General features: G+C 74.4%; 54 protein-coding genes and 1 pseudogene (2 of these 55 cut by a window edge). 25 read left to right on the top strand and 30 right to left on the bottom strand.

The genetic code is table 11. The features are described 5' to 3' along the window. A protein-coding gene (locus tag ACIP98_RS26285; protein WP_401978235.1) for a recombinase family protein crosses the window boundary here: on the bottom strand, positions 1–56 show its 5' end (the start). Its footprint begins 700 nt before the window's first position; the window shows 56 of its 756 coding nt (coding positions 1–56); it begins with the start codon at positions 54–56; the stop codon falls past the left edge of the window. 248 nt (positions 57–304) lie between these two features. On the opposite strand from ACIP98_RS26285, the gene ACIP98_RS26280 reads away from it, so the two are divergent. After that, positions 305–919, top strand: a complete 615-nt coding sequence (locus ACIP98_RS26280; protein ID WP_319666041.1) for a flavin reductase family protein — start codon at positions 305–307, stop codon at positions 917–919. Positions 920–1357: 438 nt separating this feature from the next. Here ACIP98_RS26280 and ACIP98_RS26275 read toward each other — a convergent pair whose 3' ends face one another. Then, entirely contained in the window at positions 1358–2098 is a 741-nt protein-coding gene (locus tag ACIP98_RS26275) for a TVP38/TMEM64 family protein (RefSeq protein ID WP_319666042.1), read from the bottom strand. 66 nt (positions 2099–2164) lie between these two features. On the opposite strand from ACIP98_RS26275, the gene ACIP98_RS26270 reads away from it, so the two are divergent. From ACIP98_RS26270 to ACIP98_RS26255, 4 genes are all read left to right on the top strand, one after another. After that, on the top strand, positions 2165–2872 hold the full coding sequence (locus ACIP98_RS26270) for a DNA alkylation repair protein (protein ID WP_319666043.1): 708 nt from the start codon (positions 2165–2167) through the stop codon (positions 2870–2872). Positions 2873–2902: 30 nt separating this feature from the next. After that, complete coding sequence (locus tag ACIP98_RS26265; RefSeq protein ID WP_319666044.1) at positions 2903–3553, top strand: class I SAM-dependent methyltransferase; 651 nt, start codon at positions 2903–2905, stop codon at positions 3551–3553. A gap of 344 nt (positions 3554–3897) precedes the next feature. Continuing rightward, the gene (tuf, locus tag ACIP98_RS26260; RefSeq protein ID WP_401978203.1) at positions 3898–5070 is read left to right on the top strand and encodes an elongation factor Tu; all 1173 of its coding nucleotides are present in this window, start codon (positions 3898–3900) and stop codon (positions 5068–5070) included. 85 nt (positions 5071–5155) lie between these two features. Continuing rightward, positions 5156–6013, top strand: coding sequence for a spermidine synthase (locus ACIP98_RS26255; RefSeq protein WP_401978200.1), 858 nt, complete (start codon positions 5156–5158; stop codon positions 6011–6013). Here ACIP98_RS26255 and ACIP98_RS26250 read toward each other — a convergent pair. Together ACIP98_RS26250 and ACIP98_RS26245 are read right to left on the bottom strand one after the other, a co-directional pair. Then, a complete protein-coding gene (locus ACIP98_RS26250; RefSeq protein ID WP_401978198.1) occupies positions 5953–7296 on the bottom strand; it encodes an MFS transporter in 1344 nt (447 codons plus the stop codon). The two genes, ACIP98_RS26255 and ACIP98_RS26250, sit on opposite strands and share 61 nt — an antisense overlap. 74 nt (positions 7297–7370) lie before the next feature. After that, positions 7371–8351: a hypothetical protein gene (locus tag ACIP98_RS26245; RefSeq protein ID WP_401978196.1), complete on the bottom strand. Its 981-nt coding sequence runs from the start codon at positions 8349–8351 to the stop codon at positions 7371–7373. A gap of 72 nt (positions 8352–8423) precedes the next feature. Between ACIP98_RS26245 and ACIP98_RS26240 the strand changes: the two genes are divergently transcribed. Together ACIP98_RS26240 and ACIP98_RS26235 are read left to right on the top strand one after the other, a co-directional pair. After that, positions 8424–8876: a DUF4442 domain-containing protein gene (locus ACIP98_RS26240; protein ID WP_319660738.1), complete on the top strand. Its 453-nt coding sequence runs from the start codon at positions 8424–8426 to the stop codon at positions 8874–8876. Positions 8877–9005: 129 nt separating this feature from the next. Then, positions 9006–9656 (top strand): DedA family protein, encoded by a 651-nt coding sequence (locus ACIP98_RS26235; protein WP_319660737.1) that lies wholly within the window; start codon positions 9006–9008, stop codon positions 9654–9656. A 10-nt stretch (positions 9657–9666) separates the two neighbouring features. On the opposite strand, the gene ACIP98_RS26230 is transcribed toward ACIP98_RS26235, so the two are convergent. Continuing rightward, on the bottom strand, positions 9667–10209 hold the full coding sequence (locus ACIP98_RS26230; protein WP_319660736.1) for a gamma carbonic anhydrase family protein: 543 nt from the start codon (positions 10207–10209) through the stop codon (positions 9667–9669). Positions 10210–10265: 56 nt separating this feature from the next. Here ACIP98_RS26230 and ACIP98_RS26225 point away from each other — a divergent pair, with 56 nt between their 5' ends. From ACIP98_RS26225 to ACIP98_RS26210, 4 genes are all read left to right on the top strand, one after another. After that, positions 10266–11186 carry a pseudouridine-5'-phosphate glycosidase gene (locus tag ACIP98_RS26225; RefSeq protein WP_319660735.1) on the top strand — a complete coding sequence of 307 codons (921 nt, stop codon included), beginning with the start codon at positions 10266–10268 and terminating at the stop codon, positions 11184–11186. 40 nt (positions 11187–11226) lie between these two features. Next, positions 11227–11976 (top strand): acyltransferase, encoded by a 750-nt coding sequence (locus tag ACIP98_RS26220; RefSeq protein WP_319660734.1) that lies wholly within the window; start codon positions 11227–11229, stop codon positions 11974–11976. 102 nt (positions 11977–12078) lie between these two features. After that, positions 12079–12636 (top strand): YbaK/EbsC family protein, encoded by a 558-nt coding sequence (locus ACIP98_RS26215; protein WP_319660733.1) that lies wholly within the window; start codon positions 12079–12081, stop codon positions 12634–12636. Continuing rightward, positions 12633–13451, top strand: coding sequence for a GNAT family N-acetyltransferase (locus ACIP98_RS26210; RefSeq protein WP_319660732.1), 819 nt, complete (start codon positions 12633–12635; stop codon positions 13449–13451). The genes ACIP98_RS26215 and ACIP98_RS26210 overlap by 4 nt, the downstream gene beginning before the upstream one ends. Here the strand turns inward: ACIP98_RS26210 and ACIP98_RS26205 are convergent. Then, positions 13426–13929: a GNAT family N-acetyltransferase gene (locus ACIP98_RS26205; RefSeq protein WP_319660731.1), complete on the bottom strand. Its 504-nt coding sequence runs from the start codon at positions 13927–13929 to the stop codon at positions 13426–13428. The genes ACIP98_RS26210 and ACIP98_RS26205 overlap by 26 nt on opposite strands. Beyond that, positions 13926–14333, bottom strand: coding sequence for a CoA-binding protein (locus ACIP98_RS26200; protein WP_319660730.1), 408 nt, complete (start codon positions 14331–14333; stop codon positions 13926–13928). The genes ACIP98_RS26205 and ACIP98_RS26200 overlap by 4 nt, the downstream gene beginning before the upstream one ends. Before the next feature lie 88 nt (positions 14334–14421). On the opposite strand from ACIP98_RS26200, the gene ACIP98_RS26195 reads away from it, so the two are divergent. Next, positions 14422–15048 (top strand): YigZ family protein, encoded by a 627-nt coding sequence (locus ACIP98_RS26195; RefSeq protein ID WP_319660729.1) that lies wholly within the window; start codon positions 14422–14424, stop codon positions 15046–15048. Positions 15049–15183: 135 nt separating this feature from the next. Here the strand turns inward: ACIP98_RS26195 and ACIP98_RS26190 are convergent, their stop codons facing one another. The 4 genes and pseudogenes from ACIP98_RS26190 to ACIP98_RS26175 all read right to left on the bottom strand — a co-directional run. After that, positions 15184–15780, bottom strand: a complete 597-nt coding sequence (locus ACIP98_RS26190) for a histidine phosphatase family protein (protein WP_319660728.1) — start codon at positions 15778–15780, stop codon at positions 15184–15186. 51 nt (positions 15781–15831) lie between these two features. Then, the gene (locus tag ACIP98_RS26185) at positions 15832–16092 is read right to left on the bottom strand and encodes a hypothetical protein (RefSeq protein WP_319660727.1); all 261 of its coding nucleotides are present in this window, start codon (positions 16090–16092) and stop codon (positions 15832–15834) included. A gap of 210 nt (positions 16093–16302) precedes the next feature. Beyond that, complete coding sequence (locus tag ACIP98_RS26180; protein ID WP_401978191.1) at positions 16303–16452, bottom strand: hypothetical protein; 150 nt, start codon at positions 16450–16452, stop codon at positions 16303–16305. An 86-nt stretch (positions 16453–16538) separates the two neighbouring features. After that, positions 16539–17420 (bottom strand): annotated as a pseudogene (locus ACIP98_RS26175) (serine/threonine-protein kinase); the annotation flags it as partial. A gap of 203 nt (positions 17421–17623) precedes the next feature. Between ACIP98_RS26175 and ACIP98_RS26170 the strand changes: the two are divergent. Then, entirely contained in the window at positions 17624–18784 is a 1161-nt protein-coding gene (locus tag ACIP98_RS26170) for an exonuclease SbcCD subunit D (RefSeq protein WP_401978189.1), read from the top strand. Beyond that, positions 18784–21786 carry an AAA family ATPase gene (locus ACIP98_RS26165; RefSeq protein WP_401978187.1) on the top strand — a complete coding sequence of 1001 codons (3003 nt, stop codon included), beginning with the start codon at positions 18784–18786 and terminating at the stop codon, positions 21784–21786. Before ACIP98_RS26170 ends, ACIP98_RS26165 begins: the two co-directional genes overlap by 1 nt. On the opposite strand, the gene ACIP98_RS26160 is transcribed toward ACIP98_RS26165, so the two are convergent. After that, positions 21751–22200 (bottom strand): Lrp/AsnC family transcriptional regulator, encoded by a 450-nt coding sequence (locus ACIP98_RS26160; protein WP_319660723.1) that lies wholly within the window; start codon positions 22198–22200, stop codon positions 21751–21753. The genes ACIP98_RS26165 and ACIP98_RS26160 overlap by 36 nt on opposite strands. 94 nt (positions 22201–22294) lie before the next feature. Between ACIP98_RS26160 and ACIP98_RS26155 the strand changes: the two genes are divergently transcribed. Further along, positions 22295–22813: a rhodanese-like domain-containing protein gene (locus tag ACIP98_RS26155; protein ID WP_319660722.1), complete on the top strand. Its 519-nt coding sequence runs from the start codon at positions 22295–22297 to the stop codon at positions 22811–22813. Positions 22814–23226: 413 nt separating this feature from the next. Here the strand turns inward: ACIP98_RS26155 and ACIP98_RS26150 are convergent, their stop codons facing one another. The 4 genes from ACIP98_RS26150 to ACIP98_RS26135 form a co-directional block, all read right to left on the bottom strand. Further along, on the bottom strand, positions 23227–24027 hold the full coding sequence (locus ACIP98_RS26150; RefSeq protein ID WP_319660720.1) for an ATP-grasp domain-containing protein: 801 nt from the start codon (positions 24025–24027) through the stop codon (positions 23227–23229). A 53-nt stretch (positions 24028–24080) separates the two neighbouring features. Beyond that, on the bottom strand, positions 24081–24611 hold the full coding sequence (locus ACIP98_RS26145) for a GNAT family N-acetyltransferase (RefSeq protein ID WP_319660719.1): 531 nt from the start codon (positions 24609–24611) through the stop codon (positions 24081–24083). Positions 24612–24964: 353 nt separating this feature from the next. Beyond that, positions 24965–26638: a DUF885 domain-containing protein gene (locus ACIP98_RS26140; protein WP_319660718.1), complete on the bottom strand. Its 1674-nt coding sequence runs from the start codon at positions 26636–26638 to the stop codon at positions 24965–24967. 48 nt (positions 26639–26686) lie between these two features. Continuing rightward, positions 26687–27169: an Lrp/AsnC family transcriptional regulator gene (locus tag ACIP98_RS26135; RefSeq protein ID WP_319660717.1), complete on the bottom strand. Its 483-nt coding sequence runs from the start codon at positions 27167–27169 to the stop codon at positions 26687–26689. A 59-nt stretch (positions 27170–27228) separates the two neighbouring features. On the opposite strand from ACIP98_RS26135, the gene ACIP98_RS26130 reads away from it, so the two are divergent. Then, positions 27229–28410, top strand: a complete 1182-nt coding sequence (locus tag ACIP98_RS26130; protein WP_319660716.1) for a PLP-dependent transferase — start codon at positions 27229–27231, stop codon at positions 28408–28410. On the opposite strand, the gene ACIP98_RS26125 is transcribed toward ACIP98_RS26130, so the two are convergent. From ACIP98_RS26125 to ACIP98_RS26115, 3 genes are all read right to left on the bottom strand, one after another. Continuing rightward, positions 28364–29725: a GNAT family N-acetyltransferase gene (locus ACIP98_RS26125; RefSeq protein ID WP_319660715.1), complete on the bottom strand. Its 1362-nt coding sequence runs from the start codon at positions 29723–29725 to the stop codon at positions 28364–28366. The two genes, ACIP98_RS26130 and ACIP98_RS26125, sit on opposite strands and share 47 nt — an antisense overlap. Positions 29726–29801: 76 nt before the next feature. After that, complete coding sequence (locus ACIP98_RS26120; protein ID WP_319660714.1) at positions 29802–30326, bottom strand: DUF1990 domain-containing protein; 525 nt, start codon at positions 30324–30326, stop codon at positions 29802–29804. Between the two features lie 420 nt (positions 30327–30746). Continuing rightward, the gene (locus ACIP98_RS26115) at positions 30747–30947 is read right to left on the bottom strand and encodes a hypothetical protein (protein ID WP_319660713.1); all 201 of its coding nucleotides are present in this window, start codon (positions 30945–30947) and stop codon (positions 30747–30749) included. A gap of 38 nt (positions 30948–30985) precedes the next feature. Here ACIP98_RS26115 and ACIP98_RS26110 point away from each other — a divergent pair, with 38 nt between their 5' ends. Genes ACIP98_RS26110 through ACIP98_RS26100 form a run of 3 tightly spaced genes read left to right on the top strand, consistent with a single transcriptional unit; the run spans position 30986 to position 37749 of the window. Further along, positions 30986–32818 carry an HSP90 family protein gene (locus ACIP98_RS26110; RefSeq protein ID WP_401978184.1) on the top strand — a complete coding sequence of 611 codons (1833 nt, stop codon included), beginning with the start codon at positions 30986–30988 and terminating at the stop codon, positions 32816–32818. Beyond that, on the top strand, positions 32815–35835 hold the full coding sequence (locus ACIP98_RS26105) for a tetratricopeptide repeat protein (RefSeq protein WP_319660712.1): 3021 nt from the start codon (positions 32815–32817) through the stop codon (positions 35833–35835). Before ACIP98_RS26110 ends, ACIP98_RS26105 begins: the two co-directional genes overlap by 4 nt. A 57-nt stretch (positions 35836–35892) precedes the next feature. Beyond that, positions 35893–37749, top strand: coding sequence for a glycoside hydrolase family 15 protein (locus ACIP98_RS26100; protein ID WP_319660711.1), 1857 nt, complete (start codon positions 35893–35895; stop codon positions 37747–37749). 64 nt (positions 37750–37813) lie between these two features. On the opposite strand, the gene ACIP98_RS26095 is transcribed toward ACIP98_RS26100, so the two are convergent. Both ACIP98_RS26095 and ACIP98_RS26090 read right to left on the bottom strand, forming a co-directional pair. Then, positions 37814–39028, bottom strand: coding sequence for an MFS transporter (locus ACIP98_RS26095; RefSeq protein ID WP_319660710.1), 1215 nt, complete (start codon positions 39026–39028; stop codon positions 37814–37816). A 486-nt stretch (positions 39029–39514) separates the two neighbouring features. Then, positions 39515–40963: an NCS2 family permease gene (locus ACIP98_RS26090; protein WP_319660709.1), complete on the bottom strand. Its 1449-nt coding sequence runs from the start codon at positions 40961–40963 to the stop codon at positions 39515–39517. A 270-nt stretch (positions 40964–41233) separates the two neighbouring features. On the opposite strand from ACIP98_RS26090, the gene sigJ reads away from it, so the two are divergent. Together sigJ and ACIP98_RS26080 are read left to right on the top strand one after the other, a co-directional pair. Then, positions 41234–42151: an RNA polymerase sigma factor SigJ gene (gene sigJ, locus ACIP98_RS26085; RefSeq protein ID WP_319660708.1), complete on the top strand. Its 918-nt coding sequence runs from the start codon at positions 41234–41236 to the stop codon at positions 42149–42151. Between the two features lie 80 nt (positions 42152–42231). After that, positions 42232–44076, top strand: coding sequence for a tetratricopeptide repeat protein (locus ACIP98_RS26080; RefSeq protein ID WP_319660707.1), 1845 nt, complete (start codon positions 42232–42234; stop codon positions 44074–44076). A gap of 3 nt (positions 44077–44079) precedes the next feature. Here the strand turns inward: ACIP98_RS26080 and ACIP98_RS26075 are convergent, their stop codons facing one another. Further along, positions 44080–44826, bottom strand: coding sequence for an SDR family oxidoreductase (locus ACIP98_RS26075; protein WP_319660706.1), 747 nt, complete (start codon positions 44824–44826; stop codon positions 44080–44082). A 259-nt stretch (positions 44827–45085) separates the two neighbouring features. Between ACIP98_RS26075 and ACIP98_RS26070 the strand changes: the two genes are divergently transcribed. Beyond that, entirely contained in the window at positions 45086–45850 is a 765-nt protein-coding gene (locus ACIP98_RS26070; RefSeq protein ID WP_401978180.1) for a GntR family transcriptional regulator, read from the top strand. 22 nt (positions 45851–45872) lie between these two features. On the opposite strand, the gene ACIP98_RS26065 is transcribed toward ACIP98_RS26070, so the two are convergent. Both ACIP98_RS26065 and ACIP98_RS26060 read right to left on the bottom strand, forming a co-directional pair. Then, positions 45873–47540, bottom strand: coding sequence for an alpha/beta hydrolase (locus ACIP98_RS26065; RefSeq protein WP_401978178.1), 1668 nt, complete (start codon positions 47538–47540; stop codon positions 45873–45875). Positions 47541–47667: 127 nt separating this feature from the next. Next, complete coding sequence (locus ACIP98_RS26060) at positions 47668–48825, bottom strand: ROK family transcriptional regulator (protein ID WP_401978176.1); 1158 nt, start codon at positions 48823–48825, stop codon at positions 47668–47670. Between the two features lie 128 nt (positions 48826–48953). Here ACIP98_RS26060 and ACIP98_RS26055 point away from each other — a divergent pair, with 128 nt between their 5' ends. Together ACIP98_RS26055 and ACIP98_RS26050 are read left to right on the top strand one after the other, a co-directional pair. Continuing rightward, entirely contained in the window at positions 48954–49355 is a 402-nt protein-coding gene (locus tag ACIP98_RS26055) for a hypothetical protein (protein WP_401978174.1), read from the top strand. Between the two features lie 234 nt (positions 49356–49589). Continuing rightward, positions 49590–50930, top strand: a complete 1341-nt coding sequence (locus ACIP98_RS26050; RefSeq protein WP_401978171.1) for a glycoside hydrolase domain-containing protein — start codon at positions 49590–49592, stop codon at positions 50928–50930. A 3-nt stretch (positions 50931–50933) separates the two neighbouring features. On the opposite strand, the gene mug is transcribed toward ACIP98_RS26050, so the two are convergent. The 3 genes from mug to ACIP98_RS26035 form a co-directional block, all read right to left on the bottom strand. Then, entirely contained in the window at positions 50934–51422 is a 489-nt protein-coding gene (gene mug / locus ACIP98_RS26045; RefSeq protein WP_401978168.1) for a G/U mismatch-specific DNA glycosylase, read from the bottom strand. 59 nt (positions 51423–51481) lie between these two features. Further along, positions 51482–52924 (bottom strand): adenylosuccinate lyase, encoded by a 1443-nt coding sequence (gene purB, locus ACIP98_RS26040; protein WP_319660699.1) that lies wholly within the window; start codon positions 52922–52924, stop codon positions 51482–51484. 144 nt (positions 52925–53068) lie between these two features. Next, positions 53069–53260, bottom strand: coding sequence for a hypothetical protein (locus tag ACIP98_RS26035; protein WP_319660751.1), 192 nt, complete (start codon positions 53258–53260; stop codon positions 53069–53071). Between ACIP98_RS26035 and ACIP98_RS26030 the strand changes: the two genes are divergently transcribed. Continuing rightward, on the top strand, positions 53168–53632 hold the full coding sequence (locus ACIP98_RS26030; protein WP_319660750.1) for an NUDIX domain-containing protein: 465 nt from the start codon (positions 53168–53170) through the stop codon (positions 53630–53632). The two genes, ACIP98_RS26035 and ACIP98_RS26030, sit on opposite strands and share 93 nt — an antisense overlap. 37 nt (positions 53633–53669) lie before the next feature. On the opposite strand, the gene ACIP98_RS26025 is transcribed toward ACIP98_RS26030, so the two are convergent. The 3 genes in view from ACIP98_RS26025 to ACIP98_RS26015 are tightly spaced (at most 37 nt apart) and all read right to left on the bottom strand, a layout consistent with a single transcriptional unit that may run on beyond the window. After that, entirely contained in the window at positions 53670–54449 is a 780-nt protein-coding gene (locus ACIP98_RS26025; protein WP_319660698.1) for an SGNH/GDSL hydrolase family protein, read from the bottom strand. 37 nt (positions 54450–54486) lie between these two features. Continuing rightward, positions 54487–55512, bottom strand: a complete 1026-nt coding sequence (locus ACIP98_RS26020; protein ID WP_401978165.1) for a hemolysin family protein — start codon at positions 55510–55512, stop codon at positions 54487–54489. Further along, positions 55509–56041 carry the end of a hemolysin family protein gene (locus tag ACIP98_RS26015; RefSeq protein WP_401978164.1) on the bottom strand. It continues 859 nt past the right edge of the window, so only the last 533 of its 1392 coding nucleotides appear in the window; its start codon lies off the right edge, out of view; the stop codon is at positions 55509–55511. Before ACIP98_RS26015 ends, ACIP98_RS26020 begins: the two co-directional genes overlap by 4 nt.

Raw genomic sequence — 56041 nt, 5'->3', positions numbered from 1 at the left:
GCATCTTCCTCCTGGCGGTCGACTCCTGCTTCGATGCCGAAGCGGTCGGAGGAGATCCGCAGAGAGGCAGCCGGCCGTTGGGGGAGTCACGCGGCCGGCTCGTCGTTGACGTTCAGGGTGACGCGGCCGCCGCGTGCCTGCGGCGGAATGAGTATGTCGTCCCACTCGTTCGGCGTGGACATGGGGTGATCGACTCCGGTGACCCGTGCCTTCCGATACCAGGCCCTTTCGTCGGAACCTCGCGTTCGGCCAGGGCGGAGAGGGCGGCTGTGATCCCCGTCCCCCGAGGGGGATACTGGCGCCCATGCGAATCGACTTCGATCCCGAGGCCATGGGCCGCAACCCCTTCTACAAGCTGCTGACCTCGGTGGTCGTGCCGCGGCCGATCGCGTGGGTGTCGACCCTGAGCGAGGCGGGAACGGCGAACCTCGCCCCGCACTCCTTCTTCACGGTCGCGTGCGTCAGCCCGCCGGTCGTGCAGTTCACGTCGGTCGGCCGGAAGGACTCGCTGCGCAACATCGAGGAGACCCGGCAGTTCGTCGTCAACCTCGCCCCCGAGCACCTCTTCGAGCAGATCAACGCGACCGGGACCGACTTCCCGCGCGGCGTCAGCGAGTTCGACGAGGTCGGCATCGCCCGTGAGCCCAGCCACGCGGTCAAGCCGCCGCGGGTGGCGGCCTCCCCGGTGGCCCTGGAGTGCGAGCTGCACAGCACGGTGACCCTCGGCGACTCGACCGTCGTCTTCGGCCGCGTGGTGCACGCCGCCGTCTCCGAGGCCGTGATGGCCGACGGCCAGCCGGACGTCCGCAAGCTGCGTCCGCTCGCGCGCCTCGGCAAGGACGAGTGGGCCACGACGGGCGAGGTCCTGGAGATCTCCCGCATCCGCTACGCCGACTGGCCCGGCGCACGCCAGGGCTGATCCGCCGGACCCGGTCGCACCGGCTGGGGGCACCTCGGGCAACGTTCGCCGGGGGCCGGGCGCCGCCTGGCCCCCGGCTCCGTGATGAACGGTGTCCGCCTTGAGCCGCCGCGGCGCCGCTCCTCGACCGCTACCGGGTGACCTGGTGGGGCTCGGCATCCCTGCCGGGGTCATCGACCGACGGGCCGCGCACCAGGCACGACGACGGCGGCCCCCACGTGCTGCGTGCGGAACTGCCCACGGGACGCCGGAGCAGGGCTGGGGGTTCACGGCGTCCGGTGGACCCCGCTGCACGCCCGGGTCGACGGTGAGCCGAGTCCGTGGCCCTCGCGCACCACCTGGCACGGAACGCGCGCCGCTCGGACGAAACGAGGTGCCGGCGGGCCGACGTCCACGAGGGCCCGCAGGAGCACGCGTTCAGGATCGACCGCGAGGTCGTCACGCGGCGTCGCGCACCTCGGTGCCGGGGTGAAGGGGCGCCCGGCCGCGCGGTGAGCGGCGCCGGCGGCGGCGGGCCCAAGCGGTGAACACGAGCGCGCCGAGTCCCGTCACCGCCAGGAAGCCCATCGCCAGCAGGAACACCGGCGAGGTGGGGGTGGCGGCGCGGCTGCCCGCGACGACATAGGCCGCCGTGTTGGGGATCGTGCCGAGAGCCGTCGCGACCAGGTACGGCACCAGGCGCGTCTCGGACACGGCCGCGGCGTAGTTGGCCGCCGCGAAGGGGATGCCCGGGAAGAGCCGCATCACGAGCATCGTGCGGAAGCCGTGCCGGCTCAACTGCCGGTCGGCGGAGAGCAGTACGCGGCCCCGCAGCAGCGGTCGCAGGGCATCCCGGCCCAGGACGCGGCCCAGGACGAAGCAGACCGCGGCGGAGATCACCGTGCCGCCGATCGCCGCGGTCAGCCCCCACACCGAGCCGAAGAGCGCGCCGGCGCCCATGCTCAGCAGCGGGCGGGGGACGAAGGCGGTGGCGCAGATGCCGTAGCCGAGCGTGAAGAGCAGGATCGCGGCGAATCCCGTGAGCCGCGCCGGCCAGCCGTCGGCGAGGTAATGCTGCGGCTCCCAGACCACCACGCAGACCCCGGCGCCCAGGAGGAGCACGACGAGCAGCGCCAGTCGGGCCCACGGCGACACGCGCAGGCGCGGGCGGGAACCGGACAGGGCGGGAGCGTCGGACATTCCGCGAGCCTAGCCCAGGAGGATGGCCGTCCGGAGTCCGTCAGTGGTCCCGCGTACGGTGCGCGTATGACATCCCATGTCCCGGCCGCACCGGACAGCGCGCTCGCCGATCTGGTGCTGCCCCGTCTGACCACGGTGTATGCCGCGGCCGCCGATCCGGAACGGGCCGCCTCCGCGGCGGCGTACATGCGCGGAGCCTTCCCCTTTCTCGGCATCGCCACTCCTACCCGGCGCGCATTGTCCCGGGAGGTCCTGGCGGGCATGCCGCGCCCCGGCGAGGACGACTGTGCGGCCGTGGCGCTGCGCTGCTGGGCACTGCCCCAGCGGGAGTACCGCTACTTCGCGGTCGACTACCTGCGCCGCCACATCGGGCGCTGCTCGTCGGCGTTCCTCGGCACCGCCCGGCACCTGGTGGCGACCGAGTCGTGGTGGGACACGGTCGACCCGCTCGCGGCGCATGTCGTCGGACCCCTGGTCGCCGCCGATCCTGCGCTGGTGGCGGTCATGGACGCGTGGATCACCGATGACGACCTGTGGATCGCGCGTACGGCCCTGCTGCATCAACTCACGTACAAGGGCGGCACCGACGCCGAGCGGTTGTTCCGCTACTGCCTGCTCCGGTCCGGACACCGTGACTTCTTCGTCCGCAAGGCGATCGGCTGGGCGCTGCGCGAGTACGCCCGCGCCGACCCGGACGCCGTGCGGGAGTTCGTCGTGTCGGCCGCGGACCGGCTGTCACCGCTGTCGGTGCGCGAGGCGACGAAGCACCTGTGACAGCGCTCCCGTGACTGCGATGCTGGGCGCATGCCCAGCGCCCCGGAACACGACCACGGCCGCGTACGGCGAAGCTACGACACCGTGGCGGGGGAGTACCGGACGCGTATCGCCGGCGAACTCGCGCACAAGCCGCTCGACCGCGCCCTGTTGTCCGCCCTCGTCGAGGAGACGGCCGACGGCGCCCCCGTCGCCGATCTCGGTTGCGGCCCCGGCCATGTGACGGGCTGGCTCGCCGGCCGGGGCGTGCGGGCGGTGGGGATCGACCTGTCGCCGCGGATGGTCGCGCTCGCCCGCGCCGACCATCCCGGCGCCGAGTTCCGGGTGGGCGACCTCCGTCGTCTGCCCGCGGCCGACGGCGAGTTCGGCGCCGCCGTCGCGCTCTACAGCGTGATCCACCTCGCTCCGGACGAACTGCGGCCCGCCTTCGCCGAGATGCGGCGCGTCCTGCGCCCTTCCGCCCCGCTGCTGGTCGCCTTCCACCTCGGCGCCGAGGTCCGGCCCATGCAGCGGTGGTGGGGGCACGAGGTCGACGTGGACTTCCACTTCCTCGCCGCCGCCGACGTCCGCGCGGCCCTGGAGGACACCGGGTTCACCGTGCGGGCGGCACTCGAGCGGACCCACTACCCGCACGAGGCCGAGTCCCGCCGCGGGTACGTGCTGGCCCGGCGCGCGGCGTGACGTGACGTGTACGCGGTCCGGCCCATGTCGTCCGCCGCTCCGGCCTGCCGTGCCCGTCCGTCAAAAATCGTTCGCCCCCGGCCCGTCCCGTGCCGCATGATCGGCGGCATGTTCCGGTACGCCTTCCTCGCAGACGCCTCCGCGGTCGCGGACGCGCCGAAGGCTGCGCCGGCACCGGCTTTCCCGGTCCACGCGTTCGGCGGCGCCCGAACCTGACCCTCCCCGGACAGTCCGGCGGACCCCGCAGGGGGAGGGTCGGCAGGACGCAGGGGTCCCGTTCCGCAGATCGACTTGTCGATGCGTCGATGCATCGATGCGACGACTGACCGAGAAAGCACCGCACCATGCCCAAGCAGGCGTACCAGCGCACCAAGCCGCACCTGAACATCGGCACGATGGGTCATGTCGACCACGGCAAGACCACGCTCACCGCCGCCATCACCAAGGTCCTCAGCGCCCGCGGCTCCGCCGCCTTCGTCCCGTTCGACCGGATCGACAGGGCCCCGGAGGAGGCGGCCCGCGGGATCACCATCACCATCGCGCACGTCGAGTACGAGACGGACACCCGCCACTACGCCCACGTCGACATGCCCGGCCACGCCGACTACGTGAAGAACATGATCACGGGCGCGGCGCAGCTGGACGGGGCGATCCTGGTCGTCTCGGCCCTCGACGGCGTCATGCCGCAGACCGCCGAGCACGTGCTGCTCGCGCGCCAGGTCGGCGTCGAGCACATCGTCGTGGCGCTCAACAAGGCCGACGCAGGGGACCCCGAACTGACCGACCTGGTCGAGCTGGAGGTGCGCGAGCTGCTCTCCGCCCAGGGCTACCCCGGGGACACCCTGCCCGTCGTCCGGGTCTCCGGGCTGAGGGCGCTGGAGGGCGACCCGCGGTGGACGGCGGCGATCGAGGCGCTGCTCGACGCGGTGGACACGCACGTGCCGATGCCGCACCGGTACACCGACGCGCCGTTCCTGCTGCCGGTGGAGAACGTGCTGACCATCACCGGCCGCGGCACGGTCGTGACCGGTGCGGTGGAGCGCGGCACGATCCGGGTCGGCGACCGCGTGGAGGTGCTCGGCGCGGACACGGCCTCCGTGGTCACCGGGCTGGAGACGTTCGGCAAGCCGATGGACGAGGCGCAGGCCGGCGACAACGTCGCGCTGCTGCTGCGCGGCGTCGCGCGCGACGTCGTACGCCGCGGCCATGTCGTCGCCGCGCCCGGGAGCGTCACGCCCAGCCGCCGGTTCCGCGCCGGGGTCTACCTGCTGCCGGCCGCCGAGGGCGGGCGGCGCACGGCGATCGCGACCGGCTACCGCCCGCAGTTCTACGTGCGGACGGCGGACGTCGTCGGCGACGTGGACCTCGGCGGGGCCGGGATCGCGCTGCCCGGCGCGCGGGTGGAGATGACGGTCGAGCTGGGCCGGGCGGTGCCGCTGGAGACCGGTCTCGGCTTCGCCATCCGCGAGGGCGGGCGCACGGTCGGCGCCGGCACCGTCACCGCGCTGCTCGACTAGCGATAGCGAAGGGGCCCGGGCCCGGCCCGGGCCCCTTCCGCTTACCCCCGGGAACGGCCCCGTTCCGCACTGGGACAATGGCCGCGTGGAGCACGACGACGAACGCATTCCGGTGAGCGAGGCGGTGGACTTCGGCGCGGCGAAGCTGCTGCCCGACGTGGACCGGCCCGCCGGCTGGCTGCTGACCGTCGACGGGGCCCCGCAGTCGTACGTCGACCTCGACGACCCGACGCATCTGGAGTTCGAGTACACCCGGCGCCTGGCCTACGTCCTGGACGAGTCGGCCCCCGCGGGGGAGCCGCTGGACGTCGTCCACCTCGGCGGCGGTGCCCTGACGCTGCCCCGCTACACCGCCGCCACCCGGCCCGGCTCACGCCAGCACGTGGTCGAGGCCGACCGGGCGCTCGCGGACCTGGTCGCCCGGTGGCTGCCGCTGCCCGCGGGCGCCGACGGGCTCACCGTGGCCACCGAGGACGCGCGCGGCTGGATGGAGGCGGCACCGGACGCCTCGGCGGACGCCGTCGTCGCCGACGTCTTCGGCGGCTCGCGGGTGCCCGCGCACCTCACGTCGTACGAGTTCCTCCGCGAGGCCGCGCGGGTGCTGCGTCCCGACGGCGTCTACCTGGCGAACCTCGCCGACTCCGCGCCCTTCGACTTCCTGCGGCCCCAGATCGCGGGCCTGGACGCCCTGTTCGGCGAGGTCTGCCTGATCGCGGAGCCCGGCGTGCTGCGGGGCCGCCGCTTCGGCAACACCGTGCTCGCCGCCTCCCGGCGGCCGCTGCCCGTCGCCCGGCTCACCCGGCGCACCGTCGCCGACGCCTTCCCCGCCCGGGTCGTCCACGGCGACGCCCTCGCGGTCTTCCTCCGGCGGGCACGTCCGGTTCACGACAGCGACGCGGTGCCCTCCCCGGAACCGCCCGGCGGGTCGTTCGGGATCGGCTGAACCACCGGCGCGGGCCCGCCGCCGGCCACCTCGGCGGTGGTGTCCTTGCGCCGCAGGGCGCGCACCTCGGGGGCGAGCAGGACGGCGCCGGTCAGGAGCACGGCGAGCCCCGCGCATCCCCACAGCGCCCCGGTCAGGCCGAAGGCGCCGGCCGCGGGGCCCGCGAGCGCGGTACCGAGGGGGATCATGGACACCGACCCGAACCAGTCGTACGCGGCGACCCGGGACAGCTTGTCCTCCGGGATCTCCTGGCGCAGCGCCAGCATCCACGTCACGCCGAAGACCTCGATGGAGAGCCCGGCCACGAGCATCGTCGCCGCGAGGAGCGGCACCGGCAGCACCAGCGCGAGCGCCACCGCGGGCAGGGCGAACGGGAAGACGCAGAGCGTGCCCGCGAGCAGGATGCGCCGCGGGCGCCAGCGCAGCATCAGGAATCCGCCCAGGATGTTGCCCACGCCGAACGCGGCCAGCGCCGCTCCCCAGGGGCCCGCGCCGCCGAGTTCGGCCTGCGACACCAGGGGACCGTAGACGGCCTCCGCGGCGACCATGACCGCGTTGACGACGGAGAACTGCACGACGATGCCCCACAGCCAGCGCCGCGACGCGAACTCCCGCCATCCGTCGTGCAGATCGCGCAGCAGGCCGCCGCCGGGCGTGGCCGCGGCTGCCGTCCGCGTCACCCGCAGCAGCGCGCGCAGCGACGCCGCGAGCGCGAAGCAGGCCGCGTCCACGGCCAGAACCCACCCGGGGCCCACGAGCGCGATGAGCGCCCCCGCGAGCGCGGCGCCGCCGACGTTGGCCCCGTTCACCCCGAGCCGGAACACGGCGAAGGCGCGGCCGGCGTGGGCGCCGTCGACGGTGGACAGCAGCATGCCCTCGTTGGCGGGCGCGAAGAACGCGGTGCCGGTGCCGCCCAGCGCGGCCAGGACCGCCATCTGCCAGATTCGGGCCTCCCCGGAGATCACGAGCAGTGCGAACACGCCCTGGGAGACCGCGTTCAGGCAGTTCGCGGCGACCATGACCCGGTGCCGGGGCAGCCGGTCCGCGACCGCGCCGCCGATGAGCAGGAAGACCACCAGCGGTACCGTGCGTGCCGCCGCGACCAGTCCGACGTCGGTGGCGTCGCCACCGGCCCGCAGCACGGCGAAGGCCGAGGCGACCACGGCGCCGGAGGTGCCGAGGTTGGTCACGAACGCGGCCGCGGCCAGCAGCCGGAAGTTGCGGCCGGCCCAGTCGGGGAACCGGAAGCGGAGGCGGGGAGGGCGGGAGGTCGTGGGGGTCACCCGGGGACTATCGCCGCCCGGGCGGTCATCTGCCAACCGTATATCGTGCGCGCTCGCCGGCCGGCGTGCGGGCCTCAGCCGATCAGGCGGACGCTGTCGCGCACCTTCGCGATCGTCTTGGTGTCCGGGGCCCCCTTGAAGCTGTCCACGACCAGGATCCAGGAGCGGACCTCCTTGTCCTTGCCGAGGAAGGTGAAGCTGTAGGCGGTGCCGTCGGCCGCGCACTTGCCCTTCATGCCGGTCGCGCGGGTGCTGGAGACCCAGCCGCTGACCCCCTGGCCGTTCTTGTGGGCACGGGTCGCGGACTGCGTGAGCTTGGTGCCGCCCTCCTGGTTGTACTTGGCGTACGCCCAGTTGTAGGCCTCGTTGGCGGCCTCGGACTGCAGGCTCTTGGCGCCCTTGCCGCCCTTCACCCCGGCCATGCCGCGCTGGTCGGTGCCGCACCAGTCCTCGTCGAGGGTGGCGGCGCCGCCGGTGACGATGCGGTTCTTGTCCCACTCGTAGCCGATGAGCAGGCCTGCCGCCTTCACCGTCCAGTTCGGGGGGACGTCGTAGGCGACACCCATGTCGCCGCGGACGACGGTCCGCCAGCCGGGGACGACGGGCTTGATCGCGCTGTCGCCGGGGTTGCCGCGCGCGTCGTCGGCGCCGGGGCCGTCGTCCGACGCGGTAGGGGACGGCGGGGCGGAGGACGTCCCGCCCGACGGGGTCGCGGAGGCCGCCGGGGCGCCGCTCGCCGACGGGCCGGCCTCGGGGCGGCCGGAGTCGTCCCCGGTGAGCTTCACGGCGATCAGCACCCCGGCCGCGGCGACCGCCGCGGCGGCGACCACCGACACCGCGACGGCCAGGCCCCGCCGGTTGCCGGGCGGCTTGGGCCCGCCGGGCCCGCCGGGCAGCGTCTGGGCGCCCCACGGCGGGGGCGGCGGCTGGTAGGCCGGGTGTTGCTGGGGCGCGTACGGCGACGGGAACTGCTGCGGGGGATGCTGCGGATACTGCGGTCCCCCCGGCTGCTGCGGATACTGCGGTCCCCCGGGCTGCTGTTCTCCTGGCCACATGGCTCGAAACACTAGGGGTTGCGGCCTCCCGGTTCCATGGATCGCGTCATTACCAGCTGGTAACATCCGGCCATGTCCGAGAACCAGCCCCAGATAGCCGAGCTCCTGACGGCCACCGTGCCCATGGTCCGCACCCTGAACCTCGAGTACGAGGAGACCACCGCCGAGCGCGCGGTGCTCCGCCTTCCCGACCAGGCCGATTACCACAACCACGTCGGCGGCCCCCACGCGGGCGCCATGTTCACCCTCGCCGAGTCCGCGAGCGGTGCCATCGTGCTCGCCGCCTTCGCCGACCAGCTCTCCCGCGCGGTGCCTCTCGCCGTCCGCGCCGAGATCTCCTACAAGAAGCTCGCCATGGGCCCGGTCACCGCCACCGCCGAACTCGGCCGCCCCGCCGCCGAGATCGTCGCCGAACTCGACAAGGGCGAGCGCCCCGAGTTCCCGGTCACCGTCGCGATCCGGCGCGAGGACGGCGCCGTGACGGGCGAGATGTCGATCGTGTGGACCCTGCGGCCCAACTCCTGACGCACGGGGGCCCCGGGGTGGGCCACCCCACAGGCACGGGAACCGCGCCGGGCCGTACGTCGGATACGCTGCAACGACGTGCGCGCCCGGCGCACCGGCACCCGACCGCCCCAGGGGAAGGAAGCGGCCTTGCACGTCCAGGAGTGGCTCGGGACGATCCCGCCCGTCAGCATCTATCTGCTGGTGGCCCTCGTGATCGGTGTGGAGAGCCTGGGCATCCCCCTGCCGGGCGAGATCATCCTCGTGAGCGCGTCGCTGCTCGCCTCGCAGGGACATGTCAATCCATGGGTGGTCGGCGTCTGCGCCACGGCCGGGGCGATCGTGGGCGACTCCATCGGCTACGCGATCGGCCGCCGCGGCGGACGTCCGCTGATGGACCGGCTCGGCCGGCGCTTCCCCAAGCACTTCTCTCCCGGCCACATCGCGACCGCCGAGGCGTCCTTCGAACGCTGGGGCATGTGGGCGGTGTTCTTCGGGCGCTTCGTCGCGCTGCTGCGGATCTTCGCCGGGCCGCTGTCCGGTGTGCTGCGCATGCCGTACTGGAAGTTCCTCGTCGCCAACGTCCTCGGCGGCATCGTGTGGGCGGGCGGCACGACGGCCGTCATCTACTACGTGGGCATCGTCGCCGAGCCCTGGCTCAAGCGCTTCTCCTGGGTGGGCCTGGGCGCGGCCGTGCTGATCGGCCTGGCGTCCTTCCTCGTCGTACGCCGCCGGGCCAAGGCCGCCGCGGCCGCCGTCGTGGAGCCCGCCGAGGAGACGGTCGCGGCGACGGCCGAGTGAGCCGCCGGGCTCAGCCCGCGGCGTCCGCCGTGAACGCGGCGCGGTGCGCACTGGCCAGCTGCACGTAGTGCTCGGCGTTCAGCCGGACCATCTCCCGCTCCTCCGCCGTCAGTTCCCGCCGCACCTTGGCCGGCACCCCGGCCACCAGCGAACCCGGCGGCACGCGCATGCCCTGCGGTACGAGGGCGCCCGCCGCCACCAGCGAACCCGTCCCGATGCGGGCGCCGTTGAGCACCGTCGCGCCCATGCCGACCAGCACGTGGTCCTCCACGACGCAGCCGTGCACCACCGCGTTGTGCCCGATCGTGACGCCCGCGCCGATCACCGCCGGGAAGCCCGGATCGGCGTGGACCGTCGCGTTGTCCTGCACATTGCTGCCCGCGCCGAGGCTGATCGGCGCGCAGTCGCCGCGGAGCACCGCGTGGTACCAGGCGCTGGCGCCTGCCGCCATCGTGACCTCGCCCAGCACCACCGAGGTCGGCGCGGCGAAGGCGTCCGGGTCGACGCGGGGCGTGTGGCCGCCCACGGCCGCGATCAAGGCTCTCTCCGTCATGGAGATCACCGTAGCCCCGCGATTGCGGTGATCGCGGGGAGGGTAGCGCCTACAGCGTGCTGAAGTTCTCCGATGATGTGATCGCCGCGCTGGAGTCGGGCGCCCCGGTCGTCGCCCTGGAGTCGACGATCATCTCCCACGGCCTGCCCCGCCCCCGCAACCTCGAGGTCGCCCGGGAGCTGGAGGCCGCCGTACGGGACGGCGGAGCCGTGCCCGCGACCATCGCGGTCCTCGACGGCGTGCCGCGCGTCGGCCTGGACGACAAGGAACTGGAGCGCGTCGCCCACGACGAGCGGATGCGCAAGCTCGGCCACCGTGATCTGCCCGTCGCCCTGGCCACCGGCGCCGACGGGGCCACCACCGTCTCGGCCACCGCGTTCCTGGCCGCCCGTGCCGGACTGCGCTTCTTCGCCACCGGCGGACTCGGCGGCGTGCACCGCGGCTGGACCCACGAGCAGGACGAGTCCGCCGACCTGCGCCTGCTCGCCGAGACCCGCATCACCGTGGTCTGCGCCGGGGTCAAGTCGATCCTCGACGTCGCCGCCACCCTGCAGCGGCTGGAGACCCTCGGCGTCACCGTCGTGGGCTACCGGACCGGGGAATTCCCCGGCTTCTACCTCAGCCGCTCCGGGCAGCCGGTCGACTGGACGGTGGGCACGCCCGAGGAGGTCGCGGCGGTCATGGCCGCCCAGGACGACCTGTGCGGGCCGCCCGCCGCGATCGTCGTCGCCAACCCCGTGCCGGAGGAGGAGCAGCTCGACCCGGAACTCCACGACCGCGTCCTGGCCGAGGCGCTGGACGCCGCCGAGCGCGACGGCGTGACCGGCCAGGCCGTCACACCGTTCCTCCTCGGCCGGCTCGTCGAGGGCACCGCGGGGGCCAGCCTGGAGGCCAACCTCGCCGCGGTGCGCGGCAATGTGCGCCTGGCCGCGCGGCTCGCCGTCGCGTGGTCCGAACGCGGCACACATCACACCTGATCGACCGGCCGCGCACCACGGCCCTCGGTACCGTGAGCGGGTGCCGAAAAACGAGAACCTGTTCTCCCCGTTGGGGGCCTGGCGCCGGCGCGCCACCTCCCGCCTGGTGCACCGCGGCTGGCGCTGGGTCCAGGGCGCCGGAGCGGTGACCGCGGACCGTCCCGGGCCGCTGCGCTTCGGCCGCATCGGCACCGGAACCCGGCTGGCGTTCCCCCAGGGCACGATCTTCGGCGAGCGCTGGATCCACCTCGGCGACTACTGCATCATCGGTGAACAGGTCACCCTCACCGCGGGCATGATGCCCGGCCTCGACCTCGGCCCCGACCCGGTCGTCCGGCTGGGCGACGGCGTCGTCCTCGGCCGCGGCAGCCATGTCATCGCCTCGCGGCCGGTGGTGTTCGGGAACGACGTCTACTGCGGTCCGTACGTCTACGTCACCAGTGACAACCACTCCTACGACGATCCCCACGAGCCCATCGGCCGGCAGTGGCCGCGTTCCGCGCCCGTCGAGATCGGCTCCGGAAGCTGGCTGGGGGCGGGCGCGGTGATCCTGCCCGGAGCCCGGATCGGGCGGAACGTGGTGGTCGCGGCGGGGGCGATCGTCCGGGGCGAGGTCCCCGACCACTCGGTGGTGGCGGGCGCACCGGCGCGCGTCGTGCGGCGCTGGGACCCCGAACGCGGCTGGGAGCCCCCGCTGCGCACCCCCGCGCCGATGCCGGTGCCCGCGGGGGCGACGCACCAGCAACTCGCCGCCCTGGCCGCGCTCGTCGAGCTCGAACCGGAGGGGTGACCGCCGCCCCGCACGGCGTGCGCGGGGGCGGTGTCCCCCCGCGGCTGTCCGTTCTCCGATCGGCGGCGCGTCCGGCGGGGCGGGTTTGTTAGCGTGCCGGACATGCGCGCACCCATCGGCACCTTCACCGACGTCTCTCCGGCCCTCGAACGGCTCGACCTCCTGCCGGAGCCCGTCGCCGCGGTCCTCACCGCCTGGCACGGGGAGGTGCCGGCCGAGGAGGTGCTGCTCGTCGACACCGACCCCGAGAAGGCGGACACGGCCGTCTTCGCGGAGACGTACGGCGTCGGCATGGACCAGTCGGCCAACTGCGTGGTCGTCGCCGGCAAGCGGGGCCAGGACGTGACCCTGGCCGCGTGCGTGGTGCTCGCGACCACCCGGGCCGATGTGAACGGCTTCGTCCGGCGTCATCTCGGTGTGCGGAAGGCCTCGTTCGCGCCCATGGACACCGCGGTCGGCGAGAGCGGCATGGAGTACGGCGGCATCACCCCGATCGGGCTCCCCGCCGCGTGGCCGCTCCTGGTCGACGCGGCGGTCACGGACACGCCGTACGTGATCATCGGCAGCGGCCGGCGCCGCGGCAAGTTGCTCCTGCCGGGCAAGGCGCTGGCCGCGCTGCCCGGCGTCCAGGTCGTCGAGGGACTGGGCGTCCCGGCGTGACCGAGTTGCTGGCGCGCCTGGAGCGGTACTACGACGCGGTGCCCCGGGCGGCCGCCCGCGCCGAGGACTTCGGCCCGCTGACGCTCTTCGTCCGGGAGGGACTCGGCTGGCCGTACTACGCCCGCCCCACACGGGACGCGGACGGGCGGGTCGGCCGCGCGGACGTGGACCGGGTGCGGGAGCGGCAGCGGCGGCTCGGTGTTCCCGAGTGCTTCGAGTGGGTGGCGGAGACGACGCCCGCGTTGCGCGAGGCGGCGGAGGCCTCGGGCCTGCTCGTGCACGCGCACCCGCTGATGGTGCTCGACCCCGGGGCGGCCGGAGCCGTCGCCGCGCCCGTCGACGGCGTGGACGTCCGGGTACTGGCGCCCGGCGACCCGGCGTTCGCGAGCGCCCTCACGGTGCCCCACCTGGCCTTCGCGCACCCCGGCACCGCGATCGGCCCGGCCGGGACGTCCGAACTGGACGTCGCCCGGGTGCTGCACGCCGCCCCGGCCGCCCTCGCGGCGGCCGAGGCACGGGTCAGGGACGGGCTGACCGTGCACGCGGCGGCGGTGGACGGCACGACCGCGCTGTGCGCGGGACAGTACAACCCGGTCGGCGAGGTGTGCGAGATCGTCGGCGTCGGGACGCTGCCCAGCGCCCGCCGCCGCGGCCTCGCGCTCGCCGTGACCTCGGCGCTCGTCCGGCACGCCCGGGCGCGGGGACTGGGCACGGTGTTCCTGTCCGCGGGCGACGAGGACGTGGCCCGTATCTACGCCCGCGTCGGCTTCCGCCGGGTGGGCACGGCCCTCATCGCGGAGCCCCCGGCCGGCTGAGGTCCAGCGACAGCGGTATGGAGTGCTCGGCGAAGCCCAGGCTCCGGTACAGGGACTCCGCCTCGGGCGTCGCGTGCAGGTCGACCCGCGTGACGCCGCGCTCGGCGAACCACGCGAGCAGCGCCCCCGTGGTCGCCCGCGCGTGGCCCAGGCCCCGGTAGCGGGGATCGGTGCAGACGCTGAAGACGAAGCCGAACCGCCCCTCGGGGTGCGCGGGCGCGGGCAGCCGCTCCTCGATCCGCCCCACCGCGCACGCCGCCAGATGCGGCCCGCCGCCGGGGTCGCCGTCGACCACGAACGCGCCCATCGCCCGCGCGGCACCGCCGGCGAGCTGCTCCCGGGCCCGCTGCTCGGCCGCGGCCTCCCACGCGCCCGGTTCGTCCCGGCCGCTCATGGCCAGGAACATCAGCCGGCGCAGGCGCACCAACTCGGCGGCGTCCTCGGGGCGGGCCGGGCGGACGACGGCGTTCGCCGTCATCCGAGACGGGGGATCTCGATCGCCGGGCAGCGGTCCATCACCATGACCAGGCCCGCGTCCTTGGTGCGGGCGTACGCCGCCTCGTCGATCACGTCCAGCTGGAACCAGACGCCCTTGGCACCGATCGCGACGGCCTCGTCCGCCACCGCGCCGGCGAGGTCGGAATTGACGAAGACGTCCACGACGTCGACAGGGAAGGGGATGTCCGCCAGCGAGGCATAGCCCTGCTCGCCGTGCACGGTCTCGGCCTTCGGGTGCACCGGCACCACGCGCTTGCCGAAGCGCTGCAGCACGCGGGCCACGCCGTAGGCGGCGCGCGAGGTGTTGCTGGACAGGCCCACCACGGCCCAGGTGTCCCCGAGACCGGTCAGCAGCTCACGTACCGCCGCGTCGTCTTCGTGCACGTCGTCCTCCCTCGGACCTGAGGCCGTTCCCAGCCCTCCGCAGCAGTCAACCAGAGGGGCCGCACGGCCATTCCCGTAGGGTGGCGGGGTGGTGGAGCGGTATCTGACGATCGGGCGCGCGGGCGTCCACGAGAGCGAGATCAAGCGATCCCGCTTCCTGTGCGCGCTGGCGCCGGTGTCCAGCGAGGCGGCGGCGCAGGAGTTCATCGCCCGCGTCCGCCGGGAGCATCCCGGCGCCAGCCACAACTGCTTCGCGTACGTCATCGGCGCCGAGGGGCGGGTGCACAAGGCGGGCGACGACGGCGAGCCCGGCGGCACCGCGGGCACCCCCATGCTGCAGGTCCTGCTGCGCCGCGAGATACGGGACGTCGTCGCCGTCGTCACCCGCTACTACGGCGGGATCCAGCTCGGGGCGGGCGGACTGGTGCGGGCGTACGGCGGCGCGGTCTCCGCGGCACTGGACGAGCTCGGCACCGTCGAGCGGCAGAAGCTCGCCCTTGTCACCGTCGTCGTCGACCACCAGCGGGCCGGCCGCATCGAGAACGACCTGCGGGCCGCGGGCCGAGCGGTGCGCGGGGTGGCCTACGCGGCCGACGTCCGCATCGAGCTCGGCGTGCCCGAGGAGGAACTGGACTCCTTCCGCGGCTGGCTCGCCGACGCCTCCGCGGGCTCGGCCGGCATGGAGGTCTCGGGCAGCGCCTACGTGGACGTCTAGGCCCGGTCGTCACATGGGCGCCGGCCGCCCGGAGGGCTGGCCCCGCGTCGGCGGCTGCCGCTGGGGTGCCCCCAGGTGCGGCGCATCGCCAGGCGGAGAGTTGCCGTGCCGGGCGCCGCGGGGTGGGGGCACCCCTCACCCCCGCTGGGGGAGGGAATGTGACGACCGGGCCCGGCCCGCCGTCAGGTGCGCGGTCGCGGCGACGGCCACGACGGACAGGCCGTCCAGGGCGGTGATCGCGCAGGACGGGAGGCCGTCGCGCATCAGGGCGGCCGGCACCGCGGCGTCACCGATCACCGTGCGCAGCAGGTCCACGGTGACCCCGCCGTGCGCCACCAGCGCGACCGGGCCCGGCGTTCCGGCCAGGACGACCAGGCAGGCGCGCAGGCGTTCCGCCGCGGCGCGGGAGGAGTCACCGCAGGCGGGCAGGAAATCCCGGTCCTCCACGGTGGCCGCCCAGTCGCTCAGGAAGTCCTCCGCGGACCGGGAGGAGTCCCAGTTGATCCGCTCGCGCAGCCGGGAGTCCTCCTGGACGGGCAGGCCGGTCCGGTCCGCGATGGCGGCGGCGGTCTCGCGTGCACGGCGCAAGGGGCTGCTGAGGAGGGCGCGGACACCGGCGTGGTGCAGCCGGTCGGCGGTCCTGGCGGCCTGCAGGCGTCCCGCCCCGGTCAACCCGGGGTCCCCGGGGAGGCGTTCCTTCTCGGCGTGCTGCACCGGATGGAAGACGGTCATGCCCGCAGGGTGACGGTTCGGCGGGGCGGCCGCCACCAATGGACGCCGGTCTCACTCGGCGGTGAGCTCGCTCAGCTGCTCGGCGGCGGTGATGTTGCCGGCGTTGGCGAGGCGGCGGAGTTCCTCCAGGTCCTCGTTCTCGGTGGCGAGTTCGACGACCAGGTCGGCCGCGTCGCTGTTCCCGGCGTCCGCGAAGGTGCGGAGCAGGTCCATGTCGCCCTGCTCGGCGGCCAGTTCGATGAGCTGGTCGATCGCGTCGCTGTCGCCCGCCTCGGCCAGCGTGCGGAGTCCGGTCGGAAGGTAGTCGGTCATGACGCTCTCTCCTTGGTGTCCTTGGAGTCCTCGGTGTTCGTCCGGCGTGGGCAGGGTACTCGCGGCCCGCGGGGCGGCGCGGTGCGCGCGCCTCTCCGCGGGGGCGTGGTGGCCCGCGGGCCCGGAGCCGGTGTTCCCCCGGTCACGGGCTGGCCGGCAGGGCGTCGCGGAGCGGCTCGGTGCGCCGGGTGCGGCCCGGACCGGTCGGCGTCACGGCTTCATGACCAGCGTGACCTTGCCCTGGAGCGTGGCCCGGACGTAGCAGGTGCGGTGGCTGTCCACGCGGTACAGGGACATGTAGCGGTCGTGGTCGATGAGACCGGATTCGACGATCAGATACTGGTTCTCGGGGTGCGCCACCCCGCAGTCCTTCTCGGCCCGCTTCATCAGAACGGGCAGGGCGTCCCAGTTGACGGAACCGAGTTCGATCAGGGCGTCGTCGGGCGGGGCGCGGGCGAGCCGGCGGGCGCCGCCCCGGTCCCGGTCTCCGCCTCGGCGAGCATCCGGTCGAGGTGCCCGGCGCCGGGCCGCGCGGCCGCGTCCCGTACGAGCAGCGCGGCGAGCACCGGGGCGAGCGGCCCGGAACGCGCCGCCGGCGGGAGGGGCTCGTCGAGGACCGCGACGAGGGTGGCGATGCTGGTCTCACGGCGCAGCGGATGGACGCCCTCCACCGCGACGTACAGCATCATGCCGAGCGACCACAGGTCGGAGGCGGGGTTGCCCTCCTCGCCGCGGATCCGCTCGGGGGCGATGTACTCGGGAGAGCCGATCAGGCCGCCGGTGGTGGTGAGCCGGGGGGCGTCGCCGAGCGTGGCGATGCCGAAGTCCGTGAGCACCGGGGTGCCGTCGGGCCGCAGCAGCACGTTCGCGGGTTTCACGTCGCGGTGGTGGACCCCGACCGCGTGCGCGGCGCGCAGCCCGGCGAGGACGCCGCGCCCGATGCGGGCCGCCTCCCGCGGCGCCAGCGGACCCCGGGCGATCAGGTCCTGGAACGTGCCCCCGGTGACCAGTTCCATGACCAGCCACGGGTGGGCGAGGTCCGTTCTGTCCACGATGTGGTGGATCGTGACGACGTTGGGGTGGTGCACCCGGGCCAGCGCGCGGGCCTCGCGCAGCACGCGCTCCCGCAGCTTCGCCGCCGCCTCGGGGTCGGAGGTGGCCAAGTCCGGATCGGACGGGCGGACTTCCTTCAGCGCGACCTCGCGGTGCAGGGCGGTGTCCCGGGCCCGCCACACCAGGCCCATGCCACCGCCGCCGAGCCGTTCCAGCAGTTCGAAGCGGTCGTCGACCAGGGGGACGGGGGGTCTGCCGGAGTCGCTCGCCGTCATGGCGGTCATGGTACGGGCCGCCACCGACGGCCGTGGCGGTGTCGTGACCGGTATTGCCCGGATTCGGACTCCCGCGCCGCGTTGTCACTGGTGGCGGATAGCCTGATCGGCGAAGCGCATGGGAAGGGTGGGGACACCGGTTCTCCTGCGGAGGATGCGGGACGAGAGCCGGAGGAGCGGAACATGCGGGCGGGAGAACCGCGGTGAGGCTGCTGCACACCTCCGACTGGCATCTGGGGCGGTCCTTCCACCGGGTCGGACTGCTGGACGCCCAGGCGGCGTTCGTCGACCACCTGTTGGCCACCGTGCGCGCGGAGGACGTCGACGCCGTCCTCGTCGCGGGGGACGTGTACGACCGGGCGCTGCCGTCGCTGCCGGCCGTCGAGCTCTTCGACCGGACCCTGCACCGGCTCGCCGACCTGGGCGTGCCGACGGTGATGATCTCCGGCAACCACGACTCGGGCCGCAGGCTCGGCGTCGCGTCCGGCCTCATCGACCGCGCCGGCATCCACCTGCGCACCGACCCGGCGGGCTGCGCCACCCCCGTCGTCCTCGCCGACGCGCACGGACCGGTCGCGCTGTACGGGCTGCCTTACCTCGAACCCGCCCTGGTGCGCGAGGAGTTCGCGATGGAGCGCGCCGGGCACACCGAGGTGCTGTCGGCCGCCATGGAGCGCGTGCGCGCCGACCTCGCCGCCCGCCCCGCCGGTACCCGCTCGGTGGTCCTGGCGCACGCCTTCGTGGCGGGCGGCACGCCCAGCGACAGCGAACGCGACATCACCGTCGGCGGTGTCGCCGCCGTGCCCGCGGGGGTCTTCGACGGCGTCGACTACGTCGCCCTCGGCCATCTGCACGGCTCCCAGACGATCACCGAGCGGGTGCGCTACTCCGGCTCTCCGCTGGCCTACTCCTTCTCCGAGGCCGACCACCGCAAGAGCATGTGGCTGGTGGACCTCGGCGCCGACGGCTCCGTGACCGCGGACCGGATCGACTGCCCCGTGCCGCGGCGGCTGGCCCGGATCCGCGGCCGCATCGAGGACCTGCTGGCCGACCCCGCCCACGAGCGCCACACGGACGCCTGGGTGGAGGTCACCCTGACCGACCCGTACCGGCCGCACGACGCGATGGCCCGCCTGCGCGAGCGCTTCCCGCACGCCCTCGCGCTCGCCTTCGAGCCCGAGCGGGTGGACGACGACCCCCTCGCCTCGTACGCCGAGCGCCTGCGCGGCCGGACCGACCGCCAGATCGCCGAGGACTTCGTGGCCCACGTACGCGGCACCGCCCCCGACACCGCCGAACGGGCCGTCCTGCGCGACGCCCTGGACGCGGTCCGCACCGACGCCGCCCGCGCGGAGACCGACTGATGCGTCTGCACCGCCTGACCCTGACCGCCTTCGGCCCCTTCGCCGGCAGCCACACCGTCGACTTCGACGAGCTGTCCTCGGCCGGGCTGTTCCTGCTGCACGGCGCGACCGGCGCCGGCAAGACCTCCGTGCTGGACGGCGTCTGCTACGCCCTGTACGGCGGCGTTCCCGGCAGCCGGCCCGGCAACCGGCTGCGCAGCGACCACGCCGGTCCCGACACACCGACCGAGGTCGTCCTGGACCTCACCGTCGGCGGCCGGCGGCTGGAGGTCACCCGGCGCCCCGAGCAGCCGCGCCCGAAGAAGCGCGGCAGCGGCTTCACCATGGAGAAGGCCGTCACGCTGCTGCGCGAGCAGTCGGCGGGACAGTGGCGCGCGCTCAGCAAGTCCCACCAGGAGGCGGGGGAGGAGCTGCTGCGGCTGATCGGCATGAGCCGCGAGCAGTTCTGCCAGGTCGTGCTCTTGCCGCAGGGCGAGTTCGCGACCTTCCTGCGGGCCACCGCCACCGACCGCGCCGCCCTGCTCGGGAAGCTCTTCGACACCCGGCGGTTCAAGGCGGCCGAGGAATGGCTCAAGGCGCAGCGGAACGCCGCCCAGTCGCGGGTGCGGGAAGGCGACGACGAGCTGCTGCGGCTCGCCCACGGGATGCAGCAGGCCGCCGGCGACGGCTCCGAACGCCTGGAGGACTGGCTGCCGGAGGGCGCGGGCGCCGGGCATCCCGACTTCGCCCCGCACGTGCTGCAGTGGGCGGCGGTCCTGCGGGCGACGGCCCACGAGCAGGCCGCCGTCTCCGACCTGGCCACCACCGCGGCCGAGACGGCGCATGCCGCGGCCCAGCGCGCGGCCGAGGACGTGCGCGAACTGCACACGCTCCAGCGGCGGCACGCGGCGGCCATGCGCCGCGCCGCCGCCCTCGAGGAACAGAGCGAGGTCCGTGACAGCGAGGAGGCGGTGCTGGAGACCGCCCGCCGGGCCGAGACCGTGGGGCCCGCGCTGGAACTGCGGGACCGCGCCGCCGTCCGGCACCGTCGCGCGGCCGAGCAGGAGCGCGCCGCCCGCGCGGACCTGCCCGCGGAGCTCACCGGCGCCGGTGCCGACCAGCTCACCGCGTACGGGAACGGACTGCGCGAGGAACTCGGCGGCCTCACCGAGGCCGGCCGCGCCGAGCACCGCGCGGCCGAACTCGTCGCCGAACGCGCCCGGCTGGAGCGCGAGACCGGGGCCGACGAGCAGCTGATCGCCGACGCCGGTGCCTGGCTGGAGGACTGGGAGCGGGTACGTCTCGGGCACGAGCGCCGTATCGACACCGCCCAGGCCGCCGCGACCCGCGCCGCCGAGCTGGCGGGCACTCTCGACTCCTCCCGCCGCAGGCTGAGCGCCGCCCGTGAACGCGATGCCCATGAGAGGGAGTTGGGCGCTGCCGAGGAGCGCCTGCGGGCTGCGCGGGAGGCCGCCGCCGACGCCCGCGAGCACTGGCAGGACGTCCGCGAGGCGCGCATCAACGGCATCGCCGCCGAACTGGCGGCCCGGCTCCGGGACGGCGAGGGATGCCTGGTCTGCGGCGCCACCGAGCACCCGCACCCGGCCCGGCCCTCGGACCGGCAGGTCGGCCGCGCCGAGGAGGAGGCCGCCCAGACCGCCCACCAGGAGGCCGCCGACGCCCGCGAGAGCGCCCAGGCAGAGGTCGCCCGCGTCACCGCCGCCCGCGACGCCGCCGCCACCGAGGCGGGACGGACGCCCGAGGCCGAGCTGGCCGCCGCCCACGCCGAACTGGAGCGCGCCTGCCGCGAGGCGTCCGCCGAGGCCGCCGCGCTGCCCGAGGCCCGGCAGGCCCTCGACCGGGCCGTCGCGGAGCACACCCGGCGCACCCGGCTGCGACACGGGGCCGAGAGCCGGGTCGCCTCCGTCACCTCCCGCCGCGAGGTGCTGGACCAGGAGCACAGTGCGCTCACCGGGCAACTGGCCCGCGCGCGCGGCGCATTCGCGACCGTCGCCGAACGCCGCGACCGGCTCGCGGAGCAGGCCGAGCGGATCGCGGCCGCGCCCGCGGCCGCCCGCGCCGAACAGGACACCGCCCGTGCGCTCAAGGACGCCGACGCCGACCTCGCCGACGCCGCCTACCGCGCCGGGTTCGACACTCCCGAGGCCGCCGCCGCGGCGCTGCTGCCGTCGGCCGAGGTGCAGCGGCTGCGTCAGCGGGCGGAGGAGCGCCGCCGCGAGGAGGCCGCCGTCACCGCGGAACTGACCGCACTGGACGTGGCGGAGGCGGCCGGGCTGCCGCCCGCCGACCCCGAGGGCGCCCGGCGCGCCGTCGAGGACGCCACACACAGGCTGCGCGGGGCCACGGCCCGTCAGGACGCGGCCCGCAGCACCTGCGCCGCCCTCGACCGCCTCGGCGCCGCCGCGCTGACCCGTACCCGCGAACTGGCCCCTGCCCGCGCCGAGTACGCGCGGCTGCGCCGGCTGGCCGACCTGGCCACCGGCGCCGGCGAGAACACGCTGCGGATGGAGTTGGAGACCTACGTGCTCGCCGCCCGCCTGGAGCAGGTGGCGGCCGCCGCGAGCGTTCGCCTGCAACGGATGTCCTCCGGCCGGTACACGCTCGTCCACACCGACGCGCGGGCCTCACGGGGCGTCAAGTCGGGCCTCGGCCTGATGGCCGTCGACGCCTGGACGGGTACCGAACGCGACACGGCCACCCTGTCCGGCGGCGAGACCTTCTTCGCCTCCCTCGCCCTGGCGCTCGGCCTCGCCGACGTCGTGACCGACGAGGCGGGCGGGGCCCGGCTGGACACCCTCTTCATCGACGAGGGCTTCGGCAGCCTCGACGAGCAGACCCTCGACGAGGTGCTGGACGTGCTCGACGGGCTGCGCGAACGGGACCGCGCGGTCGGCATCGTCAGCCACGTCGCCGACCTGCGGCAGCGCATCCCCGCGCAGCTCCAGGTGGTCAAGGGGCAGGGCGGTTCATCCCTGCGCCACCGCGCGGCGGGCGAGCGGTGAGGAGTAGACGACGCTCGTCGTCACCGAACCGAGCCCGCCGATACGGCCGGTGACCTCCTCCAGGTGACGCATCGAGCGGGCGGTGACCTTCATGACGAAGCAGTCGTCGCCCGTGACGTGGTGCGCCTCCAGCACCTCGGGCGTGGAGGCCAGCAGGTCGTGGAACGGCTTGTAGTTGCCGTGCGGGTAGCGCAGCCGTACGAAGGCGAGGATCGGACGGCCGATCCGGTCGAGGTCGATCACCGCGGAGTAGCCGGTGATCACCCCGGCCTCCTCCAGCCTGCGTACGCGCTCGGTCACGGCGCTGGCCGACATGGCCACCGCCCTGGCGAGCTCGGCGTAACTGGCCCGCCCGTCGCGCTGCAGGGCGTCCAGAATGCGCCAATCGGTCGCGTCAAGGGATTCCACGGTCATGGACGGTGTCTAGCAGGGGATTCCCCGGCAGGACAAGCGCGGTGCCGGGGAACGTGCCTTCCGGGTGGGGACTCCCGACCGTAGATTCCTGACCATGACACAGACCTCCGCACGTCCCGGAAGCCCGGTCGCCCCCGGTACCGACAACCCCGTGCTGCGGGTGCCGCCCGCCGTGCCCTCCGAGGCCGCGGCGTACTTCGCCGCGAGCCTCGCCTTCCACGCCGACGTCGCCGATGTCGCCGCGGCGCTGGCCGCTGCCGCCACCGGCGCAGACCCGGGCTTCGTGCTCATCGACTCCCGCTCCACCGAAGCGTGGGAGCAGGGGCACGTTCCCGGCGCCGTCCACCTGCCGACCGGCCGGATCCCCCGAGAGGCGCCCGCCCTCCTCGACCCCGCGGTCCCGGTCGTCGTCCACTGCTGGGGCCCCGGCTGCAACGGCGCCACGCGTGCCGCGCTCGCGCTGGCCGAACTCGGCTACCAGGTGAAGGAGATGCTCGGCGGCATGGAGTACTGGATCCGCGAGGGCTTCGCCTACGAGACGGCCGCGGGCGATGAGCGACGCCCCGCCGACCCGCTCACGGCCCCCGTCGCCGCGGGCGACTGCGGCTGCTGAGCCGCCGTTCCGGCGGCGGGTGGACGTGGCGGGTGCCGACCACGCCTGAGCGCGGCCGTTCGGGCGGCCCGTCGGGGGAACGGCGGTTCCGGGTGCTGCGCGGTGGGGCCGGCCTGTCATGCCGGGGAGTTCCATCGTGCGGCGGACGCGGCGGGTGTCGAAGCCGGCGGACAGGTCCGGGCGGCACGGACGGGAGCAGCCGCGGGCCGAGGTCCGGGCCTCGGCCCGCGGCTGCGCGTGCGGCGTTCAGGGGCGGCGGATGCGGCGGGTCGCAGGCAGCGTGCCCAGTCGGGTCAGGATCCGCCGCCCGAGTGAGGCGTCCGGCGGCGCGTCACGCACGTCACGCACGGCCGGGAGGCCGCGACCCCGGCAGCCGCGACCGGAATCTCGTCCCGCCGCTGCCGACGTGCCCTTCAGCGGACGACGGAGGCGACGGGCCGCCGGAAGCGTGCGTCGGGCGGTGCGGGCTCCGCCGCCGGGGCGGCGGCGCGCAGCACCACGTCGAGCACGGCGTCCTCGTCGCAGGCGTAGTGCCCGCTCGCCCAGGCCGCGTTGGCCTCGACCACGGCCCATTTCCCCGCGACGCAGCCGACGTCGACGACGATCGCGGAGGGCAGTTCGGGCACCCCGGGCGCGAACAGGCGTGCGGCGAAGTCCAGGACCTCGTCCCGAGCGGGGTCGGCGTCCAACGGCGCGACGTCCAGGTCGCCGCCGGTCGCGTACCGGCTGCCCGTCAGCACCTCCCCGTCGCACAGGAAGAGCCGGTACTCCGCGCCGAAGGTGACGATGTCGCTGACCAGCACCGGTACGTCGTCGTCCACCGCGTCCGGGCCCGGCAGTCCGCTGCCGTCCCGGTGGACCCGGGCCGGGAAGCTCTTGTCGTTGGGCGGCTTGACGAAGGCCGGCCGACGCAGGCGGCGCGCTTCCGCGACAGTGGCGAAGGCGATATGACGCCGTGTCAGTTCCTGGGGCAGGCGGGCGAGCCAGTCGGCGTCCGCCTCCAGCAGGGCCAGGCGCAGATCGCCCGCGACCGCGTCGGCGAACAGCGGGCCGGCGTACAGGGACGGTCCGGGCACGTCCATCAGCTCGGCCGGCACGCGCCACTCCCGCAGGGTGTGCACGGGGATGCCGCGCCGGTGCGCGGCGGACGCCAGCGCACGGCCGGTGGCCGTGGTGCGGGGCGAGAGGAAGAGCGTACGGGCCGAGGTGTTCACGGTCGTCGATGATGCCCCGGGGAAGCGCCCGGCGACACCCGTTTACCGGCCGGTCAGGCGGCGCGCAGCCGCAGTTCGTAAGCCCGCTGCGCGTCGCGGTCCGCGACCCGCCCGAAGCCCGCGCGCTCCAGCACCCGTTGCGACGGCCGGTTCGCGGGGTCGGTGGTGGCCAGCACCGTGCGCACCTCGGCGCGGGTGAGCGCCCAGTGCGAGATGACGCGGACGGCGTCGGTGGCCCAGCCGGCGCCGCGCGCCGACTCCGAGAGGTCGTAGCCGATCTCGACGACCCTGTCGTCGACGGACGGCGGGCCGTGGAACCCTATGCCGCCTAGGGCGAGGCCGTCCTCGGACCGCTGGATCACGAACAGTCCCCACCCGGGCGCGTAGACCCCCGCGGCCGCCGCGATGGTGATCATCCCCGCGGCGATGATCGTGCCCTCGCCGGGACCGCCGTCGATCCACGACAAGCCGGCCGGTTTGCCGTCGGCGAGCCGGGCCGCCTCCTGGGGGAGCTGTTCGCGCAGGACGATCCGGCCGTGGGTGAGCACCAGGCGGCCCTCGTCATGGCAGGCGTGCGGGATCATCGGGTGGCACCGTTCTTTCGGGGACCGGCAGTGCCGCGGACGCGGCGCGGGCGGCGTGGACACGGGTCGGAAGGCGCTCTGCGGCCGCCCCGGTCGGGCGGCCGGGACGTCCTGCGGAACCCACGGGTCCTGCGGACGCCGGGTACCCGGACGGCGTCCGTCCCCGCCGCCGCGGTCGCGTCGCGACGGCACGGCGGATCCGCGCAGAAGTCGAGCAACACCCCCATATGGGCAGCCTATCCGCCCCGCGTCCCGTCAACAGGGCGTTACCGGACAGTCACTCGACGGAATCCGCCACACCGCTTCAGGCCGCCGTCCGGCGGCGGTACGGGACCGCCGCCGGACGGGAACGGTCAGAGCCGGGACAGCTCGTCCACGAGGTCGTCCAGGCCCAGGGAGCCCTGGGACAGCGCGGCCATGTGCCAGGCCTTGGCGTCGAAGGCGTCGCCGTGGGCCGCTCGGGCGGCCGCCCGGCCGGCGAGCCAGGAGCGCTCGCCGAGCTTGTAGCCGATCGCCTGGCCGGGCATGCCGAGGTAGCGGATGATCTCGCTGTCGAGCATGGCGGCGCTGAGCCCGTTGTACGCACCGAAGAAGTCGCGGCCCAGCTCCGGGGTCCAGGTCTCGCCGGGCCGGTACGGGCTGTCGTCCGGGATGCGCAGTTCCAGGTGCATGCCGATGTCGAGGATCACGCGGGTGGCGCGCAGCATCTGGGCGTTGAGGTAGCCCAGGCGGCGGCCCGGGTCGGTGAGGAAGCCGAGTTCGTCCATGAGGCGCTCGGCGTACAGGGCCCAGCCCTCGGCGTTGGCGCTGACCTGGCCGAGGGTCGCCTGGTAGCGGGAGAGCCGGTCGGCGACGTAGGCCCACTGGGCGAGCTGGAGGTGGTGGCCGGGGACGCCCTCGTGGTACCAGGTGCTGACCAGGTCCCAGACCGGGAAGCGCTCGCGGCCCAGCGTCGGCAGCCAGGTGCGGCCCGGCCGGGAGAAGTCGAGCGAGGGCGCGGTGTAGTAGGGGGCGGCGGCGCTGCCGGGCGGGGCGATGCGGGACTCGACCTGCTTCACCGGATCGGCGAGGTCGAAGTGCGTGCCGTCGAGCGCGCTCATGGCCTCGTCCATGAGGGCCTGCAGCCACTCGCGCACCGCGTCGACGCCCTCGACGGCCTCGCCGTGCTCGTCGAGGTGGGCGAGCGCCTCCATGGGGGTGGACCCGGGCAGCACCTTCTCCGCCTCGGCGCGCATCTCGGCCTCGATACGGCGGAACTCCTCCCAGCCCCAGGCGTAGGCCTCGTCCAGGTCGAGGTCGGAGCCGGTCCAGTAGCGCGCCCAGGTGGCGTAGCGCTCCCGGCCGACGGCGTCGGATGTCCCCTCGACGGCGGGGGCGTAGGTGTCGCGCAGCCAGTCGCGCAACGCGGCCACGGCGCCGGTGGCCAGGGCGGCGCCCGCGTCCAGGTCGGTACGCAGCGACTGCGGGCCGTCCTTGACGAACTGGGTGAACCAGCTGCCCGCCTCGTCCTCCAGCCACTCGCCGAGCTGGACGACGACGGTGGCGACCTGGCGCGGCCCGGCCGGCAGCTTGCGGTCCAGGCCCTCCTCCAACGAGGCCCGGTAGCCCGCCAGGGCCTCCGGTACCGCCCGCAGCCGGGCGGCGACGGCGGCCCAGTCCTCGTCGGTCTCGGTGGGCATCAGCATGAAGACGCCGCGGACGGAGTGCACGGGGGAGTGCAGGTTGCTGACGGCGCGCAGGTTCTCGCCGGCCTCGTGGACCGCCAGTTCGGCGGTGAGCCGCTCGCGGAGCAGCCGGGCGCAGCGACGCTCGTCGTCGTCCGGCACCTCGGCGGCGTCGAGGGCGGCCAGGGTGCGCCGGGCCAGGTCCGCCTGGGCTTCGTGGCCTGCCGGTGAGAAGTCGGGGAGCCGGTCCTGCCCGGTCCGGACGCCCAAATACGTGGCGGTGATGGGGTCGAGTTCGGCGGCCGCGTCGACGTAGGCGTCGGCGACCGTGCGGGGCAGTGCGCTGCTGGTGGTGTCGGACATGGTCACATCCTGGTACGGAGCGCCCTGCCGCGTCATCACCATTGCGGATCATATTGCTGACGCGGGCGGGAGCAGCGGCCCGCAGTCCCAGTGCTGGAAGATCAACCGGGTCTCGACGCGGGCGACTTCGGGACGCGAGGTGAACTCGTCGACGACCAGGCGCTGGAGGTCGCCGGTGCTCGCGACGGCGACGTGGACGAGGTAGTCGTCCGGTCCGGTGAGGTGGAAGAGCGACCGCGACTCGGCCAGCGCCCGCACCCGGTCCACGAACGGGCCGATCAGCTCCCGGCGGTGCGGCCGGACCTGGACCGACAGCAGCGCCTCCAGGGGCCGTCCGAGCCGGGCGGGGTCGACCCGCAGCTCGTGGCCGAGGATCACCCCGGTGCGGCGCAGCCGGTTGACCCGGTCCAGACAAGTGGAGGGCGCGACCCCGCAGGCGGCGGCGAGGTCACGGTAGGTCGTCCGGGCATCGTTTTGCAGCAGGCGCAGAATTTCCAGGTCGACCGGATCCAGAAGCACAGAATCGGACACCGGCCGAAATTAACACGGGCGATCACCACTACGGACCGGTAGCTGTTCAGCATCGGGCCATGGACACGACAGCCCAGCACTCATCCCGTTCCCGTGCCCTCGCCACCGAGGCCGTGCACGCGGGCCGCGAGGACCTCACGGACCTCGGCCTGCACGCGGTCCCCCTGGACCTGTCCACCACCTACCCGTCCCGGGACAGCCGTGCCGAGGCCGCCCGGCTGGACGACTTCGCCGCCACGGGCGCCGCGCTGCAGGGGTCGCCGGTCTACTCGCGGCTGGACAACCCCACCGTCGCGCGCTTCGAGACGGCGCTGGCCCGCCTGGAGGGTGCCGAGGCCGCGGTCGCCTTCGCCAGTGGCATGGCCGCGTTCACCGCCACGCTGCTGGCCCGCGCCGCCATGGGCCTGCGCCACGTGGTGGCCGTGCGCCCGCTGTACGGGTGCAGCGACCACCTGCTGACGGGCGGGCTGCTGGGGACCGAGGTGACGTGGACCGACCCGGCCGGCATCGCCGACGCCATCCGGCCCGACACCGCCCTGGTGATCGTGGAGACCCCGGCCAACCCGACCCTGGCCGAGGTCGACCTGCGCGCGGTGGCCCACTCCTGCGGCACGGTGCCGCTGCTCGTCGACAACACCTTCGCCACGCCCGTCCTGCAGCGCCCGCTGGAGAGCGGTGCCCGGATCGTGCTGCACAGCGCCACCAAGTACCTCGGCGGGCACGGCGACGTGCTGGGCGGGGTCGTCGCCTGCGACGAGGAGTTCGCCCGCGTGCTCCGCAAGGTGCGCTTCGCGACCGGCGGCGTGCTCCACCCGCTCGCCGGGTACCTGCTGCTGCGCGGGCTGTCCACGCTGCCGGTACGGGTGCGGGCCGCGTCGGCGACGGCGGCCGCCCTGGTGGAGCGGCTGACGGCGGACCCGCGGGTGGCGCGGGTGCACTACCCGCGGATCGGCGGCGCCATGATCGCCTTCGAGGTGCAGGGCGACCCGCACGAGGTGATCGCCGGGGTGCGGCTGATCACCCCGGCGGTCAGCCTCGGCAGCGTCGACACCCTGATCCAGCACCCGGCCTCGATCAGCCACCGCATCGTGGACGAGGACGACCGGCAGGGCGCGGGCGTCAGCGACCGGCTGCTGCGGTTGTCGGTGGGGCTGGAGGACCTCGACGACCTGTGGGACGACCTGGACCGGGCGCTCAGCGCAGCGGAGCGCTCGCCTCGGCCGGCGACAGCGTCGCGGTGATGACCAGCGTGCCGTCCTCGACCTGGTAGTCCAGCGGCAGGGCCAGGCGGCGCATCGTCGCGATCATCCCGGTGTTGGTCGCCCGGGTCACCGCGTACACGCGCTCGCACTCGGCCTCGACGGCCTGGGCGACCAGTCGGCGCAGCAGTTCCAGCCCGATGCCGCGGCGCTGCCAGGCGTCCTCGACGAGCAGTGCGACCTCCGTCTCGTCGCCGTCCCACAGCAGGTGGGCGAGGGCGACGACGCGCCCGGAGACCGTCTGGACGGCGAGGGTCTGGCCGAAGCGCGGGCTGAGCAGGTGGTTCAGGTAGCGGTCCACGTCGGAGACCGGGCCGTGGTACCGGTGGGCCAGCGTGGCCGGTGAGCAGCGCTCGTGGAGTTCGCGGGCGGCCGCGAGGTCCTCGGGGCCGGCGCGCCGGACGGTGATCTCGTTGCCCTCGGGCAGGGTCAGGACGTCCCGTTGCTCGGGGACCCGCACGCCCAGCCGGTCGTCCAGCTCGACGAGGGCGCGGGCGCGGGCGAACTCGGTCGGGGTGAAGGGGAGATAGGGGCGTTCCACGGTGATCGTCCCTCCGGCGGGGTCGCGCAGCCGCATGACGGTCTCCTGCAGGGTGTCCTCGGCGAGGTCGCCGCCGGGCCGGCCGGGCGGGGTGGACCTTATGGTGCAGCGTCCGAACAACTGGCGCAGCGCCAAAGGGAGTTCGGCCGCGTCCATCGCGGTGCGCGTGGCCAGGGTCAGCATCCGGGTCGGAGTGTCGACGAGGTCGTGGGCGTCGGCCCGCTCGATCCAGGTGTCACGGCCGCCGGCGGCGCCCGCGGCGCGGGTCAGTTCCCCTGCGGGCAGGTCCGCGGGGGCGCGCAGCAGGAACTCGTCGACGGTCCCGTCGGTCAGCGGGTGCGTCTGCAGGGTCAGGATGTCCACGGCCCGGGCGGCCAGCGCCGTGGTCACGGCGGCAAGGCTGCCGGGCGTGTCGCGCACGGTGGTCCGCATGCGCCACAGCGTCGTCCCGGCGTCCGGACCGGTGGCGGCGGCGGAGCCTTCCCCCAGCTCCGCCGCCCCGGTACCGGCGGTACCGCCGTCCGGTGGCGCATGGCTGTGGCGGCGCGCCCACCACGTGTGGAACCCGGCCGTCGCGATCAGGGCGGCGGCCGAGGCGCACAGCAGGACGGGGCCGTCCGGGCCGTGCCCCACAAGGTTGGCGATCAGGTCGGCCGTCGCCACCGCGACGAAGAGCGCGGCGAGCTCGACGACGTCGCGCCGCCAATGATGGCGATGCCGACGGGGGTTGGTCGTGGCATACGTCAGATCTGGCATGCAAACACCATGCCGAAGACGTGTTGCGCGATCACGAACGCGTTGTGACCGACGGGTAAAGGGTGTCCCATGTCGGTTAACTCCCCTTTTCAATAGTTTCATCCTGCGACAATCGGCGCAGGCACCGTCCGTACCGGCGTGCGACGACACGCTGAGTGACGTGTCCCAAGGGGCCCAGTAGACCCATGTACCACGTGGCGGGTCTACTGAAGGCCGTGACATCCAGCCACACGGAGCCGTCCGGTTCCCGGCGGACGACGAACGACTCCTCGCCGCGTTCCGGGTGGCCGGCGAGCGTTCCGTACGCGAATCCCGCCCGCTCCGGACCGTGTTCGGCCCACACCACCTCGCACGGCGCGCTCAGCGGGCCGATCCGCAGCCGTACGCGCACCCCCGGTGCGGCGTCCGGGGTGCCCGCGGGGACCCGCAGCCCTGTCGCACGGTGCATGCGCCAGCCGAACAGGGCCCGCTCGGCCGCCGCGTACACGTCCGGGCCGTCGCCGAGCCGCGTGCGCTCCCGCAGCCGCCGGAAGCCGGGCGGGAGCGCCGCGCCGGGGTCCCGGGTGATGCCGACGTGGTCGTAGGTGAGTCCGTTCGTCACGGCCCCATATGTACCGCCCGGTGCGGTGCGCCGCCCCGACGAGGCGCGAATTCGCCCTCTTGCCTGGGGGATTTGCGAATGCCAACGCCCTAAGGTCCGGGCCGGCCAGCGGGCCGGCCCAGCGGCGCGCGTCGCGGAACGACCCGGTCGCGGAGGTCTCCACGACCATGCGCCCCGGACGGTCCGAGCGCACCCACACCGAACCGCCCGTCGCCGTCACGTCACCGCTCTGCACGCCGGACGTCGCCGCCGGCCGCCCCGAGAGGGCCGGCGCGGGAGCGGCCACCGTCGCCGGCACCAGTAACGCCCCCGATGCGGCGAGACCGCCCCGCAGCACTGCGCGCCGCCCGACGCCGCTCTCCGTTCCGTGTCCCGTCCTGACCTCCGAAGTCCGTGACCGTGTGGGCCGTTGAGTGTCCGTCACCGTTCCTGCTCGCGCCGTGTGCCGTCGGTCCGAACGACCGGTGAAAAACCGCCCGGCACCTCGTCGTCGCCGACGCCGGCCGACTGCGCCCCGCCGGTCCGCACGCCGGCACGCGCCCACGGAAACCGCTGGTCGTCCCGGATCGCACAGCCGTACGATGTGCGGCATTCGGCGGCCGCGATCACCAGATCGCCCAACCCGCGCCGCCCTCCGGGGCCTTGCCGGCGCAGACACGATGACTGCAGACGAGACACCGCACACCTTCCAGGTCGACCTGCGCGGCCTGGTGGACCTCCTCTCCCACCACCTCTACTCCAGCCCCAGGGTCTACCTGCGAGAGCTGCTCCAGAACGGCGTCGACGCCATCACGGCGCGGCGTGCAGAGCAGCCCGGGGCGCCCGCGCGCGTCGAGCTGTTCGCCGACGGCGAGCGGTTGCGCGTGGAGGACACCGGCATCGGCCTGACCGAGGCCGATGTGCACAACCTGCTGGCCACCATCGGCCGCAGCTCCAAGCGCGACGGACTGGAGTCCGCCCGCGCGGAGTTCCTCGGCCAGTTCGGCATCGGCCTGCTCGCCTGCTTCGTGGTCGCCGAGCGGATCCGGGTCGTCAGCCGCTCCGCCCGCACACCGGACGCGCCGCCCGTGGAGTGGACCGCCCGGGACGACGGGTCCTACACCGTCCGCACGCTGCCCGACGAGGCCCGCCCGGAGCCCGGCACCACCGTGCACCTCACCGCCCGGCCCGGCAGCGGCGAGTGGCTCACCGGGGAGCGCGTGCTCGCGCTCGCCAGGGACTTCGGGTCGCTGCTGCCGTACGACGTGCGGGTGGACGGCGCCCCCGTCACCGAACGGCCCCCGGTGTGGGAGGCCCCGCACCCCGGCCCCGCCGCGCGCAGGGTGGCGCTGGCCCGGCACTGCCACCAGCGGTTCGGTTTCAGCCCGCTGGACGTCATCGACCTCGACGTCCCGCTCGCCGGCGTGCGCGGCGTCGGCTACGTGCTGCCCGCGGCCGTCAGCCCCGCGCAGCGCGCCGGGCACCGCGTCCACCTCAAGGGCATGCTGCTCACCGACCGGGCCGACGACCTCCTGCCCGACTGGGCGTTCTTCGTCCGGTGCGTCATCGACACCGACAGCCTGCGGCCGACCGCCTCCCGCGAGAGCCTGTACGCCGACGAGACCCTGGCCGCCGTCCGCGAGGCGCTGGGCGAACGCATCCGTGCGTGGCTGACCGGCCTGGCCGCCGAGGACCCCGGCCGGCTCGCCGAGTTCCTGGCCGTGCACCACCTCGGCGTCAAGGCGCTGGCCCGGCACGACGCGGACATGCTGCGGACGATGCTGCCGTGGCTGCCCTTCGAGACCACCGACGGGCAGGTGTCGCTCGAGGAGTTCGCCCGCCGCCACCCCGTCGTCCATTTCACCCGCACCGTCGAGGAGTTCCGGCAGGTCGCGCCGATCGCCGCGGCCCAGGGCATCGGGGTCGTCAACGGCGGCTACACCTACGACGCCGACCTGGTGGAACTGCTGCCCACCGTCCGGCCGGGCACCTCCGTCGCCGAACTCGACGCCGACACCGTCACCGCCCACCTCGACGCCGTCGACCCCGCCGAGGAACTGGCGCTGTCGGGGTTCCTGACCGCCGCCCGCGCCCGGCTCGACGCGCTCGGCTGCGACGTGAGCCTGCGCGCCTTCCACCCCGTGACCGTTCCCGCCCTGCACCTGGACGACCGGAACGCCCGGCACGAACGCGCCCGCGCCGAGGAGGAGGGGCAGGCCGACGACCTGTGGGCCGGCATCCTCGGCGCCCTGCGCGGCGGAGCGCCGCGGGCCCGGCTGGTGCTCAACCACCTCAACCCGCTGGTCCGGCGGATCAGCGGCTTCGGGGACGCCGAACTCGCCGGCACCGCCGCCGAGGCGCTGTACGGGCAGGCGCTGCTGATGGCGCAGCGCCCGCTGCGCCCGGCCGACTCCGCGCTCCTCAACCGTGCCTTCCTCGGCCTGCTCCACTGGGCCGCCCGGTCCACGGAGACCCCGGACACCGCCGACACCGAGAAGGAGGACGGCCGATGAGCCCCCAGGACCCGGAGGTCGCGGCCGTGCGCCGCTCCCTGGCCCACAACCGGGACGAGCCCGAGGGCCGCGCCCGCAACGCCGGGGCGGAGCGCCTCGTCGCCGAGGCCGAGGCCACCGGTGACACCCCGCTGCTCCTCGACGCGCTCTTCAACCTCGCGAGCGCCTACGCGTACAGCAGCGAGCGGAACAAGTTCTTCGTGCCCTTCGCCCGGTTGCTGCGCATGTGGGACGAGCGGCCCGGCGACTTCGACGGCACGAACACCGGCCAACTGCACTGGATCTTCAAGTGGGTCGCGGGCGGGATGCTCGACCAGCCCGACGTCCCGCTCGCCTCCATCGAGAAGTGGCAGCGCGAGATGGAGCACCGCTACCGGCTGGCCGGGCACTCCGAACGCGCCGTGCGCCAGGGCGACTTCCGGATCGCTCGGCACCTCGGTGACACCGGGCGCGCGCAGGCCGCCTTCACCGCCTGGCTCGCCGCCGACCGCGACGCCATGGCCGACTGCCACGCCTGCGAGCTGCACGGCCAGGGCGTCTGGCAGGTGGACTGCGGCCAGGACGCGGAGGCCGTGGCCACCTGGGGTCCCGTCCTCCAGGGCGTGCACACCTGCGCCCACGAACCGCACAATGTACTGGCCGGCTCCCTGCTGCCCCTGGTCCGGCTCGGCCGGCTCGACGAGGCGCGCGCCCACCACCTGCGCGGCTACCGCATGGTGCGGTCCATGGACAGCATGCGGGGCGCGGTCAGCAGCCATGTCGAGTTCTGCGCGCTGACCGGCAACGAGGCCCGTGCCCTGGAGATCCTCGCCGAGCACCCCGCGTACTTCACCGACACCGGCGACCCCGACGCCCGGATGGACTTCCTGGCGGCCACCGCACTGGTCATGCGGCGCCTCGTCGCCCTCGGCCACGCCGGCCGTCCCGTCCCGGGCCCTTCCGGCGCCACCTGGTCCGCCGGGGAACTGCTCACCCATGCCGAGCGCGAGGCCGGCGCGATCGCCGCGCGCTTCGACGCCCGCAACGGCACGGACGCGGTCGGCCGCCGGATGCGCGAGCGGCTCGACAGGACCCCGCTGGTGGACCGGCTCCCGCTGGGCGTACGGGCGCAGCGCCTGGCGACGCCGGAGCGGCCGCCGAGCGCCCCGGTTCCCGAGTCCGCGGCGGCGGCGCCCGACGACACGACCGCCCTGCTGGCCGCGGCGCGGCGGCTCACCGAGACCCAGCACCCCGGTGCGGGTGCCGCCTGGGCCGCGCTGGCCCGCGCCGCCGAGCGCACCGGGACGGAGCTCGACGACCGGGCCCGGGCGGAGATCGCCGACCACGCCGGCATCGACGCCTTCGAGGACCCCGGCACGGCCGTACCGCTCTTCGCGGCCGCGGCCGGGCTCTTCGAGGCCGCGGGCGACCCCGGTGAGGCCGCTGCCTGCCGGGCCCGGGCCGCCTGCGCCGCCGCCCTCGCGGACCCCACGAACGAGGCACTGGCCGCGTTCGACACCGCCTGCGACGCCCTGCGCGCGCTGCACGCCGCCGGGCGTGCGACGCCGCGCCAGCTCAGCGGGGCGCTGCTGGCCCGCATCCGGCTGCGGGACCCCGGACCGGAGACCGAGGAGGAGGTCGCCCGGATCGTCGCGTTCGCCGAGGAGTACCGCGACGCGGAGCGCATGGCCTCCCGGCTCGCGGACGCCGTCGTCCTGCAGGCCCGGCTGACCGCCTCGCGCGGCGACACGGCGACCGCCGCGGCGCTGTTCGGCCGGGCCGCCCGGCTCCGGCACGAGGCCGCGCTGCCCTGGTACGCGGCCGAGGCGGAGGCGATGCTCGCCGACCTCGCCCTGCAGTGCGACGACCACGCCACCGCCGCGTCGTCGGCCCGCGCCGCGCTCGACCACGGCGACGCCCACTTCGACCCCGTGCAGCGCGCTCACCTGCACACCGTCCTCGCCGCGGCCCTCGCGGCGGGCGACCGGCACGCCGAGGCGGCCGAGCACGCCCTGGAGGGCGCGCACTGGGCGGACGAGGGCGGGCAGGCCGAGGGCCTGGGCGCCTGGGCGCGGCTCGTCCTCGGCGGGGCACGGCTGCGGCAGGGCCGGCCGTCCGAGGCGGCCACCGTCCTGGAGACGGCGCTGCCGGACCTGGAGGCCGTGCACCACGAGGGACGCGTCGTCCAGGCCCGCTGGTGGCTGGGGGAGAGCCTGGGGGACCTGGGCGAGCCGCGTGCCGCCGCGGAACAGTTCCTGCTCGCCGCGGAGATCGCCAAGGGCTGGGAGGAGCAGCGGGACCACGCCGTCCTCGCCCATCTCGCCGCCGACTGCCTGGAACGGGCCGGCCTGGCCGACGAGGCCGTCCGCGCCTACGTCCGCGCCGAGGAGCTGTGGCGCGGCCTGGACCGCCCGGCGCAGGTGGTCAGGACGCTGCGGGCCCGCGCCTGGATCACCCTGCGCGACGGCCGGGGCGGCGTCGCCGAGGGCCGCGTCCTGATGGCGCGGGCCGTGGCCGAGGGCGAGGCGGCACTGGCGGCCGCGACGGCGGCCGGTGACGCGGACGAGGCACGCCATCTGCGCGCGGAGCTGGCCGGGACGTACCGGCAGAGCGGTGAGCTGGTCGTCCGGGCCTGTGCCCACGAGCCGGGGGACGGGGAGGACGACGGCTCGGCCCGTGCCGCGTACGAGGAGGGCCTGGCCTTCGCCGACCGTGCCGTGGCCACCTTCGATCCGGGCGACGACCGCAGCGCCGCCCAGCTCATGGCGGCCTGGCTGGAAGCCGATCTGGGCCTGCCCGGGCGGGCGGTGGCCCGTGCCCGGGAGGTGCTGGCCGCGTACGAGGGGCGGGAGGGCGCCGTCGCCGAACGACGGGTCGCCGAGGCGCACGCGGTCCTCGAGTACACGGACCACGACGACCAGGACGACCAGGACCACGAGGACGCCCCGAGCGGTCACCGCGATCACGACGCCGCCGCGCGGGCCGGATCCGTGGCGGCCGCAGAGCACAGCGAGAGCGGGGACGCCCAGGGGGACTAGTCTGAATGGTGGCTTTTGTCGCTTAATCCGGTTCGCCCGGCGACCGAGGAGGCCACCGTGACAGCAGAAGCCCTCGCGTCCCCGTCCGCAGCCGCGGGCGGCGACCGGTACCTGCCGATCGCCGCCCACGGACTCATCGGGGACCTGCGCAGCGCCGCCCTGGTCGGCACCAACGGCACCATCGACTGGTACTGCTGCGGCCGGTTCGACGCGCCCAGCATCTTCGCGTCGATCCTCGACGCCGACCGCGGCGGCAGCTTCGAGCTGGCCGCCGACGTGCCGGCCCTGACCAAGCAGTTCTACTTCCCGGACACCAATGTCCTCATCACCCGCTTCTTCGCCGAGGAGGGAATGGGCGAGGTCCAGGACTTCATGCCGGTCGTGGACGACTCGGACGACGAGGGCCGCCACCGGCTGATCCGCCGGGTGGTCTGCGTCCGCGGGATGCTGCCGTTCCGGGTGCGCGTCGCCCCGCGCTTCGTCTACGGCACGGTGCCGCACACCACGCACATCCACGGCGTGCAGGCGATCTTCGAATCCGCTGTCCAGACGCTCTCGCTGACCTCGGGAGTGCAGATGGAGACCGACGGCACCGACGTGTGGGCGCAGTTCAAACTCTCCGAGGGCGAGACGGCGGTCTTCGCGCTGGACCAGATCGCCGAGGGCGTCGAACTGCGCGGCTGCCCGCTGACCGAGGCCGAGGACCAGTTCGAGGCCACCGTGCGCTACTGGCGCCGCTGGCTGGCCAAGTCGCGCTACCGGGGCCGCTGGCGGGAGATGGTCCACCGCTCGGCGCTGACGCTCAAGCTGCTCACGTACGCGCCCACCGGGGCCATCGTGGCCGCGCCCACCACCAGCCTGCCCGAGCGCATCGGCGGCGAGCGGAACTGGGACTACCGCTACGTGTGGATCCGCGACGCCGCCTTCTGCGTCTACGCCCTGCTGCGGCTGGGGTTCACCGACGAGGCCGAGGCCTTCATGGGCTTCCTGTCCGAGCGGGTGGCCCTCGGTCCCTGCGACGGCACGGCCGGGCCGTGCGACGGCCCGCTGCAGATCATGTACGGCATCGACGGCCGCACCGAACTGCCCGAGCACGAGCTCCCGCACCTGGAGGGCTACCGGGGCTCGGCGCCGGTCCGGATCGGCAACAGCGCGGTCGGCCAGCTGCAGCTGGACATCTACGGAGAGCTGATCGACTCGCTCTACCTCTACGACAAGTGGGGCGCGCCGATCTCCAGCGCCCACTGGGACACCGTCTGCGGGATCGTCGACTGGGTCGTGAAGAACTGGGACCAGCCCGACGAGGGCATCTGGGAGACCCGCGGCGGCCGCAAGAACTTCCTCTACTCGCGGGTGATGTGCTGGGTGGCGATCGAACGGGCCATCCGCATGGCCAACCACCGCGGGCTGCCCGCCAACCACGTCCGCTGGTGCGGGGCCCGGGACGCGATCTACCGGCGGATCATGCGCGAGGGCTGGTCGGAGAAGCGCGGCGCCTTCACCCAGAGCGAGGGCGAGGACGTGCTCGACGCGTCCGTGCTGATGATGCCGCTCGCGAAGTTCATCTCGCCGACCGACCCCAAGTGGCTGTCCACCCTCGACGCGCTCGGCAAGGACCTCGTGTCGGACTCCCTGGTCTACCGGTACGACCCCATGGCGAGCCCGGACGGACTGCGCGGCGAGGAGGGCACGTTCTCCATCTGCTCGTTCTGGTACGTGGAGGCCCTCACCCGCGCAGGCCGCGCCGACGACGCGCGCCTGGCCTTCGAGAAGATGCTCACGTACGCCAACCACGTGGGCCTGTACGCCGAGGAGATCGACCGCACCGGCGAGCAGCGCGGCAACTTCCCGCAGGCCTTCACCCACCTCGCCCTGATCAGCGCGGCCTTCAACCTCGACAAGGCACTGGGCTGACCCGGCCGACGGTACCGGGGTCGACGGTGCCGGGGTCGACGGTGCGGGCCGGCCGGCGAGCCCGTCAGGCGGCCCGGCCGAGTTCCGAGCGGGCCGCGACGGCGGCGCTCCTGCGGCGCCGGACGGCCACCGCGACGCGCCCGCGGCCGCCCGCGGCGGAGCCGAGGGCGACGGCGGTGAGCGGCACGGCGGCGACCAGGAGCAGACCGGCCAGCACACCGCCCATGGCCGGGAACCCGAGCCGCGCGCCGAGCACGGCACCGGTGAGCGGGCCGCACGCCACGCCCAGGGACGAGGCGGAGCCGGCGTACACCGCCCACCGGCCGCGGCCGTCCAGTGCGGCGGCCAGGCCGATCGCGTAGGAGAGCACCACCGGGTAGAACGTGTTCCACAGCACCTCGCCCGCGGCGAAGGCCGACGCCTCGCGCGCCGAGGAACTGACCACCACGCAGGCGGCGATCAGCGCCGTCCCCGCGCCGAGCGGGAGTGCGCGGCCGAGCCTCGGGCCGAGCGCGCCCGCCGCTGTGACCCCGAGCAGCCCGCCGCCGAGCGCCACCGCGAAGACCACGCCGAGCGCCGCCTCCGACAGTCCGACCCGGTCCAGCCCGATACGGCCGCTCACGCCCCACAGTGCGTTCTGCGCGAGCGACCAGCACAGCATCGACACCGCCAGGACCATCCCGGAGCGCCGGTGCGGCAGCGGTCCGGCGGCCCCGGACCGTGACGGCACGACGGGCGCCGCCGGCAGCCACCGGGTGAGCGGGAGGACGAGCAGGGCCGTGGCCGCGATCGCCGTGAACGGCAGTGCGTGACCGCCGCCGAGCGACGGCAGCACGAGGTAGAGCGCGCCGGCCACCGCGGAGGTCGCCAGCAGGCCGAGCACGGTGACCCGGTGCGGTTCCCGCTGCCTGGAGATGCCCACGGCGGCCACCGCCGTCGACGTGCCGGACCCGAAGCCGCCGACGACGCAGCCGGCCACCACCAGGGCGACGTGGTGCGTGGCCGCGGCCGTCGCGAACCCGCCCGCGACGAGCAGCAGACCGCGTCGCGCCAGCCGTGCCCGGCCGATCCGGTCGACCCGCGAGGCCAGGACGAACCCGGCGCAGGCGGAGGCCAGCAGCAGCGCGCTGCCGACGGCCCCGGCCTGCGAACCGCTCAGCGCGAGCCCGCCGGAGAGCCGGCCGACGAGGGTCGGCATGAGGTACGGGGCGAGGTAGCCGGCGCAGAAGAGGGCGACGAGCGGCAGCAGGGCGCGCGAGGGCGCGGTCCGCGAAGACATGGGCGTTCCTGATGGACGGCCGAGGACTCGGCGAGCAAGCGTGGGGGAGGGGCGACCGTCGACGGACAGGAACGCGCAACCATGTGTATCAAGCACCCAGGTGCCCCGTTAAGGGGGTGTATGCAACTCAAACCTGTCGTTGCCGAATTGAGACCGAATGCCGGCGCGGCCCCCGTCGGTGCAAACCGCCGTACGGATGACCGACAGCTGCCCGTAACCCGGGACGGCCCGGGCCGTGCGGCCCCTCGGTACGGCGGCGGCGAGCCGTCCGCGGCGGGTGCCGCACCTCACACCGGACGCCCGGGCCGGAGCGGGAACTACGGCGGTCCGCCCGTAGTTCGAACAGATACGGGCCGTCGCGAGAAGCGCCGGCCCGGCCAGCGGCCCCGACCGGGGGCCCCCGTCCCGGTCGGGGTCTTCACCGCCGCGGCCGCCGCGCGATCCTGCGCCGCGCGACGGCCGCCCGCGGTGGCCGGACAGGGCAGGTCACTTCACGCCGAGCAGCTGCTCCAGCGGATCGATCGCGAAGTACACCACGAAGAGCGCCGAGACCGCCCACAGCAGCCAGTGCACCTGCTTGGCCTTGCCCAGCACGGTCTTCAGCACGACGTAGGCGACGAAGCCGGCCCCGATGCCGTTGGTGATCGAGTACGTGAAGGGCATCACGGCGATCGTGAGGAAGGCGGGGAGGGCGATCTCGAAGTCGTCCCAGCCGATGTTCTTGACCTGCGTCATCATCAGGAAGCCGACCGCGACCAGCGCGGGCGCGGCCGCCTGGAGCGGCACGATGGTCAGCAGCGGGCTGAGGAAGAGCGCCACCGCGAACAGCCCGCCGGTGACGAGGTTGGCGAAGCCCGTGCGCGCCCCCTCGCCGACGCCGGCCGCCGACTCGATGTAGGCGGTGTTGGAGGAGGCGGAGGCGGCGCCGCCCGCGACCGCCGCGGCGCCGTCGATCAGCAGCACCCGGCCCAGGTTCGGGACCCTGCCCTCCTCGTCCAGCAGCCCCGCCTCGGCGGTGATGCCGACGACCGTGCCCATGGTGTCGAAGAAGTCCGACAGGATGAGGGTGAAGACCAGCAGCACCACGGTGATCGCGCTGATCCGGCCGAAGGCCCCGAAGAGACTGAAATGGCCCAGCAGCCCGAAGTCCGGCGCCGCGAACACGTCGTCCGGCACCTTGGGCGTGGTCAGGCCCCAGCTCTTGATGTCGGCCAGCGCGTCGATGACGATCGCGACCACGGTCATGGTCACGATGCTGATGAGGATGGCGCCCTTCACCTTCCGCGCCAGCAGCGCGACCGTCAGCAGCACGCCGAGGCAGAAGACCAGCACCGGCCAGCCCGACAGCGCGCCGGTGCCGCCCAGTTGCACCGGGACGGTGGTGTTGGCGGCGTCCGGGATGCGGCTGACGAAACCGGCGTCGACGAACCCGATGAAGGCGATGAACAGGCCGATGCCGACGCTGATCGCCTGTTTCAGCGGCTGGGGTATCGCGTGCATCACCGCCTCCCGCAGCCCGGTGACCACCAGGACGCAGATCAGCAGGCCCTCCAGGACCACCAGGCCCATCGCGTCGTCCCAGCTCATGAGGGGCGCGATCTGGAAGGCCACCACCGCGTTGAGACCGAGGCCGGCCGCGATCGCCAGCGGCAGATTGCCGCCGACACCCATGATCACGGTCATCACGGCCGCCACCAGTGCGGTGGCGGTGACCAGTTGACCCGTCGACAGGGCGTGCCCGAACTTGTCCTTCGCGCTGCCCAGGATGATCGGGTTGAGCACCAGGATGTAGGCCATCGTGAAGAAGGTGGCGAAGCCACCGCGGATCTCCCTGCCGAAGGTCGACCCGCGCTCCCCGATGCGGAAGTAGCGGTCAAGTGGGTTGCTCGGTGCGGGCGGTGAGCCCTGCGCCACGTCGGTGGCCTGAGCGGACATGGTGCTCCTCGGGTGCGGCGATCGGTCGGCCTGCTGATGGTTGGGGGGATTGTGGACGCCCGGAGGACGGTTCGGGTTTTGGAAGTGTTTCCTTGTGCTAACGAATGTGTACCGCTCAACGAGTGCGGCGAGGAACGGCGTTGACCTGAGTACGGCCGGCGGGCCGCATGGCGCGGCACGACCGCGTGGCGCACCCTTCGCCGGCGCACCCTTCGCCGTCACGGCCTCCCCGCCGTGCCGGGGCCGGGCCCGGCACGGGAGAATGGGAGGGTGGGAGACGACACGGCCGCCGCGGCGGTCTTCGAGGAGCACCGGCCCGTCCTGACCGGCGTGGCCTACCGCATGCTCGGCCGCTTCGCCGACGCCGAGGACGTCGTGCAGGAGGCCTGGCTGCGCTGGGCGGCCACCGACCGGGAGGCGGTGCGCGAACCGCGCGGCTTCCTGGTGACCGTCACCACCCGGCTCGCCATCGACCGCCTGCGGCAACTGCAGTCGCGGCGTGAGGCGTACGTGGGGCCGTGGCTGCCCGAGCCGGTCGCCACCGACTTCGCGCACACCGTGCCCGACACCGCCGAACGCGTCGTCCTCGCGGAGTCCGTCTCCCTCGCGGTCCTCGTGCTGCTGGAGTCGCTGTCACCGCTGGAGCGCGCCGTCTTCGTGCTGCGCGAGGCCTTCGACTACCCGTACGCCCGGATCGCCGCCGTCCTGGACCGCGCCGAGCCCGCCGTGCGCCAGCTGGCCGGACGGGCCCGGCGGCACGTCGAGGAGAAGCGCGCCCGGTACGACGCCGACCCCGCCGAGACCGCCAGGATCACCGAACGCTTCCTCGCTGCCGCCGTCGGCGGCGACATCGACGGCCTGCTCGCCCTCCTCGCCCCCGACGTGCGCCTGGTGGGCGACGGCGGCGGCGTGCAGAAGGCCCCGCGCCGCGTCATCGAGACGGCCGCCAAGGTCGCCCGCTTCCTGCACGCGATCGCGCCCACCCCTGTCCCCGACCCGTCCTTCACCCTCCGCGAGGTCAACGGCGTCCCGTCCGTGGTCCTCACCTCGCACGGCAGGCCCCACACCGTGATCTCCCTCGAACTCACCGACGGCCTGGTCACGACGGTCTACGTGCTCACCAACCCCGGCAAGCTGACCGGCGTCGCATCCCCCGGTCCCGTCCTGAGCGAAAGCGACCGCCTCTGACCGCCCCCGCGCGCCGGGAGGGGGCGAACGGCCGGTTAGGGTGCCGGAGTCGGCGCAGGGGCGAGGGTGGGGAGCTGGCGGTGGCTGATCGGTCCGGGGAACGCGGGGACGCTGAGCGGCTGGAGGCCGAGGGGGAGGTGGCGACCGCCCGCATCGCGCTGGCGGACGGTGATCTGACGCACGCGGCCCGCCACTTGGAGGACGCGCTCGCCCGGGACCCCGGCCTGCCGGAGACGCACGAGGCGCTGGCGGAGTTCGCCGCCCGCGCCGGGGGAGCGGCAAAGGCCCTGGACTGGTTCGAGCCGGAGAAGCGGGCGTACATCGGCACGGTCGCCGCGCGCGGCCACCTGTGCGCGGTCGCGGGGCGCTGGGACGAGGCCGTGGCCCTGCTGGCCCAGTGCGCGAGCCACGAGCCGGACCGCGCGTGGCTGGACATCGGCTGGCTGCGGCGCCCCGGCATCGCCGGACTCGTCGCCCCGGACACCGTCGCCCGCGCCGCCGCCGGAGTGGCCCCGCGGTTGCCCGACCCGGTCGCCGAGGAGCACCGCGCCCCCCTGACGCCGCTGCTCGACCTGGTCCGCGCGAGCGTCGCCCGCCATCCCGACCACACCATGCTCCTGTGGTGCGGCTCCACGCTCGCCCGCCGCATGGGCCGCGCCGAGGAAGCCGTCGCCTGGGCCGCCCGCTCGTACGACCTGGAGCCCTGCCACCCCGCCGCCGTCATGCTGGGGTACGCGCTGCGCAGCGCGGGCCGCCCCGAACAGGCACTGGAGGTGTGGCGGGGCGAGGTGCGGCGCGACCCCGCCGACCTCGACCTGTACATCGACATCGCCGAACTGCTGCAGACACTGGGCCGGCCGGCCGAGGGCCTGGAATGGGCGGAACGCGCCGCCGCGGCCGACCCAGGCCACCCCAAGGCGGCCCCGGCCGCGCACGCGCTGCGCCACGCGATCGACGGCGACACGCAGCACCTCGTCGCGCTCGCCGACCACCTGCGCGGCGCGCCGGACCACGAGTACGCCGGCGAACTGCTGGCCCGGCTCGGCCGCGGCCGCCCCTGGCTGAACTGGATACCGGGCGGCAACGAGGCGATCATCAGCCTGCTCCACCAGGCCCTGGAGCAGTCGGTCGCCGCCGACGCCGAACTGGCTCTCACCGTGTCCGCGCTGGAGCCCCCGAGCGCGCTGCTCGCCCTGCGTACGGCCTTCCCCCGCGCGTCCCTCGACGTCCAGGACGTCCCCGAGCCGGACCCGCGGGTGCCGCCCCGCCCGGTGAGCACCCCACTGTGGGCTTACGAGGGCACCACCGCCCGCCCCGCCGTCCCGCCCCCCTCGCCCGAGGCGGCCGAGGCCGTGCGCCGCGTCGCGTGGCACGGCTGGCCGCACCTGCCCGCCGCCTACGACGACGCGGTGGTGCTGTCCGGCCTCGACCCGGCGGACCTGCTGGGCGTCCTGGTCCACCCGCCCGCCCCGCGCGACGACGAGCTCGGCCGGGCGCTCGCGGCGCAGGCCCCGGACCTGTGGATCCGCGCCGTGCAGGTCTGGGCCTGCCTGGGGCTCGCCCACCACCGCACCGACGAGCCGTGGGCGGTCTCCCGCCGCCGCGCGCTCCTGGCCGACGTGCTGGCGGGCGCAGAGGACTGGGTGTGCGAGGCGGCCGCGCTCGCGATCGTCGCCACCGCCTGGGTCGACCCGGCGGCCCGTGAGGACGCGGCCCGGTTGGTGGCCCGCCGCCTCCTGGACGCCCTGGAGGCCCGCAAGACCCGTGTGGTGACGCTCACTTGGTCGCTGTGCCATCTCGCCCTCGCCGCCCCGGGGGTCATCCCCGAGGTGGCGGCGCTGGCGGCCGACGTGGTCCGCGCCATAGAGACCGAAGACCCTGCCGCCGACGCCGACGCCGACGCCGAGGCCGAAGCGCAGGCCTGATTCCTACAGGCCGCCCGTGACCCGCAGCACCGCGCCGGTGGTGTACGACGCCTCGGGCGACATCAGCCACGCCACCGCGCCGGCCACCTCCTCCGGCTCCCCGGGCCGCCGCATGGGCACGCGGTCCGGGTTCCGCCACGGCCGCTCCGGGTCGCCCATGGCCGCGTGGATCCCGGTCAGGACCATGCCGGGCTGCACCGAGTTGACCCGCACGCCGTCCGGGGCGAGCTCCTTGGCCAGGCCCACCGTGAGCGCGTCCACGGCCGCCTTGCTCGCCGCGTAGTGCACGTACTCCCCGGGGCTGCCGAGCGTCGCGGCGCCCGAGGAGATGTTGACGATGGCGCCGCCCCCGCCGCCGTACCGCGTGGACATCTCCAGGGCGGCGCGCCGCGCGCACAGGATCGCGCCCATCACGTTGACGTCGACGACCCGGCGGATCTCCGCGACCGGCGTCTCGGTGAAGCGGCCGAGCGGCCCGGTGACGCCCGCGTTGTTGACCAGCCCGGTGATGGCGCCCAGCTTCTCCCGCACGGTGTCGAACAGCCGCTCCACCTGGGCCTCGTCGCTGGTGTCGCCCTGCACGGCGACGCACTCGGCGCCGGCCTCCCGCACCTTCCGGGCGACGTCCTCGGCGGCCTCGCGTGCCCGCTCGTAGCCGATGCCCACGGCGTGCCCGTCCCGCGCCAGCCGCAGCGCCACGGCCGCTCCGATGCCGCGCCCGCCGCCGGTGACCACCGTGACCGCCGCCATGACCCGCTCCCTCGCCCGCCCGTCCTCGATGATCACGAACGCTACCAGCGTGCGAACGGCCCGTGACGAGCGCGAACACCTTGTGAACGCCGCGCGGCGGCCGCGCCCGGATCGCGCCGGGGCGGCGAGCATTGGTCTTGACCAAGCCGCGGGAGCGGCCCTATCGTCCCCTAGTAGTGCAAGAACCTTTAATAAAGAGCCGTTCGGAAACAAGGCTGAACAACCCCCCGGCGGGGCCAGGCCGATTGCGGAGGACAGGGTGGGGACCACGCAGCTCGAGAATGTGCCGGAGCCCAAGTACTGGCACCTCAAGACCGTGCTTGTCGACGCCCTCGACTCGGAGTTCGCCGTGGGCGAGATCCTGCCGAACGAGCGCGACCTCGCGGCCCGTTTCGGCGTCGCCAGGGCCACGCTGCGCCAGGCGCTGGAGCAGCTGGAGCTGGAGGGCCGCCTGCAGCGCCGCCGCGGTGTCGGCACCACCGTCGCGCCGCCCCGCGTCGGCGTCTCCGTCGGGCCCTCGCGCGGCACCTGGCCGGGCGCCCCGGGTGACGCCTGGCGTACTGTGGGCTGCGCCGAGGCCGCCGCGCCGGCCGTGGTCGCCACCGCCCTGGGCATCGCCGCCGACGAGCCGGTCCACACCGTCCGCCGGGTCCGCGCGATGGGCGGCCAGTCCGTCGCCACCGAGCTGCTGTACGTGCCGCGGGCATCCGTCCCCGGCCTGGGCGACGACCTGGCGCCCGCCGATCACGCCCCGGCCGTGCTGCGCGCGCTGCGCGCACTCGAACTCGACGGCGACGACCGCGCCGTGGAGCTGGGCTCCGCCCGCGCCGAGGACGCCAAGCAGCTCGACCGGCTGCCCGGCGCCCCCGTTCTCGTCGTCACCACCCGCTACTTCTGCGGCGGCCGGGTGGCCGCCGTGGCGGTCTCCACCTACCGGGCCGACACCTGCCGCCTCACCTTCGGCGACAGCGGCGCCATGGAGATCACCCACCACGACGGCGATCGGCACGCGGCGGCCTCCTGAGGTACGGCCCGGGCGGGCTCGCTCAGTAGTAGCGGCCCGTGTTGGCGTCCTTCGCGCCCAGCGTGCCGGACGGCACGGGCACCGGGTGCCCGGCGCAGCGCGCGTCCGCGTCTCCGACGTCGCCGGACGTCAGGTAGCGGTCGACCCGCGAGACGAGGCACGCGTTCCAGATGCTGACCAGGCCGTGCGAACCGCGTCCCACCTCGGTGACCAGCCGCGAGCCCTGCAGCCTGCGGTGCAGCTCCAGGGCGCCTTCGTACGGCGTGGCGGCATCCCGCTCGGACTGCGTCAGGAGTACCGGCGGCAGTTCGGCGGACCAGGCGCCGACGTCGACCGGCTCCCCCGCCCGGGCCGGCCAGGTGGCGCACGGCAGGTTCATCCAGGCGTTGGGCCAGGTCTCGAAGGGGTGCCGGAGCGCCAGCCGCGAGTTGTCCCGGTCCCAGGTGCCCCAGTCCCGCGGCCAGGCGGCGTCCGTGCACTGCACGGCCAGGTAGACCGCGTCGCCGTTCTCCGCGGCCTTCGCCCCGGACCGGTCGGGCGCCTCGGCGGCCACCAGGGGCTTGTCGTCGCCGTGCAGATAGCGCGACAGCTGGTGGGCGAACGTCACCCAACGCTGGTCGTAGTAGGCGGCGTTCTCCGCTGCCGCGTGCAGCTCGCCGGGTCCCACCGTGCCACCGGCGGGCTTCTCGGCCAGCTTGCGCATCGCCAGGTCGAAGGACGCCTGCACACGGCTGGCCGTGGAGCCGAGACCGTACACGGAGTCGTAACGGGCGGCCCAGGCGCGCCAGTCGGCCCAGCGGCCCTCGAAGGCCACGTCCTGGCTGAGGTTGGCGCCGTACCAGACACCCTGCGGGTCCGGGTTGACGACGCTGTCGAGGACCATCCGTCGCACATGGCGGGGGAAGAGCGTCGCGTACACCGCGCCCAGGTAGGTGCCGTACGAGACGCCGTAGTAGTTCAGCCGGGTCTCGTGCAGGGCGGCGCGGATGACGTCGAGGTCGCGCGCCATGTCGGCACTGGTCATGTGGCCGAGCATCGACGCCGAGCGGCGGCCGCAGCCGTCCGCGATCCCCCGGGCCTTGGCACGCTCCCGGGTCTGGGCCGCCGCGTTCGCCGTGCGCGGGTCGGGTGAGGGCGCGTGGATGTAGTTCTCCGGGCGCACGCACGAGATCGGCGCCGAGTGGCCGACCCCGCGCGCGTCGAAGCCGATCAGGTCGTACGTCCTGGCGGCCGTCCCCCACACCTTGCGGGTCACCGGGCCGGCGCTCTTCAGCCCGACGGCGGGGAACCACAGGCCGGGGGCGCCGGGGCCGCCCGGGTTGAAGACCAGCGCGCCCTGCCGCCCGGAGGCCGGACCGGTGGCGCGCAGCCGGCTCACCAGCAGGTCGATCCGGCGGCCGCCCGGATCGGCGTAGTCCACCGGCACCTTGACCTTGCCGCACTGCACCGGCGCGGCGAGCCCGCTGTCCTTGGGACAGGCGCCGAAGGCGATCCCGGTGTCCGCGGCGGCGTCCGCGGCCAGGGCGACACCCGCCGTCCGCAAGGGGTCGTCCACGGGACCTGGCAGGTAGGCCGAGGCGGGTGACGCGGTGAGCGCCCCCGCCGCCAGGACCACGGACACACCCAGGATCACAGCTCGCCGCACGCGGGACGCCCTTCCACCGGCCGCGCCACCGCGGCGCGGCGTCATCTGCCGATGGCAGGGATCGTCGGCTGGTCGGACTAGACGGCAAAACAGGCAGGCCGATAAGTCGTCACATTTCCCCCGAATACCCCTCGAATTGCCCCGTCGTCGGCCTTCCGGGCCCCGGTTCCGCTCAGCGGTTGAGCAGAGAGGTGCGCGCCACCGCGAAGAGCCGCTCCTCGACGTGGTCCAGGGCCAGCCGCAGCGCACCGGTGGCGACCGCCTCCTGCCCCAGCGCCGACAGCGCCACCTCCGGCGGCCGCAGGCAGTAGCGGGCCAACTCGGCGCGCAGCGGCTCCAGCACGCCGTCCAGTCCCGCCGCCCACCCGCCGATCACCACGAGTTCGGGGTCGATGGCCAGCACGAGCGCCGCCACGTCGTGCACCAGGCGGTGCAGGAAGCGGTCGACGGCCTCGCGGGCCTGCAGGTCGCCCGCCCTTGCCAGCGCGAACACCTCGGCCACCGCGGGCTCGTCCAGCGGGTGCAGCGGTGTCCCGGTCGTCGACAGCAGGCGTTCCGGCGTCGCCTCGCGGCCGAGCAGGTGCAGGGCGCCGATCTCGCCGGCCGCGCCGCCGAAACCCCGGTGCAGCCGGCCGCCGATCAGCGAGCCCGCGCCCGGGCTCAGCCCGGCCAGCACGAAGACGACGTCGTCCGTACCGACGGCCGCGCCCTTCCAGTGCTCCGCCACGGCCGCCACGTTCGCGTCGTTCTCCACCAGTACCGGGCAGCGGAACGACCGGCGCAGGCGCTCGCCCAGGGGCAGGCCCGTCCAGCCCGGAAGGGCCGTGCTCAGCCGCACCGCGCCGTCCGTCTCCACGATCCCCGGACTGCCCACACCGACCGCCCACAGCGTGCTGCGCGCCACTCCCGCCTTGCGCAGCAACTCGGCGACGGCGCCCCGCACCCGCTCCAGCCGCTCCTCCGCGGGGGTGGCGTCGGCGACGTCGTGGGCCAGGGAACCGAGGACCCGGCCGCTCAGGTCGGACAGCAGCGCCCGCACCTGGCGGGCCCCGATCTCGATGCCCAGCAGGTGCCCCGCCTCGGCGTGGAAGCGGAACCTGCGCGCGGGCCGCCCCTGTTTCCGCGCGTCCCCCGGCTCCTGCGACGCCTCGACGACCAGGCCGGAATCCATCAGCCCCTCGATGACGCCCTCGACGGTCGGGCGCGACAACCCGGTGCTGTGCACCAGTTCGGTCAGGCTCGGTCCGGGGGCACCACGCAGCGCGTGCAGCACCACAGCGGAATTGATCCGCCGGAGCAGGGACGGATCCCCGCCGGTGAGCCGCCCCAACGTACGTCCTCCCAGCTTGCGCGCGTGTTGGCCGGATCGTACCCGTCCCGGCCGCCCGCGGCGAGTGGCCCGGCGCAGGCTCGCGTGACGTGACGTCAAGTGTCCGACCCCGGGGGTTTACTGTCCCCATGGATCTCGTACGTCACCTCGCCGCCGTGGAGGCGCTGCGCGCCCGCCTCGACGCGGCCGGCGGCGACCCCGGATTCCACCTCGCGGACCTCGCCGCCGAGGACGGCTGCCGTGACCCCGACGAGCCGCTGCTCCCGCAGTGGGAGGACGACGTGGGAGCGGCCTGCGAGTCCCTCGTCTCGGCACTGACCGAGCGCTACCGCACGCCGGCCGTGCTGGTCGATCTCCGGCCCCACCTGGAGCGTTCGGCTCTGGGGGAGGCGGTCGCGGCCCCGCTGGCGGTGCTCAGCGGGCACGCCGACGAGGCCTTCACCTGGCGGGTCGGCCGGCACTGGATAGCGATAGCCGACGCCAGGCCCCATCTGCTGGCCGCCGTCGCCGACACGGACCTCATTCCTTAGAGCGGCTTCCCGCCCACGGTGCTCGACGGTGGGGTGAGCGGACGCCTACGCTGCGTGCAGGACAGTCTGACGCGACAACAAGCGCGGCGGCACGCGCCCGGAGACCTGCCCGATTCCGCCCGGCGAACCGAACGATCCGGCGCCGGCCGACGGCTGGACGCCCACCGGGCCCGGCGCCGCGTCGCGCCACCCAGGGGGACCGCCATGCCGCACCCGCGCCGTATCCTTCACCGCTTGCCCGGCCCCGTGCTCCGACGGTTCCTCCGGCGGGTGCTCGCCGGGTGGTTCGCGGGCGTTCTGGCCGCCGCCACCGCACTGGTGCTCGCCCCGGCCGCCGCCGCCGAACCCGCCACGGGCATCGGCTATCCGGCGGGGGCCACCGCGACCCGCTACTCCGGGCTCGCCTTCGACGCCTGCACCGCACCGCCGCTGACCACCATCCAGGCGTGGGGCGCCTCCCCGTACCGCGCGCTCGGCGTGTACATCAGCGGTGTCAACCGCACCTGCGCCCAGCCGCAGCTGACGGCGGACTGGGTCTCGTCGGTCTCCCGCTTGAAGTGGCGCCTGCTGCCCATCCACAAGGGCCTGCAGCCGCCGTGCGGCGGCCGCCCCACCGACGCGAAGATCAGCCGGACCGCCGCGACCGCCCGCGCCCAGGGCGCCGCCGCGGCCGGGGACGCCGTCGCCGCCGCCAAGGCCCTGGGCATGCGGCCCGGCAGCGCCTTCTACAACGACATCGAGAACTACGCGCAGGCCGACGCCGGCTGCCGCACCGCCGTGTTGAGCTATGTGTCCGGCTGGACCAAGGAGTTGCATCGCCTCGGCTACATCTCCGGTGTCTACATGAACCTCAACCTCGGGGCGCGGCAACTGTCCGACGCCTTCACCTCGGCCTCCTACGCCCGCCCCGACGCCCTGTGGATCGCACGCTACGACGGCGCCGACACCCTCAAGGGCTGGGCCGGTGTCGCGGACGGCAAGTGGTCCGTCCACCAGCGGGCCAAGCAGTACCGGGGCAGCCACGACGAGACCTACGGCGGCGTCACGGTCAACATCGACAACGACCGTCTGGACGCCCCCGTCGCCACGGTCGCCCACACCTACACGGTGACCAGCCCCGGCGCGCTCAACGCCCGCTCCGGGCCGTCCGGCAGCTATCCCGTGGTGCGGACCCACGCGTCCGGCTCGGCACTCCAGGTCGTCTGCCAGACGCCCGGCCCGAAGGTCGGCACCACGACGGTCTGGGACAAGCTGACCGACGGCACCTACGTGACCGACCACTACGTCAGCACACCCTCGGCCACGGGCTACAGCGCTCCCGTCCCGCGCTGCGTCCACCCCTACCAGGTCACGGCCAACGGCGGCCTGACCGTACGCACCGGGCCCGGCAGCTCCTACGCCGCCCAGGGCAAGGCGGCGAACGGGGCGCTGGCCTGGGTGGTCTGCCAGAAGAGCGGATCGAAGGTCGGCACCACGAAGATCTGGGACCGGCTCGACAACGGCCGTTACGTCTCGGACCACTACGTGGCGACGCTGAGCGGCACCACGTACACCAAGCTGGTCCCGCGCTGCTGAGGCTCAGTCACCGGCCGCGGCGCGCAGCCGTCCGAACTCCTCCACCATCGCACCGGTCGTCCACCCGGCGTTGAGCCCGCTGGGGTTGGGCAGGGCCCAGATCCGCGTGTCGCCGATCGTCCGCTCCTGCGGACCGATCGCGGCGCGCGGATCGGCGAACGCCACGCGGTAGGCGGTGACGCCGACCACGGCCAGCCAGCGCGGCCGGTGGCGCAGCACCCGCTGCGTCAACAGCACGCCGCCCTCGACCAGTTCGGCCTTGCCGAGCTCGTCCGCCCGCGCGGACGCCCGCGCGGCGACGTTGGTGATCCCGAGCCCGTACGACAGCAACTCCCCCTGCTCGGAGGGGTCCAGGCGGCGCGGTGTGAATCCGGAGCCGTGCAGCACCGGCCAGAAGCGGTTGCCCGGCCGGGCGAAGTGGTGGCCGGTGGCGGCGGACATCAGGCCGGGGTTGATGCCGCAGAAGAGCACCCGCAGGCCGTCCGCGATCACATCCGGGACGGTGCGCTCGCGGGCGGCCTCCAGCTCGTCCTGCGTCAGCCGGCGGGTGGTCAGAGGATGGCTCCGGGCCGGTACGAGGCCGCCAGGGGATGACGCTCGGTGACCTCCTCCACGCGCCGCACGACCTCGGCGACCTGCGCGGACGCGGCGCCGGTGAAGGAGAGCCGGTCCGCCATGAGGGCGTCGAGCTGTGCGCGGTCCAGCGGGATGCGCTCGTCCTCGGCGAGCCGGTCCAGCAGCTCGTTGCGGTCGGCGCCCTTCTCGCGCATCGCCAGCGCGGACGCCACCGCGTGCTCCTTGATGACCTCGTGCGCGACCTCACGGCCGACCCCGGCGCGTACCGAGGCCATGAGCACCTTCGTCGTCGCCAGGAACGGCAGGTAGCGGTCGAGCTCGCGGGCGATGACGGCCGGGAAGGCGCCGAACTCGTCCAGCACGGTCAGGAAGGTCTCCATGAGGCCGTCCAGCGCGAAGAACGCGTCCGGCAGCGCGACGCGCCGCACCACCGAGCAGGAGACGTCGCCCTCGTTCCACTGGTCGCCGGCCAGCTCGCCGACCATCGAGGCGTAGCCCCGCAGGACGACGGCGAGGCCGTTGACGCGCTCGCAGGAGCGGGTGTTCATCTTGTGCGGCATGGCCGAGGAGCCGACCTGTCCGGGCTGGAAGCCCTCGGTGACCAGCTCGTTGCCGGCCATCAGCCGGATCGTCTTGGCCAGCGACGAGGGCGCGGCGGCCAGCTGCACGAGCGCGGTCACGGCGTCGTAGTCCAGCGAGCGCGGGTAGACCTGGCCCACCGAGGTGAACTCGTGCGAGAAGCCCAGGTGCTGCGCGACCCGCCGCTCCAGCTCCGCGAGCCGTGCCTCGCCCTCGGCCCCGCCGCCCAGCAGGTCCAGCATGTCCTGCGCCGTGCCGACCGGGCCCTTGATGCCGCGCAGCGGATAACGGCCGAGCAGGTCCTCGACCCGGGCGAAGGCGACCAGCAGCTCGTCGGCGCCGGTCGCGAACCGCTTGCCGAGCGTGGTGGCCTGGGCGGCGACGTTGTGCGAGCGCCCCGCCATCACCAGCTCGCCGTACTCGGCGGCCAGCCGTCCCAGGCGGGCGAGCACGGCCACCGTGCGGTCGCGCACCAGCTCCAGCGACAGCCGGATCTGCAGCTGCTCGACGTTCTCCGTGAGGTCGCGCGAGGTCATGCCCTTGTGGATCTGCTCGTGCCCCGCGAGCGCGTTGAACTCCTCGATGCGCGCCTTCACATCGTGCCGCGTGACCTTCTCGCGCTGCGCGATGGACGCCAGGTCCACCTGCTCCAGCACCCGTTCGTAGTCCGCGATCGCCTCGTCCGGCACCTCGATCCCGAGGTCCTTCTGCGCCCTCAGCACCGCCAGCCACAGGCGGCGCTCCAGCACCACCTTCTGCTCGGGGGACCACAGGGTGGCGAGCTCCACGGATGCGTAGCGGCCGGCCAGGACGTCGGGGATGCGGGGCTTGGAAGTCACGTAGCGAGAGTTTACCCGCCGCCCATGGTGAATGCTCACGCCCACGGAGGAGCGGAAGGCCAGGTCAGAGACGCTCAGCCGGCGATTTCGCGGTGCCTGCGCGCGAGGTCGGTGCGGTGTCCCGGGGCCGGACGGCTTCGCACGTCAGGCGGCGGACGTCGCTCCGGTGTCGGAGGCGGCTGCGATCGTCGGCTCATGGACGAGTGGGTCGAACAGGTCGACGAACGTGATCTCGTGGTGGCTGTGGTGCGCCGCGCCGAGGCTGTCCGCCGGGGTTGGCTGCACCGGGTCGCCGTGACGATCTGCCGCGATCGCGAGGGACGATTCCTCGTCCATCGGCGGTCCGGGAAAGTGTCCCGCTTCCCGGGGCACTACGAGGTCGCGGTCGGCGGTGCCGTCGCCGTGGGTGAGTCGTACGAAGCGGCGGCGGCCCGCGAGCTGGAGGAGGAGCTGGGGGTCCGGGTGCCGGTGCACCGCGTGGCCACGTTCCTGAACCTCGGCGGCCTGAGCCCCCACTGGCTCGCCGTCCACGAGGCCGTCGTCCCCGGCCAGGTCAGGCCCGACGGGGACGAGGTCGCGTGGTGCGACTGGATGACCAGGAGCGAACTGGCGGGTTTCATGCGACGGGAGGCCTTCACTCCGGACAGCCAGGAGGTACTGAGCCGGTATGCCGCCGCGGTCCGGCCGGTGCCCCCGGAGGAACGGTGAGGCCGACTCCCGTTCCCGAGGCGGAGCCGCCCCCGGCTCACGCGTCCACGGGCGGGAGCGGGAGGAGCTCGGCGCGCTTGGGGGCCAGGCCGTCGCCGGAGGAGCGGCCGGTGAGGCGGCGGCCTATCCACGGCACCAGGTGCCGGCGGGTGAAACGCACGTCGGCCGCGCGGCGGACGGCCCAGGGGAGCTTCACCTCGGCGGGGAGGACCTCGGTCCAGTCGAACCGCGGGGTGTGGCCGAGGGTCTGCCAGACCGCCTCGGCGACCCGGCGGTGCCCCTCCTCGTCCAGGTGCAGCCGGTCGTCCGCCCACAGCCGCGGGTCGCCCAGCACGTCCGCGCCGTACAGGTCGACCACGAGGGCGCCGTGTTGCGCGGCCAGCTTGTCGATGAAGCCGAACAGCTCCTCCATGCGGGGCAGGAAGCGCACCGCGACCGGGCCACGGCGGGCGGGGCTGCGCATGAGCACGAGCTGCCGGCAGTTCGGCGCCAGCCGCTCGACGGCCTCCTCCAGCAGGGCGCACACCCGCGGGACGTCGCACTTGGGCCGCAGCACGTCGTTCAGCCCGCCGACCAGGGTCACCAGGTCCGCGCCCATCGAGGCCGCGGTCTCCACCTGCTCGTCCACGATCTGCTGGATCAGCTTGCCGCGCACCGCCAGATTGGCGTAGCGGAAGTCCGGGCTGTGGGCGGCGAGCCGGCCCGCGAGGAGGTCGGCCCAGCCGCGGTAGGTGCCGTCGGGCAGCGCGTCCGACATGCCTTCGGTGAAGGAGTCGCCGAGCGCGACGAAACTGGTGTGGGTGGCGGTCATCTCCATGGCGGCCGTGATCCTACCGGGCCGTTCCGCGGCCGCCTCAGGCGGCCGGTGTGTGCCCCATCAGCTCCTTGAGCACGTCCTCCATGGTCACCAGGCCCATGCCGCGCCCCTCGTCGTCGACCACCGCGGCCAGGTGCGCGCCGCTGGCCCGCATCGCCGCCAGGACGTCGTCCAGCGGGGTCGCCGCGCCCACGCGGGTGATGCGCCGCAGCGCTCCGCGCGGGAACGGGAGGTCGCGGTGGTCCGGCCCGAAGGCGAGGGCGTCCTTGACGTGGAGGTAGCCCAGGACGCGGCCGGAGTCCTCGGTGACCGGGAAGCGGGAGAACCCCGAACGCGCGCTCAGCCGCTCCAGCCCCTCGGGTGTGATGTCCGAACGCGCCGTGACCACCCGGTCGGCGGGCACCACGACCTCGCCCACCGGACGCCGGCCGAGTTCCAGCGCGTCCTGCAGCCGGATCGCGGCCCGCTCGTCCAGCAGCCCCGCTGCCCCCGCGTCGGTGACCATCCGGGCCAGCTCGTCGTCGGAGAACACCGCGGCGACCTCGTCCTTCGGCTCCACCCGCAGCAGCTTCAGCAGGCCGTTGGCGAACGCGTTGATCGCGAAGATCACCGGGCGCAGCGCCCGCGCGAGCGTCACCAGCGGCGGCCCCAGCGCCAGCGCGGTGCGCTCGGGCGCGGCGAGCGCGATGTTCTTCGGCACCATCTCGCCCAGCAGCATGTGCGCGTACGTGGCCAGGGTCAGCGCGATGGCGAACGACGCCACGTGAACCGCGCTCTCCGGGACGTGCAGCGCCTGGAACAGCGGGGACAGCACGTGCTCGATGGCGGGCTCGGCCACGATGCCGAGCACCAGGGTGCACAGGGTGATTCCCAGCTGCGCGGCCGCCAGCAGCGGCGAGAGGTGCTGCAGGCCCCACAGGACGTGGCGTGCCCCGCGTTCGCCGGCCTCGGCGCGGGGCTCGATCTGACTGCGCCGCACGGAGATCATGGCGAACTCGGCGCCGACGAAGAACGCGTTCACCACCAGCGTCAGCAGCCCGACCATGATCTGCAGGAAGGTCATCGCACCTCCGCCGCGCCGTCGTCGGTGCCGTGCCCCGCGTCCTGGCCGTGCCCCGCGTCCTGGCCGGGCGGCGCGTCCTCGCCCGGCGGCGGGGAGATCAGCCGCACATGGGCCGCGCGGTGCCCGGAGTCGTCGGTGACCTCCAGCACCCACCCGGCGGCCTCGGCGATGTCCCCGGTGACCGGGATGCGGCCGAGCCGTTCCGCGATCAGTCCGGCCAGCGTCTCGTACGGCCCCTCGGGCGCCCGCAGCCCGATCTGGGCCAGCTGGTCGGTGCGGGTGGCGCCGTCGGCGTCGTAGACCCGGCGGCCGGTGCGGTCCTGGTGGATGAAGGCGAGGTCGGGCGTCTCCTGCGGGTCGTGCTCGTCACGCACCTCCCCGACCACCTCCTCCACGATGTCCTCCAGGGTGACGACGCCGGCCGTGCCCCCGTACTCGTCGATGACCACGGCCATGCCCGTGTCGCCGGCGAGCCGGTCCAGCAGCCGGTCGACGGTCAGCGACTCGGGCACCAGCAGCGGCTCGCGCA

Source organism: Streptomyces sp. NPDC088354 (assembly GCF_044753585.1).
Lineage (GTDB): Bacteria > Actinomycetota > Actinomycetes > Streptomycetales > Streptomycetaceae > Actinacidiphila.
Note: the sequence above shows the minus strand (reverse complement) of the source record. Positions and strands in the feature narration are given on the sequence as shown.

Bases quoted from the DNA above. Each gene is read 5' to 3' on its own strand.
- ACIP98_RS26280 (WP_319666041.1), top strand. From the start codon at position 305: ATGCGAATCGACTTCGATCCCGAGGCCATGGGCCGCAACCCCTTCTAC.
- ACIP98_RS26275 (WP_319666042.1), bottom strand. From the start codon at position 2,098: ATGTCCGACGCTCCCGCCCTGTCCGGTTCCCGCCCGCGCCTGCGCGTG.
- ACIP98_RS26270 (WP_319666043.1), top strand. From the start codon at position 2,165: ATGACATCCCATGTCCCGGCCGCACCGGACAGCGCGCTCGCCGATCTG.
- ACIP98_RS26265 (WP_319666044.1), top strand. From the start codon at position 2,903: ATGCCCAGCGCCCCGGAACACGACCACGGCCGCGTACGGCGAAGCTAC.
- tuf (WP_401978203.1), top strand. From the start codon at position 3,898: ATGCCCAAGCAGGCGTACCAGCGCACCAAGCCGCACCTGAACATCGGC.
- ACIP98_RS26245 (WP_401978196.1), bottom strand. From the start codon at position 8,351: ATGTGGCCAGGAGAACAGCAGCCCGGGGGACCGCAGTATCCGCAGCAG.
- ACIP98_RS26240 (WP_319660738.1), top strand. From the start codon at position 8,424: ATGTCCGAGAACCAGCCCCAGATAGCCGAGCTCCTGACGGCCACCGTG.
- ACIP98_RS26230 (WP_319660736.1), bottom strand. From the start codon at position 10,209: ATGACGGAGAGAGCCTTGATCGCGGCCGTGGGCGGCCACACGCCCCGC.
- ACIP98_RS26215 (WP_319660733.1), top strand. From the start codon at position 12,079: ATGCGCGCACCCATCGGCACCTTCACCGACGTCTCTCCGGCCCTCGAA.
- ACIP98_RS26205 (WP_319660731.1), bottom strand. From the start codon at position 13,929: ATGACGGCGAACGCCGTCGTCCGCCCGGCCCGCCCCGAGGACGCCGCC.
- ACIP98_RS26190 (WP_319660728.1), bottom strand. From the start codon at position 15,780: ATGACCGTCTTCCATCCGGTGCAGCACGCCGAGAAGGAACGCCTCCCC.
- ACIP98_RS26185 (WP_319660727.1), bottom strand. From the start codon at position 16,092: ATGACCGACTACCTTCCGACCGGACTCCGCACGCTGGCCGAGGCGGGC.
- ACIP98_RS26165 (WP_401978187.1), top strand. From the start codon at position 18,784: ATGCGTCTGCACCGCCTGACCCTGACCGCCTTCGGCCCCTTCGCCGGC.
- ACIP98_RS26160 (WP_319660723.1), bottom strand. From the start codon at position 22,200: ATGACCGTGGAATCCCTTGACGCGACCGATTGGCGCATTCTGGACGCC.
- ACIP98_RS26155 (WP_319660722.1), top strand. From the start codon at position 22,295: ATGACACAGACCTCCGCACGTCCCGGAAGCCCGGTCGCCCCCGGTACC.
- ACIP98_RS26145 (WP_319660719.1), bottom strand. From the start codon at position 24,611: ATGATCCCGCACGCCTGCCATGACGAGGGCCGCCTGGTGCTCACCCAC.
- ACIP98_RS26140 (WP_319660718.1), bottom strand. From the start codon at position 26,638: ATGTCCGACACCACCAGCAGCGCACTGCCCCGCACGGTCGCCGACGCC.
- ACIP98_RS26130 (WP_319660716.1), top strand. From the start codon at position 27,229: ATGGACACGACAGCCCAGCACTCATCCCGTTCCCGTGCCCTCGCCACC.
- ACIP98_RS26125 (WP_319660715.1), bottom strand. From the start codon at position 29,725: ATGCCAGATCTGACGTATGCCACGACCAACCCCCGTCGGCATCGCCAT.
- ACIP98_RS26110 (WP_401978184.1), top strand. From the start codon at position 30,986: ATGACTGCAGACGAGACACCGCACACCTTCCAGGTCGACCTGCGCGGC.
- ACIP98_RS26105 (WP_319660712.1), top strand. From the start codon at position 32,815: ATGAGCCCCCAGGACCCGGAGGTCGCGGCCGTGCGCCGCTCCCTGGCC.
- ACIP98_RS26095 (WP_319660710.1), bottom strand. From the start codon at position 39,028: ATGTCTTCGCGGACCGCGCCCTCGCGCGCCCTGCTGCCGCTCGTCGCC.
- ACIP98_RS26090 (WP_319660709.1), bottom strand. From the start codon at position 40,963: ATGTCCGCTCAGGCCACCGACGTGGCGCAGGGCTCACCGCCCGCACCG.
- ACIP98_RS26075 (WP_319660706.1), bottom strand. From the start codon at position 44,826: ATGGCGGCGGTCACGGTGGTCACCGGCGGCGGGCGCGGCATCGGAGCG.
- ACIP98_RS26065 (WP_401978178.1), bottom strand. From the start codon at position 47,540: ATGACGCCGCGCCGCGGTGGCGCGGCCGGTGGAAGGGCGTCCCGCGTG.
- ACIP98_RS26055 (WP_401978174.1), top strand. From the start codon at position 48,954: ATGGATCTCGTACGTCACCTCGCCGCCGTGGAGGCGCTGCGCGCCCGC.
- ACIP98_RS26035 (WP_319660751.1), bottom strand. From the start codon at position 53,260: ATGGACGAGGAATCGTCCCTCGCGATCGCGGCAGATCGTCACGGCGAC.
- ACIP98_RS26025 (WP_319660698.1), bottom strand. From the start codon at position 54,449: ATGGAGATGACCGCCACCCACACCAGTTTCGTCGCGCTCGGCGACTCC.
- ACIP98_RS26020 (WP_401978165.1), bottom strand. From the start codon at position 55,512: ATGACCTTCCTGCAGATCATGGTCGGGCTGCTGACGCTGGTGGTGAAC.